Origin of the sequence: Natrinema salinisoli (assembly GCF_020405205.1) — an archaeon.
Lineage (GTDB): Archaea > Halobacteriota > Halobacteria > Halobacteriales > Natrialbaceae > Natrinema > Natrinema salinisoli.
Genome location: NZ_CP084469.1, coordinates 1,356,056 through 1,410,454, shown reverse-complemented (window position 1 = coordinate 1,410,454; position 54,399 = coordinate 1,356,056). Strand labels below are relative to the sequence as shown.

The 54,399-nt window shown below is 65.1% G+C and carries 61 protein-coding genes and 2 tRNA genes (2 of these 63 only partly in view); 23 read left to right on the top strand and 40 right to left on the bottom strand.

All coding sequences use genetic code 11. From position 1 onward, the window contains the following. The 3 genes from LDB05_RS07015 to LDB05_RS07005 form a co-directional block, all read right to left on the bottom strand. Positions 1-97, bottom strand: partial view of a 30S ribosomal protein S28e gene (locus LDB05_RS07015; protein WP_006064297.1) — the 5' end (the start) only. 128 nt of this gene lie to the left of the window's left edge; only the first 97 of its 225 coding nucleotides appear in the window; its start codon is at positions 95-97; its stop codon lies off the left edge, out of view. A gap of 11 nt (positions 98-108) precedes the next feature. Further along, positions 109-471 carry a 50S ribosomal protein L7Ae gene (gene rpl7ae, locus LDB05_RS07010; RefSeq protein WP_226007206.1) on the bottom strand — a complete coding sequence of 121 codons (363 nt, stop codon included), beginning with the start codon at positions 469-471 and terminating at the stop codon, positions 109-111. A gap of 225 nt (positions 472-696) precedes the next feature. Beyond that, positions 697-1,077, bottom strand: coding sequence for a putative zinc-binding protein (locus tag LDB05_RS07005; RefSeq protein ID WP_226007205.1), 381 nt, complete (start codon positions 1,075-1,077; stop codon positions 697-699). Positions 1,078-1,236: 159 nt separating this feature from the next. On the opposite strand from LDB05_RS07005, the gene tmcA reads away from it, so the two are divergent. Beyond that, entirely contained in the window at positions 1,237-3,537 is a 2,301-nt protein-coding gene (tmcA, locus tag LDB05_RS07000; RefSeq protein WP_226007880.1) for a tRNA(Met) cytidine acetyltransferase TmcA, read from the top strand. Between the two features lie 51 nt (positions 3,538-3,588). On the opposite strand, the gene LDB05_RS06995 is transcribed toward tmcA, so the two are convergent. Beyond that, positions 3,589-4,329: an SDR family NAD(P)-dependent oxidoreductase gene (locus tag LDB05_RS06995; RefSeq protein WP_226007204.1), complete on the bottom strand. Its 741-nt coding sequence runs from the start codon at positions 4,327-4,329 to the stop codon at positions 3,589-3,591. Positions 4,330-4,407: 78 nt separating this feature from the next. On the opposite strand from LDB05_RS06995, the gene LDB05_RS06990 reads away from it, so the two are divergent. The 3 genes from LDB05_RS06990 (at position 4,408) to LDB05_RS06980 (ending at position 6,192) form a co-directional block, all read left to right on the top strand. Beyond that, on the top strand, positions 4,408-4,893 hold the full coding sequence (locus tag LDB05_RS06990) for a DUF456 domain-containing protein (RefSeq protein ID WP_226007203.1): 486 nt from the start codon (positions 4,408-4,410) through the stop codon (positions 4,891-4,893). Between the two features lie 46 nt (positions 4,894-4,939). Beyond that, the gene (locus tag LDB05_RS06985; RefSeq protein WP_226007202.1) at positions 4,940-5,104 is read left to right on the top strand and encodes a DUF8014 family protein; all 165 of its coding nucleotides are present in this window, start codon (positions 4,940-4,942) and stop codon (positions 5,102-5,104) included. A 191-nt stretch (positions 5,105-5,295) separates the two neighbouring features. After that, entirely contained in the window at positions 5,296-6,192 is an 897-nt protein-coding gene (locus LDB05_RS06980) for a carboxypeptidase-like regulatory domain-containing protein (protein WP_226007201.1), read from the top strand. 45 nt (positions 6,193-6,237) lie between these two features. On the opposite strand, the gene LDB05_RS06975 is transcribed toward LDB05_RS06980, so the two are convergent. The 4 genes from LDB05_RS06975 to LDB05_RS06960 all read right to left on the bottom strand — a co-directional run bounded on the left by LDB05_RS06975 (position 6,238) and on the right by LDB05_RS06960 (position 11,362). Continuing rightward, entirely contained in the window at positions 6,238-7,983 is a 1,746-nt protein-coding gene (locus LDB05_RS06975) for a glutamate--tRNA ligase (RefSeq protein WP_226007200.1), read from the bottom strand. A 98-nt stretch (positions 7,984-8,081) separates the two neighbouring features. Next, a complete protein-coding gene (locus tag LDB05_RS06970) occupies positions 8,082-8,801 on the bottom strand; it encodes a DUF8159 domain-containing protein (RefSeq protein WP_226007199.1) in 720 nt (239 codons plus the stop codon). A 154-nt stretch (positions 8,802-8,955) separates the two neighbouring features. Then, the gene (gene idsA3 / locus LDB05_RS06965; RefSeq protein WP_226007198.1) at positions 8,956-10,008 is read right to left on the bottom strand and encodes a geranylfarnesyl diphosphate synthase; all 1,053 of its coding nucleotides are present in this window, start codon (positions 10,006-10,008) and stop codon (positions 8,956-8,958) included. A gap of 1 nt (position 10,009) precedes the next feature. Continuing rightward, positions 10,010-11,362 (bottom strand): ribonuclease J, encoded by a 1,353-nt coding sequence (locus LDB05_RS06960; protein WP_226007197.1) that lies wholly within the window; start codon positions 11,360-11,362, stop codon positions 10,010-10,012. 365 nt (positions 11,363-11,727) lie between these two features. Here LDB05_RS06960 and trkA point away from each other — a divergent pair, with 365 nt between their 5' ends. Together trkA and LDB05_RS06950 are read left to right on the top strand one after the other, a co-directional pair. Then, complete coding sequence (trkA, locus tag LDB05_RS06955) at positions 11,728-13,059, top strand: Trk system potassium transporter TrkA (protein ID WP_226007196.1); 1,332 nt, start codon at positions 11,728-11,730, stop codon at positions 13,057-13,059. Positions 13,060-13,206: 147 nt separating this feature from the next. Further along, positions 13,207-14,739: a TrkH family potassium uptake protein gene (locus LDB05_RS06950; protein ID WP_226007195.1), complete on the top strand. Its 1,533-nt coding sequence runs from the start codon at positions 13,207-13,209 to the stop codon at positions 14,737-14,739. A gap of 41 nt (positions 14,740-14,780) precedes the next feature. On the opposite strand, the gene LDB05_RS06945 is transcribed toward LDB05_RS06950, so the two are convergent. Continuing rightward, complete coding sequence (locus tag LDB05_RS06945; RefSeq protein ID WP_226007194.1) at positions 14,781-15,521, bottom strand: isopentenyl phosphate kinase; 741 nt, start codon at positions 15,519-15,521, stop codon at positions 14,781-14,783. Beyond that, positions 15,518-16,504, bottom strand: coding sequence for a mevalonate kinase (mvk, locus tag LDB05_RS06940; protein ID WP_226007193.1), 987 nt, complete (start codon positions 16,502-16,504; stop codon positions 15,518-15,520). Before mvk ends, LDB05_RS06945 begins: the two co-directional genes overlap by 4 nt. Positions 16,505-16,625: 121 nt before the next feature. Between mvk and LDB05_RS06935 the strand changes: the two genes are divergently transcribed. Then, positions 16,626-17,549: a thiamine-phosphate synthase family protein gene (locus LDB05_RS06935; protein ID WP_226007192.1), complete on the top strand. Its 924-nt coding sequence runs from the start codon at positions 16,626-16,628 to the stop codon at positions 17,547-17,549. A gap of 104 nt (positions 17,550-17,653) precedes the next feature. Here LDB05_RS06935 and LDB05_RS06930 read toward each other — a convergent pair whose 3' ends face one another. The 15 genes from LDB05_RS06930 to moaA all read right to left on the bottom strand — a co-directional run bounded on the left by LDB05_RS06930 (position 17,654) and on the right by moaA (position 25,746). Further along, positions 17,654-18,070: a hypothetical protein gene (locus tag LDB05_RS06930; protein WP_226007191.1), complete on the bottom strand. Its 417-nt coding sequence runs from the start codon at positions 18,068-18,070 to the stop codon at positions 17,654-17,656. A gap of 189 nt (positions 18,071-18,259) precedes the next feature. Further along, complete coding sequence (gene rpsB, locus LDB05_RS06925) at positions 18,260-19,069, bottom strand: 30S ribosomal protein S2 (protein ID WP_226007190.1); 810 nt, start codon at positions 19,067-19,069, stop codon at positions 18,260-18,262. Further along, entirely contained in the window at positions 19,066-20,271 is a 1,206-nt protein-coding gene (gene eno, locus LDB05_RS06920) for a phosphopyruvate hydratase (protein ID WP_226007189.1), read from the bottom strand. The genes rpsB and eno overlap by 4 nt, the downstream gene beginning before the upstream one ends. Beyond that, positions 20,268-20,453, bottom strand: a complete 186-nt coding sequence (locus LDB05_RS06915; RefSeq protein WP_006184680.1) for a DNA-directed RNA polymerase subunit K — start codon at positions 20,451-20,453, stop codon at positions 20,268-20,270. The genes eno and LDB05_RS06915 overlap by 4 nt, the downstream gene beginning before the upstream one ends. A 2-nt stretch (positions 20,454-20,455) precedes the next feature. Next, on the bottom strand, positions 20,456-20,650 hold the full coding sequence (locus LDB05_RS06910; RefSeq protein ID WP_226007188.1) for a DNA-directed RNA polymerase subunit N: 195 nt from the start codon (positions 20,648-20,650) through the stop codon (positions 20,456-20,458). Positions 20,651-20,662: 12 nt separating this feature from the next. Further along, positions 20,663-21,061, bottom strand: coding sequence for a 30S ribosomal protein S9 (locus LDB05_RS06905; protein WP_226007187.1), 399 nt, complete (start codon positions 21,059-21,061; stop codon positions 20,663-20,665). After that, positions 21,055-21,504, bottom strand: coding sequence for a 50S ribosomal protein L13 (locus LDB05_RS06900; protein ID WP_226007186.1), 450 nt, complete (start codon positions 21,502-21,504; stop codon positions 21,055-21,057). The genes LDB05_RS06905 and LDB05_RS06900 overlap by 7 nt, the downstream gene beginning before the upstream one ends. Next, entirely contained in the window at positions 21,501-21,854 is a 354-nt protein-coding gene (locus LDB05_RS06895; RefSeq protein ID WP_226007185.1) for a 50S ribosomal protein L18e, read from the bottom strand. Before LDB05_RS06895 ends, LDB05_RS06900 begins: the two co-directional genes overlap by 4 nt. Before the next feature lie 159 nt (positions 21,855-22,013). After that, a tRNA-Leu gene (locus LDB05_RS06890) sits at positions 22,014-22,098 on the bottom strand. Positions 22,099-22,227: 129 nt separating this feature from the next. Further along, entirely contained in the window at positions 22,228-22,977 is a 750-nt protein-coding gene (locus tag LDB05_RS06885) for a DNA-directed RNA polymerase subunit D (RefSeq protein ID WP_226007184.1), read from the bottom strand. A gap of 3 nt (positions 22,978-22,980) precedes the next feature. Next, complete coding sequence (locus tag LDB05_RS06880; protein WP_226007183.1) at positions 22,981-23,370, bottom strand: 30S ribosomal protein S11; 390 nt, start codon at positions 23,368-23,370, stop codon at positions 22,981-22,983. 1 nt (position 23,371) lies between these two features. Further along, positions 23,372-23,893 carry a 30S ribosomal protein S4 gene (locus LDB05_RS06875; RefSeq protein WP_226007182.1) on the bottom strand — a complete coding sequence of 174 codons (522 nt, stop codon included), beginning with the start codon at positions 23,891-23,893 and terminating at the stop codon, positions 23,372-23,374. Beyond that, complete coding sequence (locus LDB05_RS06870; RefSeq protein WP_226007181.1) at positions 23,893-24,426, bottom strand: 30S ribosomal protein S13; 534 nt, start codon at positions 24,424-24,426, stop codon at positions 23,893-23,895. Before LDB05_RS06870 ends, LDB05_RS06875 begins: the two co-directional genes overlap by 1 nt. Before the next feature lie 73 nt (positions 24,427-24,499). Continuing rightward, positions 24,500-24,582: transfer RNA gene (locus LDB05_RS06865), tRNA-Ser, on the bottom strand. Between the two features lie 192 nt (positions 24,583-24,774). After that, positions 24,775-25,746, bottom strand: coding sequence for a GTP 3',8-cyclase MoaA (gene moaA, locus LDB05_RS06860; protein WP_226007180.1), 972 nt, complete (start codon positions 25,744-25,746; stop codon positions 24,775-24,777). A gap of 362 nt (positions 25,747-26,108) precedes the next feature. On the opposite strand from moaA, the gene LDB05_RS06855 reads away from it, so the two are divergent. Further along, positions 26,109-26,327: a hypothetical protein gene (locus tag LDB05_RS06855; RefSeq protein WP_226007179.1), complete on the top strand. Its 219-nt coding sequence runs from the start codon at positions 26,109-26,111 to the stop codon at positions 26,325-26,327. Between the two features lie 95 nt (positions 26,328-26,422). Here the strand turns inward: LDB05_RS06855 and LDB05_RS06850 are convergent, their stop codons facing one another. From LDB05_RS06850 to LDB05_RS06835, 4 genes are all read right to left on the bottom strand, one after another. Continuing rightward, positions 26,423-26,647 carry an AbrB/MazE/SpoVT family DNA-binding domain-containing protein gene (locus tag LDB05_RS06850; protein ID WP_226007178.1) on the bottom strand — a complete coding sequence of 75 codons (225 nt, stop codon included), beginning with the start codon at positions 26,645-26,647 and terminating at the stop codon, positions 26,423-26,425. A 64-nt stretch (positions 26,648-26,711) separates the two neighbouring features. Beyond that, a complete protein-coding gene (locus LDB05_RS06845; RefSeq protein WP_226007177.1) occupies positions 26,712-28,178 on the bottom strand; it encodes an RtcB family protein in 1,467 nt (488 codons plus the stop codon). Positions 28,179-28,263: 85 nt separating this feature from the next. Next, entirely contained in the window at positions 28,264-29,358 is a 1,095-nt protein-coding gene (locus LDB05_RS06840; RefSeq protein WP_226007176.1) for a DoxX family protein, read from the bottom strand. Positions 29,359-29,443: 85 nt separating this feature from the next. Then, the gene (locus LDB05_RS06835) at positions 29,444-29,896 is read right to left on the bottom strand and encodes an archease (protein ID WP_226007175.1); all 453 of its coding nucleotides are present in this window, start codon (positions 29,894-29,896) and stop codon (positions 29,444-29,446) included. Between the two features lie 250 nt (positions 29,897-30,146). Here LDB05_RS06835 and LDB05_RS06830 point away from each other — a divergent pair, with 250 nt between their 5' ends. Beyond that, positions 30,147-30,623 (top strand): GNAT family N-acetyltransferase, encoded by a 477-nt coding sequence (locus LDB05_RS06830; RefSeq protein ID WP_226007174.1) that lies wholly within the window; start codon positions 30,147-30,149, stop codon positions 30,621-30,623. Positions 30,624-30,649: 26 nt separating this feature from the next. Here the strand turns inward: LDB05_RS06830 and LDB05_RS06825 are convergent, their stop codons facing one another. Continuing rightward, positions 30,650-31,198: a winged helix-turn-helix domain-containing protein gene (locus tag LDB05_RS06825; protein ID WP_226007173.1), complete on the bottom strand. Its 549-nt coding sequence runs from the start codon at positions 31,196-31,198 to the stop codon at positions 30,650-30,652. A gap of 159 nt (positions 31,199-31,357) precedes the next feature. On the opposite strand from LDB05_RS06825, the gene LDB05_RS06820 reads away from it, so the two are divergent. The 10 genes from LDB05_RS06820 (at position 31,358) to bcp (ending at position 41,082) form a co-directional block, all read left to right on the top strand. Then, positions 31,358-31,573 (top strand): heavy-metal-associated domain-containing protein, encoded by a 216-nt coding sequence (locus LDB05_RS06820; RefSeq protein ID WP_226007172.1) that lies wholly within the window; start codon positions 31,358-31,360, stop codon positions 31,571-31,573. A 6-nt stretch (positions 31,574-31,579) separates the two neighbouring features. Next, entirely contained in the window at positions 31,580-33,529 is a 1,950-nt protein-coding gene (locus tag LDB05_RS06815; protein ID WP_226007171.1) for a heavy metal translocating P-type ATPase, read from the top strand. Positions 33,530-33,558: 29 nt separating this feature from the next. Then, complete coding sequence (locus LDB05_RS06810) at positions 33,559-34,218, top strand: hypothetical protein (RefSeq protein WP_226007170.1); 660 nt, start codon at positions 33,559-33,561, stop codon at positions 34,216-34,218. Positions 34,219-34,303: 85 nt separating this feature from the next. Then, a complete protein-coding gene (gene priS, locus LDB05_RS06805) occupies positions 34,304-35,479 on the top strand; it encodes a DNA primase small subunit PriS (RefSeq protein ID WP_226007169.1) in 1,176 nt (391 codons plus the stop codon). A 109-nt stretch (positions 35,480-35,588) separates the two neighbouring features. Then, entirely contained in the window at positions 35,589-37,160 is a 1,572-nt protein-coding gene (locus LDB05_RS06800; protein WP_226007168.1) for a methyl-accepting chemotaxis protein, read from the top strand. Further along, positions 37,157-38,110: a 2Fe-2S iron-sulfur cluster-binding protein gene (locus tag LDB05_RS23480; RefSeq protein ID WP_343232909.1), complete on the top strand. Its 954-nt coding sequence runs from the start codon at positions 37,157-37,159 to the stop codon at positions 38,108-38,110. The genes LDB05_RS06800 and LDB05_RS23480 overlap by 4 nt, the downstream gene beginning before the upstream one ends. Then, on the top strand, positions 38,107-38,730 hold the full coding sequence (locus LDB05_RS06790) for a hypothetical protein (protein WP_226007167.1): 624 nt from the start codon (positions 38,107-38,109) through the stop codon (positions 38,728-38,730). The genes LDB05_RS23480 and LDB05_RS06790 overlap by 4 nt, the downstream gene beginning before the upstream one ends. Continuing rightward, the gene (locus LDB05_RS06785) at positions 38,727-39,365 is read left to right on the top strand and encodes a plastocyanin/azurin family copper-binding protein (protein WP_226007166.1); all 639 of its coding nucleotides are present in this window, start codon (positions 38,727-38,729) and stop codon (positions 39,363-39,365) included. The genes LDB05_RS06790 and LDB05_RS06785 overlap by 4 nt, the downstream gene beginning before the upstream one ends. A 139-nt stretch (positions 39,366-39,504) precedes the next feature. After that, positions 39,505-40,524: a DNA replication complex subunit Gins51 gene (locus LDB05_RS06780; protein ID WP_226007879.1), complete on the top strand. Its 1,020-nt coding sequence runs from the start codon at positions 39,505-39,507 to the stop codon at positions 40,522-40,524. An 84-nt stretch (positions 40,525-40,608) separates the two neighbouring features. Then, positions 40,609-41,082 carry a thioredoxin-dependent thiol peroxidase gene (bcp, locus tag LDB05_RS06775; RefSeq protein WP_226007165.1) on the top strand — a complete coding sequence of 158 codons (474 nt, stop codon included), beginning with the start codon at positions 40,609-40,611 and terminating at the stop codon, positions 41,080-41,082. 265 nt (positions 41,083-41,347) lie between these two features. On the opposite strand, the gene LDB05_RS06770 is transcribed toward bcp, so the two are convergent. After that, positions 41,348-43,609 (bottom strand): CDC48 family AAA ATPase, encoded by a 2,262-nt coding sequence (locus LDB05_RS06770; RefSeq protein ID WP_226007164.1) that lies wholly within the window; start codon positions 43,607-43,609, stop codon positions 41,348-41,350. Next, positions 43,606-43,854: a DUF7127 family protein gene (locus tag LDB05_RS06765; protein ID WP_226007163.1), complete on the bottom strand. Its 249-nt coding sequence runs from the start codon at positions 43,852-43,854 to the stop codon at positions 43,606-43,608. The genes LDB05_RS06770 and LDB05_RS06765 overlap by 4 nt, the downstream gene beginning before the upstream one ends. Positions 43,855-44,089: 235 nt before the next feature. On the opposite strand from LDB05_RS06765, the gene LDB05_RS06760 reads away from it, so the two are divergent. Continuing rightward, positions 44,090-44,887, top strand: coding sequence for an alpha/beta fold hydrolase (locus tag LDB05_RS06760; RefSeq protein WP_226007162.1), 798 nt, complete (start codon positions 44,090-44,092; stop codon positions 44,885-44,887). 50 nt (positions 44,888-44,937) lie between these two features. Here LDB05_RS06760 and LDB05_RS06755 read toward each other — a convergent pair whose 3' ends face one another. Together LDB05_RS06755 and panB are read right to left on the bottom strand one after the other, a co-directional pair. After that, the gene (locus LDB05_RS06755) at positions 44,938-45,168 is read right to left on the bottom strand and encodes a DUF7511 domain-containing protein (RefSeq protein ID WP_226007161.1); all 231 of its coding nucleotides are present in this window, start codon (positions 45,166-45,168) and stop codon (positions 44,938-44,940) included. A gap of 187 nt (positions 45,169-45,355) precedes the next feature. Next, positions 45,356-46,168 carry a 3-methyl-2-oxobutanoate hydroxymethyltransferase gene (panB, locus tag LDB05_RS06750; RefSeq protein WP_226007160.1) on the bottom strand — a complete coding sequence of 271 codons (813 nt, stop codon included), beginning with the start codon at positions 46,166-46,168 and terminating at the stop codon, positions 45,356-45,358. 111 nt (positions 46,169-46,279) lie between these two features. Here panB and LDB05_RS06745 point away from each other — a divergent pair, with 111 nt between their 5' ends. Further along, positions 46,280-46,513, top strand: coding sequence for a DUF5822 domain-containing protein (locus tag LDB05_RS06745; protein ID WP_226007159.1), 234 nt, complete (start codon positions 46,280-46,282; stop codon positions 46,511-46,513). Positions 46,514-46,543: 30 nt separating this feature from the next. Here LDB05_RS06745 and LDB05_RS06740 read toward each other — a convergent pair whose 3' ends face one another. The 5 genes from LDB05_RS06740 to LDB05_RS06720 form a co-directional block, all read right to left on the bottom strand. Next, the gene (locus LDB05_RS06740; protein WP_226007158.1) at positions 46,544-47,083 is read right to left on the bottom strand and encodes an HAD family hydrolase; all 540 of its coding nucleotides are present in this window, start codon (positions 47,081-47,083) and stop codon (positions 46,544-46,546) included. Positions 47,084-47,168: 85 nt separating this feature from the next. After that, entirely contained in the window at positions 47,169-48,293 is a 1,125-nt protein-coding gene (locus tag LDB05_RS06735) for an acyl-CoA dehydrogenase family protein (protein ID WP_226007157.1), read from the bottom strand. A 63-nt stretch (positions 48,294-48,356) separates the two neighbouring features. Then, entirely contained in the window at positions 48,357-49,274 is a 918-nt protein-coding gene (locus LDB05_RS06730) for a dihydrodipicolinate synthase family protein (RefSeq protein ID WP_226007156.1), read from the bottom strand. A 90-nt stretch (positions 49,275-49,364) separates the two neighbouring features. After that, positions 49,365-50,045, bottom strand: a complete 681-nt coding sequence (locus LDB05_RS06725) for a helix-turn-helix domain-containing protein (protein WP_226007155.1) — start codon at positions 50,043-50,045, stop codon at positions 49,365-49,367. A gap of 304 nt (positions 50,046-50,349) precedes the next feature. Beyond that, positions 50,350-51,666, bottom strand: coding sequence for an HAD family hydrolase (locus LDB05_RS06720; RefSeq protein WP_226007154.1), 1,317 nt, complete (start codon positions 51,664-51,666; stop codon positions 50,350-50,352). Between the two features lie 163 nt (positions 51,667-51,829). Here LDB05_RS06720 and LDB05_RS06715 point away from each other — a divergent pair, with 163 nt between their 5' ends. Further along, on the top strand, positions 51,830-52,954 hold the full coding sequence (locus tag LDB05_RS06715) for a glucose 1-dehydrogenase (protein ID WP_226007153.1): 1,125 nt from the start codon (positions 51,830-51,832) through the stop codon (positions 52,952-52,954). Further along, positions 52,951-53,604, top strand: a complete 654-nt coding sequence (gfcR, locus tag LDB05_RS06710) for a transcriptional regulator GfcR (RefSeq protein WP_226007152.1) — start codon at positions 52,951-52,953, stop codon at positions 53,602-53,604. The genes LDB05_RS06715 and gfcR overlap by 4 nt, the downstream gene beginning before the upstream one ends. A 156-nt stretch (positions 53,605-53,760) precedes the next feature. On the opposite strand, the gene LDB05_RS06705 is transcribed toward gfcR, so the two are convergent. Then, a protein-coding gene (locus LDB05_RS06705) for a transcription initiation factor IIB (protein WP_006184711.1) crosses the window boundary here: on the bottom strand, positions 53,761-54,399 show its 3' portion. Its footprint extends 324 nt past the window's final position; 639 of the gene's 963 nt are visible here — the last part of the coding sequence; its start codon lies off the right edge, out of view — the gene reads right to left on this strand; the stop codon is at positions 53,761-53,763.

Genomic DNA, 54,399 nt, shown 5'->3' with positions numbered 1-54,399 from the left:
ATTTGACCTGCATGGCTTCGCCGTGCATGCCGGTCTTGCCGACGATCTCGATGACCTCGGCGGGCGTGGAGCCGCTTTCTTCCTCTTCAGCACTCATCTTTGATCACCTCAGTCGAGGTCCTCGACCTTGCTGGCGATGTCCTCGACGTCGTCTTCCGCCTCGCCTGCATCGACGATCGCCGCGGCGGCCGAGCCGACCTCGAGGCCGGCTGCGTGGCCGACGTCGTCCTGGGTTTCGATGAAGACGACGGGAATACCCTTCTCGTCGGCGAGCTCGGGGAGATGCATGACGATCTCCTCGGGGGAGACGTCTTCAGCGACGTAGACGAGCTCGGCGTTGCCGCGCTCGATCGCTTTCGTGGTTTCGTTCGTTCCTTTCTTTACTCGGCCTGTGTCTCGAGCGACCTCGAGCGCCTCGAGGGCGTCGTCTGCGAGGTCGGCTGGGATGTCGGTGGTTACGTAAACTGACATTGGTTGTTCACCTCTCCTACACGTGGGCTCGCGCTCCCCTGCCGTCCGGGCACTGGGTACCCGTGCCGGGCCGGTCCCGGCGAAGTCCTGTGAAGCTAGGAGCATCATCAACCCCGCGTAGGGTGTACACCCGAATAGCGTTGCCCCCCTTAAAAGCGTGTTCAAACGCACGAGTCCGTGGGATACCACCGCACGCCGATATCGTCCGTGACGGCGAGCGGACCGTCAATCCGCGTTCGCGAGTTCCTCGACGTCCGCTTCCAGTTCGCGCCGCAGCCTCGCGGCCTGGTCGTCGTCGTAATCCGTGTGGTACTCCTTCGGAACGCCCTCTTTCGCGAGGTTGTAGTGGAGGTCCGGGGAGACGTCGTGGTGATCGAGACACTGCTTCGCACACTCGAGCGGACAGCCGTCTATCGCGACGATCGGCCGCCCGGACGTGGCCGTCTCGACGAGCGGAGCCACTCCGCCGCCGACGCCGGCGATACACGACATCTCGGCCATTTCGTCCCTGTCGAGTGAGACGGCCAGATCGTTCGCCAGCTGCGCTGCGCTCGAGCACCCCGAACAGGAGTACACCAGCGGGAGATCGTCGTACTCGGTAGACATATCGACGTCTCGGTCCGGGGGTCCAGTAACGATGCTCCCGTACATGTGCGATCGCTGGCTCGAGGTCGTCCAATCATACGCCGGTCGGGGAACCGTCGTGGGTCGAGCGCGCGGTGGCGTTCGGTGGCTACTATACGCTCGCCGCTCCAACCCGAACGCATGGACGTCGACGTGGTCGCCCTCGCCGAATCGCTCCGCGAGGAAGCCGGGCGCGCGAACGAGCGACGGCTACTGGTACTCGCGGGCGACCGTGAGCGAGGGTACGACGCCCTCGAGTCGATCCTGGATACGCTGTCGGTCCCGATCACCGCGACGACGCTCGTCGGTCCCGAGGATCGGCTTCGGTGCGAACAGGTTCCGCAGGTCACCGCTGGCGACCTCCTCGGAACGACGCGAGAGGTGATCGCCGTCGATACGCACGACGAGCTCCAGCCGAACGCGCTCGGGAAGGTCACTGGGGCCGTCGACGGCGGCGGCCTCTTGATTCTACTGACGCCGCCGCTCGAGGACTGGCCGGAAAGACGAGGAGAATTCGACGCGTCGCTCGCGATTCCGCCGTTCGATCTCGAGGACGTTACCGGCCGGTTCAGACGCCGCCTCGTCGAGACCCTCCGAGCACACCGCGGGATCGCGATCGTCGATCTCGATGCCGGTCGCCTCGAGGCCGATGGATTGACCGACCCGGCCCCGCGTCTCTCGACGGGTGCGCCGACGCCACCGCCGGACCATCGATTTCCGACCGCTGCGTACGAGGCGTGTCTCACGACCGATCAGGTCGACGCCGTCGCTGCCTTCGAGTCCCTCTTCGAGGGCGAGCGGGCCGTCGTCCTCGAGGCGGATCGCGGTCGCGGCAAGTCCAGCGCGGCGGGACTGGCTGCGGGGGCGTTCGCCGTCGACGGCGAGCGCGTCCTCGTAACCGCTCCGGCCGCGCGAAGCACGTCGGAACTGTTCGACCGGGCGGGAGAACTCTGCGAGCGGCTCGAGGGCGACGCCGCGACCGTCGAATCACGTAGGATCGAAACGGAGTCCGGCGGCTCGATCCGATTTCGCGAGCCGTCCGAGGCCATCGCCGACCTCGAGTCGGCGGACGTCGTCATCGTCGACGAGGCCGCCGCGCTTCCGGTCGCGACCCTCGAGTCGCTGCTCGCCGCCGACCGCGTCGCGTTCGCGACGACGATTCACGGCTACGAGGGAGCGGGGCGAGGGTTCTCGGTCCGCTTTCGGGACCGACTCGCCGAGAGCGACCACGAGGTGACCGACTGCACGCTCGTCGAGCCCATCCGGTACGCGGCGGGGGACCCGATCGAAGTGTGGGCGTTTCGCGCGCTGTTGCTCGACGCGCGGCCGCCGGTCGACCCGCTCGTGGCCGACGCCGCGCCCGAGACGGTCGAGTACAGACGACTCGAGCCCGACGACCTGCTCGCGGACGACCGACTGCTCCGCGAGGCCTTCGGCCTGCTGGTCCTCGCACACTACCGGACCGAACCCAACGACCTCGCGCGGCTGCTCGACGCCCCGAACCTCGAGGCCCGCGCGCTCGTCCACGACGGCCACGTCGTCACCGTCGCCTTGCTCGCTCGAGAGGGGAACCTTCCACAAGAAACGCGGGCGATGATGTACGAGGGCGGCCGCGTTCGCGGCAACATGCTGCCGGACGTCCTGACGAGCCAGTTGCGAGACGAGGCCGCGGGCGAGCCGGCTGGCCTCCGCGTCGTCCGCATCGCAACCCACCACGCGGTCCGTTCGCGGGGGCTGGGGTCGCACCTGCTCGAGCGGATCGAACGGGAGTTCGCAGACGGCAGCGGCGGTAGCGTCGTCAGTGAGAACGCCGACGAAACCGACGCGATCGACTGGTTCGGCACCGGGTTCGGCGCGACGCCCGGGCTCCTCGAGTTCTGGCGCGAGAACGGCTACGGAACCGTCCACGTCTCGACGACGCGCAACGACGCCAGCGGCGAGTACTCCGCGCTCATGCTCGCGCCGACGACCGACGAGGGGACGGCGTTGCGCGATCGTCACGCCGACTGGTTCGCCCGCCGGTTCGCCGCGCTCAGTTCGGACGCGCTCGACGATCTCGAGCCCGACGTCGCCCGGGCGGCCCTCCGAAGCGTCAATGCCGACGCCGGACCGCCGCTCGCATTGACCGACCATGAGTGGCGCGTCGTCGCGGGTGCCGCCTACGGGCCGGGACTGTTCGATGTCGACCCCGGGCCGTTTCGACCGCTCGTCGTCCGGTATCTCGTCGCCGACCCCGATACCGTCGACTTGTCCGATCGCGAAGAGCGACTCCTCGTCTCGCGCGTCCTCCAGGGACACGACTGGGACGCCGTCGCCGACCGCCTCGGGTATCACTCCGCCAGCCAGTGCATGCGAGCGCTCGGCGACGCGTTCCGCCCGCTGGTCGAGTACTACGGGGCGGACGTGGCGCTCGAAGTGCGAGACCGATTCGCCGATTCGTGAGTCCTCGCTGCCACTGGATAACGGATATCGGCCACGTCCGAGCGATCGAACTCAGAACAGCCGCCGGAGCAGCCAGTTCGGCGCGTGATCCAGGAACGACGCCACGAGCCGCCAGCGCCGCGTAACGTAGGCGTGGGAGCGCTCCTTGTAGATCGCCCTCGCGATCTGATTGGCCGCCGTCTCCGGCGAGCATTCCCAGAACCCGCCCAGCGAGAGGTCGGTGTCGACGAATCCGGGTTCGATGGTCGTGATCGCGATAGTACCGTCCTCGTTCGCCTCCCGATTCCGCAGGCCCTCGAGGTACGTCGAGACGAACGCTTTCGAGGCGCTGTACGCCTGCGTGCCACCGGTCCCGACGTGGGCCGCGACCGAGGAAATCCCCACGAGGTGACCGTCCGTCTCGCTCGCGTGATCGGGGTTGTGCTCGAAGTAGTCCATCGCGGCCGTCGCGATCGCGGTGAAGCCCCGGACGTTGACGTCGATCGTCCGTCGCTCCTCCTCCCACTCGAGGTCGTGATTGACGGAGGCGACGCCGGCGCTGATGATCACGATGTCGACCGAGGACATCGCGTTGGTCAGTTCGTAGAACCCACGGCGGGCGTCCTCGGTCGCTGTTATGTCCATCGTCGCGACGTAGGCTTTGGTCGGTAGTTCCGAGCCGATCTGTCGCATCCGTTCCGTTCGACGGGCCGCCATCCCGATCTCGTAGCCGTCGTCGGACAGCCGACGGGCGAGCGCTTCGCCGATGCCCGACGATGCGCCGACGATGATCGCACCGCGTGATTCTGTCATACCCCACAGGTTCGGGACCTGTTACGTAACAGTATTGGAGACGGTACGCCTTTGCCGCGGTCCGTCGTCCCCACCGGTATGGTCGATGTCGTTACCGTCGTCGCGATCGCGTTGCTCGCCGGCGCCATCGTGGGCGCCGCCGTCCCGATGGTCCCCAGCGGCCTCCTCTCGCTGGCCGGACTCGTGGTCTATTGGTGGGGGTCCGGCTTCGCCGAACTCGGTGCCCTCACGTTCGCCGTCCTCGCTCTCATCGCCGTCGTCACCGCGCTCGTCGAGTTCTTCGGCGGCTCGATCGCCGCCAGGGCCGGCGGCGCGTCCTGGCTGACCACCGCCGTGGCCGCCGTCGTCGGGATCGTCCTCATGATCGTCACCGGCCCGCTGGGACTACTCGCCGGCCTCTTCGGGACCGTCTTCGTCCTCGAGTTCGTCCGCAACGGGGAACTCGAGGGGAGCACGCGATCGGCCGTCTACACCACGATCGGCGTGCTCGCCTCGACGGCGGTCCAGGTCCTGCTGACGGCGTCGATCCTCTTCGGATTCCTCATCGCCGTCTTCCTGTTCTGAGGGGCGGGGAAAACACTGAATCCCTGGCCGTCGTTCGCACGGACGAATGACGTGTTCCGAGTCCGACTGCGAACGCCCCGCCGCGGTCGAGTTGCACGTCCCCTGGGACGGAAACCGACTCGTCTGTGCGGCCCACGCCCGCGTACTGGGACGGCGAGACGGCGTCGTCGCCGATCCGCTCCCCGAGCGGGCCGACGACCTCCTCGAGTAGTCACGATCGACGCCGTTCGTCGCGCGACGCGCTCGAGGAGCGACTACTGACCGATCCGATTGCGGTATATTGAAAATAGTCCGTCATTCTCCCTCGACTGAAATACGGTATTCTGCGTCATTCAGCCTCAGAAACCGATTTCTCGGACCGAAGGGTTATGAGTGGATCGCACTCTCCTTCAGTCGATTCATATGTCGAACCATCGCCGAACGTTTCTCCGACGGACTGCCCTCCTCGGCTCGGGACTGGCCGGAGCCGCGACGGGTACCGCTGCGGCCGACCCCGGTGCGGCCGACCTCGATGCCACCGCCAGCGCGCGCATCGAGGGCACGGTGCGCCACTTCGGTGCGCCGGTCACCGACGCGACAGTGAGGATCGACAGCGAAACGAGCACCGTGACGGACGACACCGGGCAGTACGCGCTCGCGGTCGAGAACGGCGAGTACGGACTCGAGGTGACCGCACCCGGCTACGCCTCGCGATCGATTTCGGTCCGCGCCCGGGACGGCGAGACGGTCACGAGAGACGTCCGCCTCGAGCGCGAGTGGGGACCCGGTACGGGTGAGCTCGAGGTTTCCGCGACACCGGTGGGCGGCGGCAGGACGATTCCCTGCGAAATCGACGTTTTCGGTGACGAGCGATACGGGATCACTGCGTCACGCGGGTCGGTCCCCGACAACGAAACCCGGGGGAAGGGGTTCGAAGTGAGCGAAGGCTGGTGGGAAATTCTCGTCACGAGCGCCGAGGGATACAGCGATGGCTATGGGCAGGTACTGGTCGAGGACGGCGAAACGGCCTTCGGCTGGGTGCAACTCGCCGAGGGTGACGACGAAATTCCGGAAACCGGCACGATCGGGGGGACCGTAGTCGACGAGTCTGGAACCGCCGTCGTTGACGCGACCGTCCGCGCGGACAGCGTACAGACGTCGACCGGCGGCGACGGCGCGTTCGAACTCGAGCTCGAGCACGGGCGACACCGCATCGTAGCCAGTGCAGCGGGGTACGAGCGGGTCGCGGGTGACGTACAGGTCAAGTTCGGTCGGACGACGGAGCTGACCGCTGCGCTCCGGTCGGCCGACTCGCGATAAGGACTCCAGAAGCGGTCAGGGTCCGTCGACGGGGATCGATTCGACTCAGGGGTGCGCGTAGTACGCGACCGTCTCCTCGTCGTCTTCGTCGGTCTCGTGTCGATCGATTCGCGCAAAACCGACTCGCTCGAACTGGACCATTTCGTCCGGCTCGAGGTCGGCGACGCCCGGCTCCGCGTGTCCAGTCACGTCGCCGTCCATCGTTCGCATTCGGACGGGGACCCTCCCGGTCGCGGGAACCCAGTGGACGACGTCGACGCCGCCTTCGCGGACCGCGTCGATGTCGTCGGCCGTGTATCGGAGGACGCCGTCGTCGAACCGGAAACACCCCAGTCCCTTCAGCCAGATCCGCCGGTCGTCTCCCCCGTCTCCGTCGTCGGGAATGTCTCCGAGCTCGAGCATGACGGAGTCGCCGACCGGAATCTCGCGAACCCCGCGCTCCTCGTGGTTCGGGTGGAGCGGCGGATTCGCTTCGGCCGGCGAGTCCCCGGCGAGGGGAATCTGGTTGCCGTCCCGGACGAAAAAGCGGCGATCGGTCTCCTCGTCGATCAGATCGCGGTTGTTCGCGTAGATCGAACTCATCGCGAGGTCGACGTCGGTGGTCGAGGTGCCGAGTCCGGTCATCGCCTCGACGATGGCCTCGCCCCGGATACCCCGTCGGCGCAGGCTCTTGAGCGTCGGCGCTCGCGGGTCGTCCCAGCCGTCGAGCTCGCCCTCCTCGATCAGCTCGGCGATGGTCGACGTGCTCATTTTGACGTCGTAGTCGTCGAGCTGGACGTGGCCCCAGTGGATGACCTCGGGGTAGTCCCAGCCGAAGTAGTCGTAGACGAACTGCTGGCGCTTCGCGGAGTCCTGCAGGTCGATCCCGCGGATGATGTGGGTGACCTCGAGCAGGTGATCGTCGACGCCCGACTGAAAGTCGAGCATCGGCCAGCACCGGTACTCGCTCGCCTCCTCGCGGGGATGGGGCGTATCGATCATTCGGAAGGCGACCCAGTCGCGAAGTGCCGGGTTCTTGTGTTCGATGTCGGTCTTGACCCGCAGGACCATCTCGCCGCTGCTGTACTCGCCCTCGAGCATGGCCTCGAACTCCTCGAGGACGGTGCTCGCGTCCTTGTCGCGGTGGGGACACGGCTCGGCCGAGTTCTTTAGTTCCGAAAACTCCTCGCCCGAACACGAGCAGGTGTAGGCCCCGCCCATCTCGATCAGGTCACGAGCGTGATCGTAGTAGGTCTCGACCCGATCGCTCGCCCTGTAGGTCGCGTCCGGCTCGAAGCCCAGATAGTCGAGATCCTCGAGAATCGCATCGTAAGCGTCGAGATCCGGCCGCTTGGTCTCGGGATCGGTATCGTCGAACCGCACGCAGAACCAGCCGTCGTAGCGCTCGCGGTAGGTGCCGATGACGGCGGGCATCCGGGCGTGACCGACGTGCCAGGGGCCGTTCGGGTTCGGCGCACACCGCATCCGGATCTCGTCGTAGTCGCCGGCGTTCGGCAGCTCCGGTAGATCGTGTTCGTCTTCCTCCTCCTCGGCCTCGATCTCGGCGAGTTCCTCGGGTGCGAGTTCCTCGAGGCGTGCGCGTTTCTCCTCGTACGCGAGGTCGTTGACCCGACTCACGACGCCGCCGACGACGCCGGGGACGGCGTCGGAGTGCTCGCGAAAGTCCGGGTTGTCGCCCATCAGCGGTCCCATGACGGCACCGACCGCGGCGTCGCTCTCGTGTTTGACGGCGTTCAACAGCGCGTGCTTTTCGGCCTCGCGCTCGACGCGCTCGCGTAACTCGTCGTCCATTACTCGCTGCTATTCGCGCCCGGCCAAAAACCCTCGCGATTCGCTCTCTTCCCGGTGCACGTCTCCAGTCGCGCCCCGTCACGAGACCGCCGTCGCTCTCACTCTTCGAGATCTTCCGCGTACACTCGCGTGTTGAGGACGTTACTGATGAGAACGACCGCGGCCATATCCGCGGACCCGCCATCGCCGTCGGTCTCGTTGGTGCTGTTTCCGCCCTCCGTCTCGTTGGTGCTGTCATCACTGTCCGTCTCGTTGCCACCGTCCGATCCGTCGCCGTCAGTCTCGTTTCCGCCGCTCGAGTCCCCGTCCCCGTCCCCGTCGCTACTGGTTCCGTCGTCGCTCTCCCCACCGCTGTCTTCGACGGCCGCGTTGTATCGCTCACACCATTCCGTCTTGACGCCCCAGCCGTGTGCCTGCCCCGTGAATGGATTCGTGATCTCCGCGAAGAGGGTGCCGACTCCGGCGTCGTTTTTCACGAGGTTCTCGTTGTAGACCGTCGTAATAATCTCGATCTCTTCTTTCGACTCAGCTTCCGTTTCGGCGTCCGAGACGTACTTCAGGACCAGATCCGACCCATCCCACCGGAGCGAATCGACCGGAATGTCGTTCCGCTCGACGAGCGTGTAGAACTCACCCGGCGTTCCGGCTCGCGGCTCGCTCGGCTCCTCGGGTTCGATCTCGTTCTCGTCCGATTCGGACGCCCCGAGTATCGACCCGGTACAACCGGCAGTCACGGCCGTTCCGGCGGCCCCGGCCGCGCAGAGAAATCGTCGCCTGGAGGAGATGCCGGCAGATCTGTCGGGGGTGTCGTCAGTCATACTCCTCGATCGGTATGGCAGCCGCAAAAAGACCCGGACGATATCGAACGGTGAGTTCGGTCGTACCGACCGGGAGAGACCGTCTCTCGAGCGGGATCGATCCGGAACACGAGGGACCGAGAATCGGACGGTGACTCGACGCGTCGGGACCCGCTCAGTACCCGCGTTCGATCAGGTAGTTCGCGATCTCACAGAGCAATTCGCGTGCCTCGTTGTCTGGCAACACTTCGAGGCGGTTCTTCCCCTGCTCGACCAGGTCGCGGGCGGTCTCGTTGGCGTAGGAGATCGACCCGGAGTCCTCGAGTGCCGCGACGGCGTCGTCGATCTCGGCCTCGGTGACCGCGTCGACGTCGTCGGTGTCGACCAGATTGTCGACGTCGACGCCCTCGTTGCGGGCGTGGACGGTAATCAGCGTCTGTTTGTTCTCGACGAGATCGCTGCCCCGCTGCTTGCCGAGTTGCTCGCTGGGCACCGTCAGATCGAGGACGTCGTCTTGAATCTGGAAGGCGCGGCCGATGTCGAGGCCGTAGCCGTAGAGCGCGTCGATCGTCTCGTCGTCGGCCCCCAGCAAGATTGCGGGAATAGCCGCCGAGGCGGCGTAGAGGACGGCCGTCTTCTGTTCGACCATCTCGAGATACTCCTCGGGCGAGACGTCGGTTCGCTGTTCGAAGGTGACGTCCAGCGACTGTCCCTCACAGATCTTCGTACAGGTCGTCGCGAGCACGCGAAGCGCGTCGACGATTCGGTCCGCTTCCGCGCCCGTATCGAGCATGATCTCGAAGGCCTTCGAGTAGAGCGTGTCGCCGGCGAGAATCGCCGTCTCGAGGTCGTACTCCTCGTGGACGGCGGGAACGCCGCGACGGAGGTCGTCGTCGTCCATGATGTCGTCGTGAATCAGGGTGAACGACTGGATGACCTCGACGCTGACGGCGGCGGCCATCACGTCGACCGGGCCGCTGTCGTCGAGCGCGTCGAGCGACCGATACTCCGCCGAGAGCGGTTCCGAGTCGGTCAATGCCTCCGCGGTCGTCAGGAGGACTGCCGGTCGCAGCCGCTTGCCGCCGGCATCTAGCAGATATCGGGACGCCTCGTAGAGCCGTTCGGGTCGCTGGATCGGCAGCTCTTCGGGAATCGCCTCGTTGACCTGCTCGCGGCGCTGCCGGATCGCCTCGAGTACCGCCTCTTCGCGTGCCTCGGGACTCGTCATATCAGTCGACCAGTTGGATGAGATTTCCGTTTCGCGTCACGTGGAGATCTCGTCCGAGTTTGTAGCCCTCGCTCTCACAGAGGTTGACGTAGCTCGAGTAGCCCTTCATGTCCTGGTGGGCTGGAATGATGTTCTGGGGTTGGAGTGCGTCGAGCATCTCGTAGTGGCCCTCCTGGTTGAGGTGGCCCGAGACGTGGATGTCGTCGTAGACCCGCGCGCCCTGCATGCCGAGGAGTTTCTCGGCCTGGTAGCGCTGGCCCTCGTTGGTCGGCTCGGGGATCACGCGGGCGGAGAAGACGACCTTGTCGCCGTCGTCCAGTTCGTAGGGCGTCTCGCCGCGAGCCATTCGGGTGAGCATCGCCCGGGGCTCGCCCTGATGGCCGGTGACGATCGGCAGGTAGTCTTCCTTGCCCTCGTTCATGATCCGTTTGAACGTGCGGTCGACGGACTTGCGGTGACCGAACATTCCCAGATCGGAGGGGAAGTCGACGAAGTCGAGTCGTTCCGCCGTGCCGGAATACTTCTCCATCGAGCGACCCAGCAAGACGGGCTGGCGGCCGATATCGTCGGCGAACTCGACGAGCGATTTGACGCGGGCGATGTGGCTCGAGAAGGTCGTCGCGACGATGCCGCCGTCGTAGTCCTCCATGCTGTAGAGGACGTCCCGGAGGTGTTCGCGGGCGACCTTCTCGGAGGGCGTCCGGCCCTTCTTGTTCGCGTTGGTACAGTCTTCGATGTAACAGAGGACGCCTTCGCCCTCCCGACCGATCTCTCGGAAGCGCTCCATGTCGATCGGGTCGCCGATGACGGGCGTGTGGTCCATCCGCTTGTCGAGCCCGTAGACGATCGCACCCTCCGGCGTGTGAAGAACGGGATTGATCGCGTCGATGATCGAGTGAGTGACGTTGACGAACTCGAGGTCGACCTGACCGGAGTCGCCGATCGACATCGTTTCGCCGGCCTCCATCTTGACGAGGTCGTTCTCGACGCCGAACTTCTGTTCGCCTTCGATCTGCTGTTTGACCAGTTCGATCGTAAACGGCGTCGCGACGACCGGCGCGTCGTATCGGTGCGCCAGTTTGGAGATGGCTCCGATGTGGTCGAGGTGGCCGTGGGTCGGCACGATCGCTTTGACGTCGCCCTCGAGGTCGCTCATGATCCGATCGTCCGGAATAGCGCCCATGTCGATCAGATCGAGACTGTGCATCCGCTCGGTTTCGACGTTGTCGTGGATCAGGACCTGCGAGAGGTTCAGACCCATGTCGAAGATGACGACGTCGTCGCCGGCCCGGACGGCAGTCATCTGCCGTCCGACTTCTTCGTAGCCGCCAATGGTTGCGATTTCGATTTCCATGGTTCCTTGTACTGAAAGCCGCTGAACTGGCTCTCATCGAAACGGTCCGCGGACGCCTAGTCGTACGGCCCCGGCGTCTTGCAGCGCGTCGGCCATCCCGCTATGCGCCCGGCGCGACGGCGGTTCCGTCTTCGATAGCTCACGTCGGCGTGAGTCCCGAACGCACTTGCCCGCGGGTTTCGCTAGGTATCCTTTACACGCCCGGGTGTTAAAAACGCAGCGGGTTACCGCGCCCGCCGCGGTGTCGCCCGTGACGCCGGTTTACGGCGACTCGGCGGTCCCGATCGGGCTCCTTTTGACACCGCAATTCATTTGCCGGTCGCCCCGAAATCCGATTCAATAACTATGATTTCGGAGGGTCCGTCGTGTACGTGATCATCGTCGGGGCAGGCGAGGTCGGCCGTTCGATCGCCGCCAATCTGGAGGACACCCACGATGTCGCCCTGATCGATCGAGACCCCGCCACCGCCGAGGAGCTCACCTACTCTCTCGACGTGCTCACGGTCTGTGGCGACGGGACCGATCTCGAGTTGCTACGCGAGGCGGGGCTCGAGCAGGCGGATCTCGTCATCGCCTGTACGGACAACGACGAGACGAACGCGGTCGTCTGTGGTGCAGCGAAGGCCGCCTCGGACGCGTTTACCATCGCACGGGTGCGGCGCAGGACGCTGCTCGAGACGTGGCAGGGCTCGCAGGGTGCCTTCGGCGTCGACTTCATGGTCTGTACCGACCTGCTGACCGCACAGGCGATTTTCCGTATCTCCGGGGTGCCGAGCGCTCACGACGTCGATACGTTCGCCGGCGGTCTCATCCGCATGGCGGAGTTCGATATCCCAGTGGACAGTCCGATCGCGGACCGAACCGTGCGGGAGGCCGACTGCTACGATTCGCTCACCTTCGCCGCCATCTTCCGAGACGACGAGATGGTCGTGACCAGGGGCGACACGGTCATTCAGGGCGGCGACCGAGTCGTCGTGATCGGCAGTCCCGATTCGATCAACGAGTTCGCCGACGAAGTCGCACGGACGCCGGAGGAAGCCGAGGAGGTCGTCATCGTCGGTGCCAGCGAGATCGGGTTCCAGACCGCTCGCGAGTTCGAGGACCACGGCTTCCGTCCGCGGCTGATCGAGCGGGATCCCGACCGCGCCCGCGAAGTCGCCGAGGCGCTCCCGAACACGATGGTCATGGAGAACGACGCGACCGACGCCGAGTTCCTCGCCCGCGAACACGTCGACGAAGCCGACGTCGTGATCGCCGCCCTCGACAGCGACGAGAAGAACCTGCTCGTCTCCCTGCTCGCCGACCGCCTCGGCGTCGACCGAACCGTCGCCATCATTGAAACCCCCGAGTACGCCGATCTCTTCGAGACCGTCGGCGTCGACGTCGCGATCAACCCCCGCGAGGAGACCGCCGAAGAGATCGTCCGCTTCACTCGCACTGATCACACCGAGAAGGTCGCGATGCTCGAGCACGACCTCGCGGAGGTCATCGAGATCGAGGTCGGCGAGGACAGCGTCCTCGTCGGTCGACCGATCGCCGACGCGACGAACGATCTCCCGACGGGCGTCGTCATCGGTGCGATCTCACGGGGCGGCGAACACATCACGCCCCGCGGCTCGACGGTCGTCCAGCCCGGCGATCACGTCATCGTCTTCGTCGACGCGGCCGCGCTCGACGAGGTCATCGAGCTGATCTAGCGACGCTGCAATCGACCTCTTCGGCCGACAAACGCACCACTCGTATCGGATGTGTGTGTGTGGAACTGGTCACGATGGATTAATGAGATCGAATCCAAATGCCATTAGATACCGTGTCCAGACCTGACTACCCGTGTGGGGTGTGTTATGCGGATTCGAACTGACTGGCGGGCCAGCATCGCGCTCGTCGGTACCGTTTTGAAGTTTCTCTCCGTTCCGCTCGTGTTCCCGATCGTCGTGGCACTCATCTACAGTGACCCGGTGTTCCCGTTCGTCGCGACGATCGTGCTCACGATCGCCCTCGGCTACGGCCTCGAGCGGCTCAGCCCGGACCCGGACCTGCAGGTCCGTGAGGCCATGCTCTTCGTGGCGATGTCGTGGTTGGCCGTCGCGATCGTCGGTGCAGTCCCCTACGTGATCGCGGGCTGGGGAACCGAATCGACGCTCGCTCACCCCGTCAACGCGCTGTTCGAGTCGATGTCCGGCTTTACGACGACCGGGGCGACTGTTCTCGGGGAGATCTCGTTCGATCGCCACTCGCACGCGATACTGATGTGGCGACAGCTCACCCAGTGGCTCGGCGGAATGGGAATCATCGTGTTGATGGTCGCGATCCTCCCCGAGCTGGCGGTCAGCGGGGCACAGCTCGTCGAATCGGAAGCGCCGGGGCCGCAGTTACAGAAACTCACGCCGCGTATCGCCGAGACGGCGCGCATCCTCTGGCTCGTCTACTTCGCCTTTACCGTCGTCTTCATCGCGATCCTCTACGGCCTGAATCAGGCGGGGTTGGCCCCCAACATGGGACTCTACAACGCCATTGCTCACGGGTTCACGACGCTCCCGACGGGCGGATTCTCGCCTGAATCGAGGAGTATCGCGGCGTTCTCACCGATCGTTCAATGGACGTTCATCCCGTTCATCATTATCGCCGGAACCAACTTCGCCCTGTTCTGGCACGTCTTCAGCGGCGAGAGACGGCGCTTCGTCCGTAACTCCGAATTTCGGGCGTATATCGGTGCAATCGTTGGGCTTACCGTCTTACTTGCAGGAATCCTCTATGCGGGTGCCGCACCGGAACTGGGGAAACTCGGCGGCGTAACTGCGGGTGCGTTCGAAAATTCACTGCGCCAGAGCGCCTTCCAGGTCGTCTCGCTACTGAACTCGACCGGCTACGCGACCAGTGACTTCATCGAGTGGTCGTCGACGGGCAAAATCGTGCTCCTCTTCGCGATGCTCGTCGGCGGCTGTGCCGGCTCGACCGGCGGGGGCGTCAAGGTCGTTCGATGGCTGATCGTGTTCAAGGTGCTCCGTCGGGAGCTGTTCACGGCATCCCATCCCGAAGTCGTCCGTCCGATTCGGCTCGGCGGCAACGTCGTCGACGAGGACGCCATTCGCGGCGTGCTCGGCTTCACGTTCATGTACCTCTTCATCTTCGCCCTCGCGACACTGCTCATCGCGCTCGACGCCAACCATCTGATCGAGACGCCGCTAGAAGCGTTCAGCGCGAGCCTCGCGACGATCGGGAACATCGGTCCCGGCTTCGGGTTCCTCGGCCCCTTCGGCAGTTACGCCGATTTCCCGATGTTCTCGAAACTCCTGATGATCTTCCTCATGTGGATCGGTCGGCTGGAGATCATTCCGGTCCTCGTTATGTTCACGGGCGGGTTCTGGACCCGGTAAAAAGAGCACTCAGTATTCGCTCTCTTCGTTTTCGCTGTGTCTTAGTCGATCGTCGTCCCCGGATTCTCCCCCTCGAGGAACGACTCGAGCGCCTCGAGTCCGAAAATAGACGCCTCGGCCTCGAGGGCGAGCAGCGTCCGGACCTTGCCCGCCATCCCGCCGGTGACGTCGGTCGCGTCGCTCGCTCCGAGTACTGCCGCGACGGCGTCGAACTCGTCGATCCGGTCGATCACCGCATCATCTCCGTCTAACACGCCGGGGACCGTCGAACAGAGGCCGACGCGATCCGCCTCGAGCGTCCGGGCGAGGTCCGCCACGAGTTCGTCGCCGCTGACGACTGTCGCGCCCGCGCCGGCGTGAGCGATCACGTCGCCGTGGAGGACGGGAACGAATCCCTCCGCAAGCATGGTTTCGACCTGTCCGGTCGGCAGATCGAGCTCCCCCTCGCTATCCCGGGCGGCCGCCGAGAAGGGATGGACCGGCACCGCCTGGACGTCGCGCTCGAGCAAGCGTCCCAGAACGAACTGGTTCAGGGTCTTCATCGCGCCGTGGATGTCGAGCACCGCGGTCGCGTCGCGTGTCCCCTCGGTCGTGCTGACGCCGTGTTCGCTGGCGTTGTAGTGGCCGAAGCTCCCGCCGCCGTGGACGACGACGAGGTCCTCCAGCCCGCCGTCGATCGCCGCCGCGATGGCGTCGGCCGCCCGTTCGAGGGCTTCGCCGTCGAGCGTCTCCGGGCGGTCCTTCTCGGTGATGACGCTGCCGCCGAGTTTCAGGACGATCATTCGAGTCGCTCCACCCCCGTTTCGGTGAGTTCTGCGCGGAAGGCGTCCTCACAGCCCGGGGTGAACGAGAGGGCCGTCTCCGTCTCGTCGGTCGGATCGAGCGCGACGATACAGCCGCCGCCGCCGGCTCCGGTGAGCTTCGCGCCGTGAGCGCCCGCGTCGCGAGCCGCCCAGACCATCGTATCGAGCGAGCGCGAGGAGACGCCCAGCGCGGAGAGGAGGCCGTGGTTGAAGTCCATCAGCCGACCGATCTCCTCGACGTCACCGTCGGCGAGCGCGTCCTCGCCGTTCCGGACCACGTCCCCGATGGCTTCGACCGTGTCGGCCGCGAAGTCGTACTCCTCGCGCAGGCTGCGAACCCCGGCGACCAGCTGGCCGGTATCCCCCGCCCCGCCGTCGAAGCCGATCACGATCGGCAGATCGGGCGCCTCGAGCGACCGACAGTCCTCCCCCTCGACCCGAACTGCACCACCGGTCGCCGAACAGAACGTGTCGGCACGCGAGGCCTGGCCGTCCTGGACCTGCGACTCCGTCCGGTAGGCTCGATCGGCGAGTTCCTCGGGCTCGAGGGTGACGCCCAGTTCGCGGGTCGCGGCGTCGATGGCGGCGACGACGACCGCCGCCGAGGAGCCGAGGCCCGCACCGAGCGGGATGTCGCTCTCGATCGTGACGTCGAAGCCGGCGTCCTCCGCGCCGGTGACCGCACGGACCTGTTCGATCGCGCCGTCGACGTACTGCGTCGCGGCCGTCACGAGTGACTCCGGAACGTCCACGTCGGGCCGGCTATCGGCGGTGGCCCCGTACTCCACCGTGAACCCGTTGAGGCTGAGATCTTCGGCATTGACCCGGAGATGTCCATCGTCTCGTCGTTCTACCTCGACTCGCGCCCGCCGTTCGATCGCACATGGAACGGCGGGTTCCCCGTAAACCACCGCGTGCTCCCCGAACAAGTACACCTTCCCGGGAGCGCTCGAGCGTGTCATGCCCGGCGGTTCGCACGACGGGAAGTAATACCTGTCTGTGTCGTCGCTGTCGTCCACCCGTGGCTTCGCCGGTCCACCGATCCCGGTCGGACTTATAGTTCTGCAACCGAACGTCGGTCGTATGTCGCTCGTCCTTCCGAGTGAACTCGTCGTCGATCGATTCCTGCCGACGGTACGGGCGATGCTGGCCGCCCGACTCGCCGAGCGCGGGTTAACCCAACAGGAGATCGCCGCCGAACTCGGCGTGACACAGGCCGCCGTCAGCAAATATATCGGCGGCGAGAGCGGCGGCGACGACCGCTTTCGGAACGACCCCGAAACCGTCGCCACCGTCGATCGCATCGCCGACGGACTCGCCGGCGGCGAGATCGACGGCTACGACGCCCTCGCCGAACTCCTCTCGCTCGTCCGGACGCTCGAGGACCGCGGCCCGATCTGCGAACTCCACGAGGAGGCGATGCCTGAACTGCAGGGACTGAGCTGTGACCTCTGCGTCCGCGGGCTCGATCCGGACGTCCGAGCGGAGCGTGACGTCCTCGGAAGCGTCCGCACCGCCGCACGCACGCTCGCCTCGATTCCCGGTATGGCGGAGTATATCCCGAACGTGGGGACCAACGTCGGCATGTGCCTGCCCGATCCACGCGACGAGACCGACGTCGCCGCGATCCCCGGCCGAATCTACGCCATGGGCGGCCGGATCGAGATCCCGGCGAACCCCGAATTCGGCGCGTCGAAACACGTCGCGACGGCAGTCCTCGCGGCAACGAGCGTCGACCCCGAGGTCCACAGCGCGATCAATATAGCCACCGACGACGACCTGCTCGCGGCCGCGCGGGCGATGGGTATCGATCCCCTCGAGTTCGACGCCGACTACGAGGACCGCGACGATCATCTCCGGACTCGGTTCGCAGACCGCGGCGCGGTCCCCCGCGTCGCCTACCACCGCGGTGCATTCGGCATCGAACCCGCGACCTACGTCTTCGGGTCGACTGCCGTCGAGGCCGCCGAACTGGTCGAGGACCTGCTCGAGACCATATCGGCGTGACGATCAGCGCCTCACCGCCGCGTCATGTCATTTCCGATCGTCGATGCTACCCACGTGAGGCTCACACTGATTTCTCGCGGACCCACCCCGTTCGCGAGCCGGGCTTAGCCGCTGAGTTCACACCCGGAGTTTCCGCTTTCCAGTTCGTACTCGAGGGTCTGACAGCCGACAACCAGTCGATCCGGAATTTCCTCAGCGTTCGCGTAGAGGCTCTCGAGAACGATAGCCACTTCCTCGAAGTCGCGACCTCGATAGGCGCGCAGCGGATCGCTCTCCCACTGGACGAACCCGTTCGCCTCCAGAAGCGGGAGATGGCGGTGTTGTAATTGAAGTCGTAGTCGATCGAAATCCGTCCCACCGTTTGCGCTCGCCGCTGTCTCCGGCAACGAGACGGGCTCGCCGGGGGGAACGTCGATCAGTGCGTCGACGATCTGTCGACGCGGTTCGGCCGAGAGAGCGGTAAACACCTCGTCCCACCGCGATATCACGTCTTCCGGGCCCCGTGACGGTGAACTGTCCATAACAATCATGACAGTCCAGCACACAGTAAAGCTTGTGGGTAGATCTCGGGTGTCACTCGCTCTGCACCAGCGCTTCGAGCGATCCAGCGGAGTGTCGGTATCACAGTCCGATAGCGACGGCTTTCCCTCTTGACACACGGTAGAACGGCCACGAGAAAACGAACAGTATCGTCGTCGAATTCGAACGGATTAGACGCCGCTTTCGAAGTCCTCGAGCGAGTACGACGGCTCGGCGCCGCGGCGGTCGAGGACCTCGTTGGCGAGGAGCCAGTAGACGACCGAGAGGGCCTTGCGACCCTTGTTGTTCGTCGGGACGACGAGGTCGACGTTACTGACCTGGTTGTTCGAGTCACACATCGCGATGACCGGGATGCCGACCGTGATGGCCTCCTTGACGGCCTGGGCGTCGCCGATCGGGTCAGTGACGACCAGCACGTCCGGCTCGATGTAGCCGTCGTACTTCGGGTTCGTCAGGGTACCCGGGATGAAGCGGCCGGTGCGGGCGCGAGCGCCCACGGCCTCGGCGAACTTCTCCGCCGGGAACCGACCGTACTGGCGACTCGAGGTGACGAGGATCTGCTCGGGGTCGTAGTTCGCGAGGAAGTCCGCGGCCGTGCGGATACGGCCGTCGGTCTTCGAGACGTCGAGCACGTAGAGGCCGTCGGTTCGGACGCGGTGGATGAACCGCTCCATGTCCTCGGTCTTCTGCTGGGTCCCGATGTGGACGCCGGCGCCGAGGTAGTCCTCGACAGGAATCAGCAGGTCCGCCTCCTCGTCGGACATGACGTCGTCGTCGAGGGTCGGACCGGCGTCCTCCTCGTCGACGTCGTCGGTTTCTTCGGCGTCTGCCGCGGGCGCTCCCTCGGCGTCGGCGGGCTGTTCGTCTACTGGCTCGACGTCGTCGGCGTCGGCGGCGGGGCCAGCCCCTTCGGCTGGCTCCTCGTCGATCGCCTCCTCGGCGGCGTCGAGCCCTTCCTGGGTTGCATCGTTCTCTGTCATGTCGCGTCGTCTGCGATTCGAATGAGCTCGTTGAGCTTTGCGGTTCGCTCGCCGCCGACGGCACCCGTCTTGATGAAGGGCGCGTCGGTCGCAACGGCGAGGTGTGCGATCGTCGTGTCCTCGGTCTCGCCCGAGCGGTGGGAGACGACCGAGTCGTATCCGTTCTCCGTCGCGAGTTCGATCGCGTCGAACGCGTCCGTCAGCGTCCCGATCTGGTTCGGCTTGATCAGGATGCTGTTGGCCGCGCCGCGATCGATCCCCTCGACGAGACGGTCAGTGTTGGTGACGAACAGGTCGTCACCGCAGATCAGTGTCTGGTCGCCGACTTCGTCCGTAAGGTCGGCGAAGGCGTCGTAATCGTCCTCGTCGAGGGGATCCTCGACGTAGACGAGGTCGTACTCCTCGACCAGCTCGGCGATGTAGGCGATCTGCTCGTCGGTGTCGCGGCTCCGATCGCTGTACTCGTACGTTCCGGAGTCGGAATCGTACAGTTCGGCGCCCGCGACGTCGAGTCCGAAGCCGATGTTGAAGCCGACTTCGTCCTGCACCATCGAAACCGCCTCGGCGACGAGTTCGAACGCCTCGCTGTCGTCGATCGACGGCGCCCACGCGCCCTCGTCACCTTTGCCACAGGGAAGATCGCGTTCCTCGAGCAGGTCGGCGACGGCGGCGTGGACGGCCGCGTTGGCGAAGACCGCGTCCTCGACGCTCGGCGCGCCGACGGGTGCGGCGAGGAACTCCTGAATGTCGGTCGCGTCGGCGGCGTGTTCGCCGCCGCCGACGACGTTCCCGAGCGGAACCGGGAAGTTGTCGCCGCGGAACGTGCCGCCGAGGTGCTGAAAGAGCGGGGCACCGAGCACGTCGGCGCCGGCCTTGGCAGCCGCCATCGAGATCGCGACCGCGCTGTTGGCACCGATCTCCGAGAAGTCGTCGGTACCGTCTGCGGCGTGCAGGATGGCGTCGACTTCCCGCTGGTTGCCCGCGTAGGCCTCGCCGACGAGTCGGGGAACGGCGTGTTCCCGGGCCGCCGCGATCGCCTCGCCCGGCGGTCGCTCGACGGCCTCGTACTCGCCGGTGCTGGCACCGCTGGGTGCCGCAGCGCGACCGAACCCGCCGCTCTCGGTCACGACGTCGGCTTCGACCGTCGGGTTTCCTCGAGAGTCGAGGATCCGGCGGAGCCGGACGTCGGTGATGAGCGTCATTTCCGGTCGTACCCCCGCTTGACGGTAAAGGGCAACACGCCGGCGTCGTACTCCTCGGCGGCGATGAGGATCGGTTGGGTCTGCTCCGTCTCGATCAACACCGGCGCGCCGTAGGAGACCTGCAGCGCTCGAGCGCCGAGGATGCGTGCCTTCTCGTAGCGGTTGTGCTGTTGTTGTTGCATTGTTACTGGTACGGGGAGACGACGTCGACGAGGTCCTTGTGACTGACGAGCATGCGCCGACAGCAGTAGCGGTCGACACCGAGGTCGTCGAGGACCTTCTCGGGATCCTCGTCGCCCTCGTTCGCTCGCTCGTCGAACGCTTCCCAGTGTTCGGCGACGACGTTGCCACAGGTGAAACACCGGACCGGTACCATCATGTCTGAATCACCTTAGCGGTAGGACTTCTGGTAGCGCGCCCGAGCGCCCGGGCCGCCCCACTTCTTCGGTTCGGACTGGCGAACGTCGTTGACCAGCAGCGAGCGGTCGAACTCCATGAACGCGTCGCGGAGTTCGGCGTCGTTGGTCTCCTGGACGATCCCGCGTGCGATCGCGGTTCGAACGGCGTCTGCCTGCCCGCTGATGCCGCCACCCTCGACGCGGACGTCGATGTCCATCTCGTCACGCAGGTCGTCGTCGACGATGCGGAACGGCTCGAGCATCTTGAGCCGGGACATCTCGGGTTCGACCAGTTCGACGGGTTGGGAATTGATTCGAACGCGACCCTCGCCTTCGCGCACCGTGGCGCGAGCGACGGCCGTCTTTTTCTTGCCACTCGTGTTGGTTACCATGTGACGTTAGCACCTAACTGTTCGGACACTTCGTGTAGGTGAACGAAGCGGATGTTCGACAGGCGATCCAGCGACGTTCCCTCGAGGACTTCCGACTCGTGGTCGTCGTCGTGCTCGTAGGGGTTGCCGACGTAGACGCGAACGCTGTCGAGGGCCTCGCGGCCACGGGGTTTCTTGTACGGCAGCATCCCGCGAACGGACCGCTTGAAGATCGTGTCCGGTCGCTTGGGATAGTAGGGCCCGCGGTCCGAGCCCAGCTCTAGCCGCGTGCGGTACGTCTCGAAGATGTCTTCCTTGTCGCCGGTGATAACCGCGTCCTCGGCGTTGACGATCGCGACGCGGTCGCCGTCCAGCGCGCGCTGGGCGACCTCGCTCGCGACTCGGCCGAGAATACAGTCCTGTGCGTCGACGACGAGATCTGCGTCGAACTCTGCGAGACTCATCGAATCACCCGGACGTTAGACCCTTCGGGGTTGTCCTCGAGGGCTTCCTCGAGTGGGACCGTCTCGCCGACCTGTTCGATCTTCGTCTCTGCGGACGAAGAGAAGTTGACGGCAGCGACGGTGACGTTCTTCTGTAGTGCGCCGGATCCCAGCACTTTGCCGGGAACGACGACAGTCTCTTCTTCGCGTGCGTATCGCTCGATACGGCCCAGGTTTACCTCAGCGTGTGTGCGCCGGGGCTTCTCGAGTCGATCCGCAACGTCTCGCCAGACGTCGGCGCCCGCTTCGCGGGACGTCGACTTCAGCTCGGCGATAAGATCGTTGAGCCTCGGATTAGTCTTGCTACTCATTGGTATCCTCCAACTGCTAACTGATCGACGACGCGAGGAACTGCGCCGTCGACTGTGGAATCGAAATTGTTGTACTGCCGAACGAACCCGGTCGCGAAGCGATCGTGATCGAACCACGATCGACTCCGTCCCGACTGTCGCTCGGTCGTAGAGAAGTGATGCAGGGAGCAGGATTTGAACCTGCGGACTCCTACGAGACAGCGCCCTGAACGCTGCGCCGTTGGCCTAACTTGGCTATCCCTGCTCGCACTTCCGTCTACCCGTCGCCCCTTCAAACCCCTTTCGATTCCAGCGGAGACGCGATCGCCGGTCTCGTCGCTCACGGCGTCGGCGAGCGGCGTCTCCTGAGTGGGTTGGGGGCGTCGGTTCATATCTACAGCTGTACTGCGTCTTCGAGTTCGGTCGCGCGTTCTGCGAGCGTATCCGCGGCCCGCGTCACGAGCTCCTCGATGGGGAACGAGCCGTCTGTCTCCACGTGGAAGACGAAGGCGTTCGGCACGTCCTCGACCCGGACCTCTTTGCCCGGATAGCGGTTCGAGAGATCGTGGTCGAACTCGCTCGTCGACACCAGTTCGCCCTCGTCCTCGATAACGCCGCGAATGATCCGACTCTCCTCGTCTTCGAACTCCGGAAGATCACCGTCGACCTCCACGCGCTGGAGGTGTCGGTACCCGACCGCGACCCCGCCCTGGTGTTTGGCGTGGTCCTTCCCGCGGTCGATCACAGCGTCGGCCTCGGCCTCGAGGCGCTGGTCGTCTTTGAGTTCGATGATCGGAACGTTCTCGTCCGCGGGTTGGACGAGGTCGTCGCTGGAGACGAGATCGCCGGAGTAGGCGGTTGCCGGCCCTTCGACGTCGATCGAGAGCGTGACGGTATCGTCCTCGGCGAACTCGCCGACCGGCGGCGTCGTCAGCGGGACGAGCCCGAGTCGCAAAGCGAGTTGCTCGTCGAACATCACCGACGAGTTCTCGACGAACCGAACGGTGTCGACGGCCATCGTCGGCACGTCGGCGACCATCGCTCGACGGATCCCGTTAGCGAACCCGGGTGTCACGCCGCGGACGATGAATCGGGCTTCCCGATCCTCGCGTTCGACGAACTCGACGTCGTACTCTGCAGTCATGGTCTAGTAGCCGCCCTTCCCTTTCGGAGCGCGCGATCCGTCGTGCGGGACCGGCGTGACGTCCTCGATGCGCCCGATCTCGATGCCCGAACGGGCGAGCGCACGGATCGTCGCCTGTGCACCCGGACCGGGGGATTTCTGCAGGTTGCCGCCGGGGCCGCGCACGTGAACGTGCAGGCCCGTGATGCCGGCCGCTTTGACCTCTTCGGCGACGGACTCGGCCATCTGCATGGCCGCGTACGGCGACGCCTCGTCGCGGTTTTGCTTGACCGCGGTCCCACCGGAGGACTTGGCGATCGTCTCCGCGCCCGTGAGGTCGGTCACGGTCATGACGGTGTTGTTGAACGATGCGTGTACGTGGGCAATGCCCCATTTGTCGTCGTCCTGACTCATGTTATTGGCCCTCCGCGCGTTCCGGGTGGAGGTCGTCCGCGAGCGAGCTGTTCTCGTCGAAGGCCACCAGGTCCTCCTCGTCGACGTCGACGACGTAGGACGGGATGCTGTGGCGCTGCCCGTCGACCACGATGTGGCCGTGGGTGATGAACTGGCGGGCCTGCTGGGTCGTGTTCGCCAGTCCGTTCCGGTAGACGATCGTCTGCAGTCGGCGCTCGAGGATGTCCTCGATCTCGAGCGACAGGATGTCGCCGAGCTCGTCGGTCTCGTCGAGGATGCCGACGCGCTTGAGCCGACCGAGGAACTCCTCGGAGCGGCGGATGACGGTTTCGTCGTCCTGGGCCTGGCCGAGCAGTTCTCGGGCCTCGCGCCGGTAGGAGCGAAGCTCGGACTGTGCTCGCCAGAGCTCTTCCTTGTTCTTGAGCCCGTAGCGGTCGACGAGGGAGTGTTCGGATGCAATGCGCTCACCCTGGTAGGGGTGGTTCGGCGTTTCGTATTGCTTGGTGTCAGTGCCGAGTGGCATTATTCACCCTCGTCCTCTTCTTCTTCGGCCGCGGCGGCCTCTTCGGCCTGTTCTTCGCGGATCTCTTCGACGTTGACTCCGATGGTGCCCTCCGTACGACCGGTGGACTTGGTTCGCTGACCGCGAACCTTCTGGCCGCGCTTGTGGCGGGACCCTTTGTAGGAGTCGATCATCTTCATCCGGTTGATGTCGTGCTGTCGAGTCAACTGGAGATCGTTGCCGATCTCGTGGGTCGTTTCACCGCTGTAGAAGTCGTCCTGGCGGTTGTTGAGCCAGTCCGGGACTTCCGCAGCGTAGTTCTCGACGACTTCGATGACGCCATCGATGACGTCGTCGTCGAGACGGCCGAACGTCGCCGTTCGGTCGACACCCGCTTCGTCGGCGATGAGCCGGGCGGTTCGGCGACCGATCCCGTTCATCTCCGAGAGCGAGCGCTCGACGGACTTCGTCCCATCGAGGTCGGTTTGCCCGATGCGAACGAAGTATCGAAGATCTTCGTCGTCTTCTTGTTCTTGAGGTTCTTCGGCGCTCATATTGTCGTGTATCTGTGTCTGGTCTGCGAGCGTTGCAAATCGACTGGCGGGAAAACGCCAGCGAAGTGTCCGACGTTGTGGCGGGGATTCGAACCCCGGAGGCTTGACGCCACATGGTTAGCAACCATGCGCCTTGGGCCGCTTGGCTACCACAACACCGTCCGTCTATCATCGCCCTCCCGGACTCGGGGATCACTCCCCTACACGTATTGCACCCGAACCTACCCCCGTCGACTACTTAAGGGCAACGAAAGGTGGCGGCCGCTCGTGTGGTCCTCTCTGTCGTGATTCCGCCGCTCGGGTCGGAGAAAGAGACGGTTCGGACCGGGCGGTACCTGATGCTGTCAGCTACACTCCCGCGTACTCTTCGATGTACTTCTCGTTGATTTCCCACTGGCCCTCGTCGTTCTGGACCATGTACTCGCCGTAGTAGGGGACCCGATTCGCGACGGTCTCGCGGAAGGCATCCCTGATCTCCGGTTTCGTCATCTCGCCCATCGACTTGAGATCGTCGTTGCGGTTGAGACACCCCTTCAGGTAGCCTTCGTGCGTGACCCGAACGCGGTGGCAGTTCGCACAGAAGGTGGGGTTCTCCACGGGATCGACGATTTCGACCATGCCCCCATCGACCCAGTACCGTTTGCGGTCGTGCATCTCGCGATGCTCGATCTCGTCGGCCTGCTCGGCCAGCCAGTCGTGGACCCGCCCGATGTCGATGTTCCACTCCGGCTTGCCCGTCAGCTCGGGCATGTACTCGATCAACTGGAGCTGAAGCCCGTCGTTTTCCGCGACGTGGTCGACCATCTCCGGCACGTACCCCGCAGTGTGCTCGAAGACGACCATGTTGAGCTTGACCGGGTCCAACCCTGCGTCGAGCGCCGCCTCGACGCCCTCGAGCACCTTCTCGTAAGCCCCGCTCTTCGTCACCGCGGCGAAGTCCTCGGGATCGAGCGCGTCCTGGGAGACGTTGACCCGCTCGAGGCCGGCGTCGACGAGGTCCTCGGCGCGGCCGGGGAGGAACGTGCCGTTAGTCGTCAGCGAGACCTCCATTTGCTCCGGCGTGCGTTCGATGATCTCCTCGAGATCCTGTCGCAACATCGGCTCTCCACCCGTGAACTTGACCGCGTCGACGTCGAACTCGGCGGCGACCTCGAGAAATCGGACGACGTCGTCGGTCGACATCTCGTCGTCCTGGGGATCCATCGGTCCGCGAGTGTCCCCGAGCCCCTCGTTGTGACAGTAGACGCAGTCGAAATTACACCGATCAGTGAGAGAGACACGTACCCCAGTTACCTCCCGCCCGAATTCGTCGGCGAGCATACCATCGATTTGCAGTCGGATCCGCTTAAACACGCCGGGGAGTTCGGGTGGATGGTAACTGATTTCGGTTTCGAATTACTGTCAGTGTGTTACGAAAACGGGGAGTCCGCGCACTCGGCCCGACTCCGGTATCTTTCCGGTCCACGTGGTGGTCGTCCCCATGAGTACCACCGGGGAACTCACGGTCCCCGCCGCCGAGTTCACGCTCGGGCACACGCTCGAGGAGACGGACGATTTCGACATCGAGCGCGTCGTCGAGGAAGTCATCGATGTCGGTGAATCGCCGGACCGGAGTAACGTGCAGCGTCGCTCATTGACCGGCCGGCGGAAGACCTACACCGACCACGCTCGAACGACGAGCCATGGACGAGGACATGCTCGCGGACCAGCGTCGCCTCGTGGAACTCATCGAGAAGGAGGGATGGGACGTCACTGACCTCGAGATTTCGGCCTACGACAGCCCGTGGGCCGACGAGGACGACCCGGAAGCGACCGTGACGATCACTGCGCGAAAACCGTACGAGGACGGTGACGACGACGGTGACGGGGAGGACGACGAAAGTCCGTATCGATTGAAATAGCGCTCGGATACGACGACGACCGGTCCCTCTCTTCCGATTCGATCCGCTCAGGGTCGCTATCGTGACCCGACTTCAGAGGGCCATAATGGGGTTCGTCACCGACCGGCTTCTTCGAGTGCCTCGTCCAGTGCGTCTTCTTCGAGTTCCGCTACCGTTTTGTCACTTCCAGTGGCCGCTTCTCGGAGTGCCTCGAGGGGGTCATCGGGAACCGGGACGAGTACCAGCCGGTCGGAGCGCTCGATGAGTTCGAACTCCTCGCCGAACCGTTCCTGAACCGATTCCGGAAGCGAAAGACGACCGTCGTCGGCACTGACGCGCATACGTCGAATTTCCGACAACAATATATGACTCTTCTGCTGGTCCTACGTGATGGACGAACCCCGATCACCCCTTGATGTTACACACGGGGAACGTCCGCGCGACCCTGTCGCCGATGCCGAGTTCGTCCGAGACGCGGACGACCTCGTCGACGTCCTTGTAGACGCCCGGCGCTTCCTCGGCGATCGTGGCGCCGGACTGGGCCTTGACGTAGATCGCCTGCTGGTCCTCGAGGTCCTGCTGGACGTCGCCGCCCCAGAACTCGTTTTTCGCCTGCGTACGGCTCATCAGGCGGCCCGCACCGTGGGCCGTGGAGCCGAATGTCAGGTTCATCGAGTTCTCGCCGCCCCGGAGAACGTAGCTGCCGGCACCCATGCTGCCGGGGATGATCACCGGCTGGCCGACGTCGCGGTAGGCGTTCGGTACCTCGGGGTGGCCGGCGGGGAACGCCCGCGTGGCACCCTTCCGGTGGACGTAGAGTTCGCGCTCGTCGCCCTCGTCGTTCACCGTGTGCGTTTCCTTCTTGGCGATATTGTGGGCCACGTCGTAGAGTAACTCCATCTCCATCACCTCCCAGGAGCGATCGAACACGCGCTCGAAGACCTGTCGGGTCCGGTGCATGATCAGCTGGCGGTTGACCCACGCGAAGTTGATCGCCGCGTTCATCGCGCCGTAGTAGTCCTCGGCGAGCTGCGAGCCCGCTGGCGCTGCCGCGAGTTCTTTGTCTGGCAACTGGTCCAGCAAGCCCTTGTGTTGCTGCTCGATCTTCCGCAGGTAGTCGTTGCAGGTCTGGTGGCCCAGTCCACGGGAACCGCAGTGAATCAACACGACGATCTGGTCCTCTTCGAGCCCGTAGGCCTCGCCCACGGCCGAATCGAAGACGTCGGTCACGCGTTGCACCTCGAGGAAGTGGTTCCCCGACCCGAGCGAGCCGATCTGGTTCTTCCCGCGGTCCTTGGCTTTCTGGCTCACTTTGTCCGGGTCCGCGCCCTCGCGCATGCCCTCGTCCTCGCAGTGCAGGAGGTCGTCCTCGACGGCGTGGCCGTTCTCGAGCGCCCAGTCGACGCCGCGGGCGAGGATCTCGTCGATGGTGTCGACGCCGGCTTCGACGATGCCGCCGCCGCCGAGCCCCGATGGAATGTTGGCGAAGAGGGAGTCGACGAGTTCCTCCTCGTGACCCTGCACCTCGTCGTAGGTCAGGTTCGTCCGCATCATTCGGACGCCGCAATTGATGTCGTAGCCGACCGCTCCCGGCGAAATACAGCCGTTTTCGGCGTCGAGCGCGCCGACCCCGCCGACCGGGAAGCCGTAGCCCTGATGCCCGTCCGGCATGCAGATAGCGTACTTGGTAATTCCGGGCAGATGGGTCGTGTTCTTGATCTGTTCGAGTGTCTTGTCGTCCTCGATCTCCTCGAGCAACGCCTCGCTCGCCAGTACCCGTGCGGGGACGCGCATGTCGCCCTCCTGTGGAATCTCCCAGACGTACTCGCGTACCCGCTCGAGCGTGATGCCGTTGGCGTCGAAGGTGGTCATACGCGAAATTCGGACCGCAGTGATGAAAGGTGTTCGTCTCGCCGCTCCCTTCGACACTCACTCACAGTGGCGAATCGCACGAGGGTTACGCGGCTTCGGGGACTGCGTCTGCGGGTTCCTCCGTCTCGACGGGCTCGAGACGACGATCGATGGCGTAGGGGCCGCTTCCGGTGATGAGTAGCACGGACGCCAGTCCGAAGAGTCCGACGTGGGCGAGGACGGGATCGTCGGGCAGAGCGAAGAGCGTGAGCGAGAACACGCCGATCGCCGATGCCGCGCTCGCACGGGTAAAGAACCCTCCTACCAGCGCGAGACCCAGTCCGATCTCGGCCAGTCCCGCACCGAGCACCCACAGTTCCGGGCTGGCTGGGACGACCGTCGTCAACTCGTACTTGTCGACGACGGCGAGCCCGATACCGGGCCGTAGAATCTTCTGGCCCAACCCGAGGGAGACGAACGTACTGCCGAGACCGAGACGAACGATCGTCGGTACCAACGTGCGATACTCGCGGATCCGCTCCTGGAATACGCGGGCGCGATCGTGTACGATGTCGAGTCGTCCGTAGAGCGTCCCCGGTGTGCCGGCGACCCGCTGGAGGACGTGATCCGCACTCGGTCGACCGCTCCCGATCAGTGCGATGGCGAGCATACCGCCGACGAACTCGAGCTGTAACAGGAGGATCGGCCGGACTACAACGCCGATCAGGTAGCACCCGAGCGTCAGCAGCGCGACGACACGTGTCGCGAACCCGAACAGCAGCAGGAACCCGAGCGCGACCTGCAGGAGTCGTGCCTGAACGTGCACTGCGGGGCTGATGAAATAGCCGCCGAACCCGGCACCGATCAGTGGAATACCAAAGGAGATCCGGAGGAGCCAGGGAACGTACGACCGATACTCTCCCATGGCGGCCCGGAAGGCCCCGACGTCCCGCTCCACCGGCGGAACGACCAGATACCCCGCGATACCGACGAGAACGAGCACCGCACCCGCCAACAGCGGACCGACGACGAAGGGATCGGTGAGCGACTCGGCGAGGAATTCACCGACAGCTACGTCGCGCTCCCCGTCGACGACGTACTCCTCGTGTGCGAGCGCGGACTCCACGGCCACGAGCAGGGCGATCGAAACGGCCATCGTCGCTCCGACGAGACGCACACGTGTCCGTAGCGTATCACGCATCGCTCCCAAATAAGCCCGGTACGGTGAAAACTGGTCGGCCGGCGACATTGTCCTCGTGTACTCGCTGACCACTCCACTGGCGGCCCTATACGTCGAAGACGACGTACGCCTCCCATTCCCCCTCCTCAGTTCGCTCGAGGCGCATCTCCGAGTACGTCACCGCCTTCACCTCTCGGGCGTCGATCTCGGCGAGGGGAACGCCGCGAGCGCTCGCCTCGAGGTGCCACTCGGTAGATCCGTCGGACCCGGTCGAGTCGTCTTCCGACCCGCGCGTTTCGATCGAGTCGACCCGATGGTCGACGGGCAGTTCCGCTCGAACGTCCCGCAGGTAGATCAGTTCGTCGAGGTAATCGAACAACAGCGCCTCCCGGTTCTCGGCCGTCACGGTGAGCGAAAAGCGGTCGCCCGTCTCGGCCGGTATGTCGTCGCACGAGGCGGCCCCGAGCCCGTCGGCCACCGCCGCGACAGTCGCCTCGAGCGAGTTGCCGGTCGCCGACACTGCCACGTCGGCGGTGTGATCGCGTAGTTCGAACCCCATTTGGCGGTTCCTTGTCGGGCCGAGTCCCTATGTCCGTCGTTTCAGGACCGATGGTCTCTCTGAGCGGTCCGATTGCAGATATAGTCGCACTGCAAGTCGATGCACACCTGATCGCACGACAGCTGTGCGATCAGTGTGTAAATAGTTGCAGTGACTAGTATAAATCGTCTCGAACATGTCGATCGCGTCTGACGTTCCGCAGCGTCGACTGCCGGTGGAATTATATTGACGACGATGGTAGGTCGTGGTAGTGAGCGTCAACATCGACAGTCGCGTCGTCGCGCCGGGGAGCGACGACTTCGTCGACGAGGCCTGGCAGCTGAAGGAGGAGATAAATCGACAGGAGGGTGTGCTCAAGCAGCGGTACGACTTCTTTACTGACGCCTATCGTCGGTCGAAAGTGCACTGTTACGTTCAGGACGGAGACCTCATCGGGTTCGCCGCGGTTCGACGCGACGGGTACATTCTCTTTCTGGCGGTCGATCCGGAGTTCCGCGGGAACGATATCGGCAAGCGCCTCGTCGCCCACGTCGCGGACGATCACGACACGATCACGTGCCACGCGCGGACGAGCAACGAGAACGCGCTCCAGTTCTACGAACACCTCGGCTTCGAGATCAAGCGCCGGATCGACGACTACTACGAGGACGGCGGCGACGCATACTACCTGAAACTCGGGGCAGACGTCGGCATCGCCGACCGGATTTCGGATCTGATTCGTCGGTAACGAGCGGTTCGTGGTCTCGGCACCTCTCACCGAGTCGGTGGGTCGTCCCTCTCGTTCCGGACGGTTCCCTCGACGAACGCTCGACGGAGAACCGTCAGCAGCAGGTACGTTTCGTACTTCTGGCTTCGACAGTGCGCACAGGGCGCCATCTCGTCGGCGATCCGATCTATAGTCTCCCCGTACTCCGCTTCGAGGTCCGCCACGAGAGCGGACACCTCGGGTGCGAGCCCGTGGGCCATTTCCGCGATATCGTCCCGCGCGTCGTCGGGAAGTGCGTACGAGAGAACGATCGTGTTCGCACGGTAGTACTTGGTCGTCCCGCCGTTGTGCTCTTCGAGACGGGCGACCTCGACGAGGCCCGCGTCGCGGAGTTCGTTGACGTGGTGGCGAACCGTATTGAGCGTCCGGTCGTAGCCCCGTCCTTCCAGGTCATCGTCGATCTCCGTCACGGAGAGGGACTCTTCGGCGAGCATGTCGAGGATCATCGCACGGACCGGTTCGTCGACGGCGCTCGAGACGTTCGTGTCCCGGACCGCGATGTCTTCGATCGTCACGTCAGACGTGAATTCGGGCATCGGTTACCCGGCCGTTGGGCCGCGACCGATATAAGTCGCTCAGACCGCACGACCGTCTAGACGAGTCGTTTCACCGGTGGAATCGACCGTGATGGAACTCAAACAAATCATTTGAGTGATATATTTGTAGACGGGGTTCGTAGGCCTATTCGAGACGCAATGACCCGAATCGAAGAATACCGCGTGACCGACTTCGACTGCCCGACGTGTGCGAGCAACGTCGAACGATCTCTTTCGAAAACGGACGGCGTCGAGCGCGTCGAGGTCCACTACACGACCGGACGCGTCGAAATCGAGTACGACGAGGGCACCGTCGATCCCGACGTCTTCGAACGAACGATCTCGAATCAGGGGTACACGCCCCAGGCACGGTGACGGTTAGTGAGCGCTAAACGGTACGTCCGGAACCACCGACAACCGGCCATCGTCGCCGCCAGCGGCCTGCTCCTCGCGGGTGGCTGGAGCCTCGGCTACGTCCACGACCTCGATCAGGGAAGCGCGGCGCTCGTGGTCCTCGCGGCGGTCGTCGGCGGATACGACGTCGCGAAGAAAGCCTACTACACGCTACGTAGCGGCACCGTCGGCATCAACACCCTCGTCACACTGGCCGCGATCGGCGCGGTCTACATCGGCGAGTACTGGGAGGCCGGCGCCGTCGTCTTCCTGTTCGCGCTCGGGAACTACCTCGAGGCGCGGACGATGAGCAAGACCCGAAACGCGCTCCGGGAGCTACTCGAGATGACCCCGGACACGGCGATCGTTCGTCGGAACGGTCGAGACCTCGAGGTGCCGGCTCGCGAGGTCGAAACGGGCGAGATCGTGATCGTCAAACCCGGCGCGACGGTCCCCGTCGACGGCGAAGTCGTCGATGGAGAAAGCGCGATCGATCAGGCCCCCGTCACCGGCGAAAGCGCGCCCGTCCACAAATCGGCCGGCGACGAGGTCTACGCCGGGACGGTCAACCACGAGGGCGCACTCGAGGTCGTCGCCACCGACACCGGCTCGGACACGACGCTCGAGCGGATCGTCCGCAGGGTCGAGGAGGCCCAGGAAGCGAAAGCGCCGACGGAGACGATCATCGAGCGCTTCGCGAAATACTACACGCCCGCGATCGTCGTGCTGGCGGTCGGGACGTACGCGAGTACCGGGAACGCCATTGTGTCGCTGACGCTGCTCGTCATCGGCTGTCCCGGGGCGCTCGTCATCGGCCCGCCGGTCAGCATCGTCAGCGCCATCGGCAACGCCGCGCGCTCGGGCGTGCTCATGAAAGGCGGCGAGCACCTCGAGACGGCCGGCAAGATCGACCTCGTCGCGTTCGACAAGACCGGGACCCTGACGAGAGGCGAGACGACCGTTTCGCACGTCGAGGGGTTCGGTACCGCCGACGACGAGGTGCTCCGCTACGCGGCCATCGCGGAGAAGAGGAGCGAACACCACCTCGCGGAGGCCGTTCTCGAGGCTGCCGGGGCGGGTGACGGAGCCGGTACTGCCCACGCCACTGACGGCGGTGAGTCGACCGTCGTGAGACGACCCTCGTCGGAGCACCGCACCGAGGGCGGCGCGGTCGTCGAACGGCCGACGATTCCCGACCCCGACGAGTTCGAAGTCGTCGCCGGGAAAGGCGTCGTCGCCCGGTACGACGGCCGTCGGATCCTCGTCGGCAACCGCGCGCTCCTCGAGGATCGTGATATCGACGTTCCGACCCGGATCGCCGACCGCCTTCGCGAACGCGAGGCATCCGGTGAGACTGCGGTTCACGTCGTTCTCGACGGGGACGTCGTCGGCATCGTTTCGCTCCGGGACGAACTCCGTCCCGCCGCGGCCGGCGTCGTGGCGGCGCTGAACGACGCCGGCGTCCGCACGGTGATGCTGACCGGTGACAACGAGCGAACGGCACGCAGCGTCGCCGAAACGGTCGACATTGACGACTACCGGGCGGCACTGCTTCCCGAGGAGAAACAGGACGCCATCCGGTCGTTTCAGGCCGAGGGCTACGTCGTGGCGATGGTCGGCGACGGAATCAACGACGCACCCTCGCTGGCGACCGCCGACGTCGGCATCGCGATGGGTGCCGCCGGAACCGACACCGCGATCGAGACGGCGGACATGGCGCTGATGGCCGACGACCTGACGCGCATTCCGTACGCCGTGACGCTCAGCAAGGCGACCCGCTGGAACATCTTCGAGAACGTCGCCGTCGCCGTGGCGACGGTCGCCCTGCTGCTGGTCGGCGTCTTCGCGGGTTACGTCCACATGGCGGGCGGCATGCTCGTCCACATCGGAAGCGTGCTACTGGTCATCCTCAACGGGATGCGGCTGCTGCGGTACTGACGACGACCACTGCGATCACAGATCCGACAATGACTCAATCGACCCACGAAACCGACCGAACGAACTGGACCGTCGACTACACCGACATCGAGCCGATCCGACTGCGAGACCCCGTCGCCGAAGCGCTGGCCGTTCTCGATCCCGGCGACCCGTTCGTCGTCACGTACAGGGACGTCGTGAAAATAGCCGGTCACTCCTGTCCCACGGCTGCGGGCGCGTACCGCATTGTCAAGGACGGACTCGAGGCACTCTATCCGGACGACCTCCCGGTCCGCGGCGAGGTCGCCGTGCTCGCGGGTGGGCCACGAACGGACCCGAGTTACGGCGTCACGTCGCGACTGATCTCGTACGTGACGGGTGCCGCCGGCGAGGACGGCTTCGGCGGTCTGGCCGGAGGCCACGGCGGCCGGACGGACCTGCTGCGGTTCGGTGCCATCGGCACGGAGGGCATCACGTACGAACTCACGCGAACCGATACGGACGAGACGGTCCGCGTCACGTACGATATCTCGAAAATCCCGGATGCCGGACCGGCCACACGGCACCTCCCGTCGCTAATCGACGGCGAGGCGACCGCGGACGAACGCGCGGCCTTCGCCGAGGCCTGGCACGGCCGAGTCGAACGGATCTTGCGCGGTGACGGCTTCGTCACGGTCGACGGACCCATGGAGCGGAGCGCCGACGGATAACCGTCGTCGACCCGTCGGTCCCGTCCGGACTCACACCGTCAGTCCAATACAATTATACCCGACCCACGATGAGTAGGCGAAGCGTATGGAAGAGCGAACGAGGGCCTACCTCCGCGGGAGATTTCGGGACTACTATCGGCGGACTGAGCTCACGCCGCCGCCCGCGGCGAACGAACGCGAGTGGGGATTCATCCCCTGGACCGAGGGACCGGACACGACGATGGTCCGCCACCGTTCGCTGCTCGAGCTGGGCGATCTCTCGGAATTCCTCGTCCGAAAACGCCCGCGACACGTCTACTTCTCCGCGGGGCGCTTTCGCGACCCCGGCGCGAGCTCGATGAACGAGAAGGACTGGCAGTCCGCCGATCTCGTCTTCGACCTCGACGCGGACCACCTCCCGAGCGTCACGCTCGGCGAGGACAGTTACGGGGAGATGCTCGCGAAGTGTAAGGACGCCCTCTATCGGCTGCTCGACTTCCTCACCGACGACTTCGCCTTCGAGGACCTCGAGATCGTCTTCTCGGGCGGCCGCGGCTATCACGTCCACGTCCGCGACGAGAACGTCTTGCACCTCGAGCGGGAGCACCGCCGCGAGATCGTCGACTACGTCCGCGGCATCGGCCTCGAGTTCGACGACCTGATCGAGACCGAGACCGTCGCCGGACTCGGACGGAAGACCCCGACGGAACGCCGAACGCTGCAGATCGAAGGCGGCTGGGGCGCTCGGACGCACGACCACTTCATGGGGTTCGTCGACGAGTTGCTCGAGATGGACGAAGATGCGGCCTTAGAGCGCCTTCAGGAGTTCGACGGCATCGGCGAGGGGAAAGCGACGGCGACCCTCAACGCGGCCCGCAACAACCGCGAGGAACTCGAGGCGGGCAACGTCACGGTCCACACCGCGGTCGCGCAGCTGGCCGAACGGTTCGCGAGCACGGCCGTCGAGCGGGACAACGCGCCGATCGACGAACCGGTCACGACGGACACGAACCGACTGATTCGACTCCCGGGCAGTCTGCACGGCGGGAGCGGGTTGAAGACGGTCCGCCTCGAGCGCGACGAGATCGCCGACTTCGATCCCCTGGTCGACGCCGTCCCGGAGACCTTCGTCGGCCACGAGATTACCGTCGACGTGAGCGACGGCGGTGAGGTCGAGCTGAACGGAAATACGTTTTCGGTGTCCGAGGGCGCCCAATCGCTTCCCGAGTACGTCGCCGTATTCCTGATGGCACGCGGTCGAGCGGAGAAGGAAAAGGAGTAATCCGACCCGGTTGATTACGGCGCAGAGCCCCACTAGTTGTGGCGAAATTCCGTCGAATTTGGGTGACAATCCGCACAATCCTCTTTACCGATATGTCTGCAGTGGTCGTATGGATACGGTACTCGTTCGGTCGTGGGTCGAACAACGTGGGACGACGCTCGCTCGGCAACTCGATCCGCGGCGAAGCATTACCGGAAAACTGGCAGTCGTCGGCGTCGCGATGGCGCTACTCACTACCGTTCTCGTCGCCACCGCAATCTGGCAGCTAACGACACGGTTCGTAACGACGTTCGAGGGCGCGCAGGTCGTCTACCGGGGCGGCGTTCTCACGCTGGTCGTCCTGCTCGCCGGACAGGTCGTGACGCTGGCAGTCGTCCGCCAGTCGGTGGTCGGCGGCCTCCGGGAACTCGACGGATGGACGCGGACCATCGTCGAGAAGGGAACGCACGGAACCGAATTTTCGACGACGCGACGGGACGAAATCGGACAACTCTCCTGGCGGGTCGCCGAACTCCGAGACGAGCTCGCGACCCAGGTAGAGACCGTCGAATCGTTGAACAGGGAACTCGCGACGGTCGCGACGAGCCAGTCGCAGACGCTCGCCGCCTGTCGTCGCGGTGACCTCACTCGCCGGATGGAGACGGAAACCGGGATTCCGCAGTTCGAAGCCCTGGCGACGAATTTCAACGCGATGATGGACGAAACGGAGACGATGGTCGCCGAGATCAGGACCTACAGTCAGCGGCTCACGGCAGCCGCCGCCGAAACGACCGACCACGCCGGTCAGGTCCATCAGTCTGCGATGGCGGTGACCGACTCGACGGCGTCGATCAGTGATGGTGTCGACCGCCAGCACTCCCGTCTCGAGGGAACGGCGGAAGCGATGGAGACGCTCGCCGACAGCGTCGATGCGATCGCCGCCGAAACCGTTACCGTCGCGAGGCGCTCGGAGCGTGCCGCCAGCACGACACGAGAAGGGGCTGCCGCAGCCGAAGACGCACTCGAGCAGCTCACGGAGATTCGTGCGCGGACGGATCGTTCGGTCGAGGAGATGGAGGCGCTCTCGGAACTCGTCGGCGAGATCGGCGAGATAACCGATCTCATCTCGGAGATGACGAGGAGAACGAGCCATCTGGCGAACAACACCCAGATCGAGGCGTCACGTGACGGCGACGGCGAGATATCCAAGCGGTTGACTCGACAGATCAAGAAACTCGCAGCCGATACCGACGGCGCAGCGACGGATATCGAACGCATCGTAGATGGTATCGAATCCCAGACTGCCGCCGCCGTCTCGGAGATCACGGAGACGCGTGCGGCGATCGAACGCAGTGCGGAACCGATCGAGGGGGCGCTCGGCGCGCTCGAGGACGTCGAATCGGTCGTCAGAGCGACGTCGAACGAGATCGACGCGATCGACGAGGCCACCGACACGCAAGCGGCCCGAACGGTTGACGTCCTCGAGTCGGTCGAAGCGATTCGGGAGATCAGTGCGGAGACCGCGACTGAAGCGTCGACAGCAGCGAGAGCGGCTGCGGAACAACAGACGATCGCCGACGAGATTCAGAACCGACTCGATTGGTTGTCCTCGACCGCGACCGATCTCGAGCGCCGTCTCGAGCAGTTCACGGTCCGTGAATCATCGGTTTCACGGGGACCGTCACGAGGTGCGACGCAATGACGGCCACCGAACACGGTACAGAGCCCGGGTCTGCCGCAGGCGAGGACGGGACAGTCGCCAAAGCGGGTCCGGCTCCGTCCCTGTCCCCGGAACAGGTCGTTCGGGCACAGATCGGATCGATTCTCGAGGCCGCCGAGACGGACGCTGATGATGGATCGAGCGACCCGGTATCGCCTGCGGTGCGAACGCTGTTCGATTTCGCGAGTCCCGAGTTTCGAGCCCGTCACGGCTCCCTCGAGACGTTCGGGGCGACACTGTCGGGGCCGATACATGACCGCTTGCTCGCAGCGGAGTCGATCGAACGCGGCCCCCTCGAGCGCGAGGGGGACCGGGCCACCCTGACGGTGCTTGCGCGCCATCCGGCAGGAGATCGAACGTACGAGTTCGTTCTCACCGAAGCGTCCGCAGGGAAATATGCGGGCTGCTGGATGACCCGGTCGATCGACCTGATCTACAACGGTGTGAGCCCGTCCTTTCGGCGAATGCCGACGGTCCAATTCGGGGACCGGGAGATCAAGTGTGACGAGGGAGTGACGTTGCGAGACGTCCTCCTGCGTGCCGACGGCTACTCGCCGCACAACGAGATGACGCAGGTCGCGAACTGTAGCGGCAACGGACTCTGTGGGACCTGTGCGGTCGAGGTAGACGGAGCTACGGACGAGCCGGCCTCGAGGGAGCAGCGGCGGCTCAGCCTGCCGCCGCACGAGGAATCGGACGGGCTTCGGCTCTCCTGTCAGACGTGCGTTCGCGGCGACCTCGAGGTGATCAAACACGGCGGTATATGGGGTCAACACGTCGAGGAACGGATGGACGTCGGCGACGAACCCCTGGAGGAGATCACCGTGACAGCCGCCGAGTACGCCGGGACGTACGAATACGAGCGCGATGCGAGCTCCGGAACTGACACTGGCGACGACTCGAGAAGCGCCTCGCCGACGGGTGACCGATGACGACCGCCGAACCGGGGACGGTCGATTCGACGCTCCACGACGGACTGACCGTGGATCAGGTGCTCGGAATCGTCGCGATCGTCGGGCTCTCGGGATGGAGCGTGACACAGTACGTCGCCTGGAATCCCGGTCGTTCCCTCGGAACGGTCGGCGTCGAGGGAGCGGTACTCGTGCTCCTGTTCTGGCTGCTGGCGACGATAACGATTGCGGGGGTAATCCTCGGAGCCGGCTCGCGCGCTGTCACGTACGGGCCGCCGTTCTGGTTGTGGGGAGTCCTCGTCGCCATCGCGATGACGAGCAACGCCGCCGTCGTCACCGGCCTTTTTCCGGAATCGCTGGCGAGATATGCGCTCTGGCACCCCTGGATCGGGGTCTACGCGATCGGCTATCTGGCGATGGGAATCGTCGCCGTCGACCGCACCCGACTGGCGTATCTCGCCGGGTGCCTGCTGGCCGTCATCGTCCTCGTCGCGTGGGCGGCGTTTCCGCTCGAGAGCCGGTCCTGGATGTTCGCGCTCACGGGAGTCGTCCACGCAGGGCCGATACTCGCGGACGTTGCGTTCACAGCCGCCGACACGGAAGCCCCCGATCGACCCGCCGAACCAGTGAGGAACGCATGACAGATCACGAGATGGGCATCGACGACAACGGCTCGAGTATCGAACCGAACGGAGACGGTACCGACGGCGACGGTCTCCGAGACCGTCCCCGATCGGTCGATTCGAGCAGAAGCAGACGAACACTGCTATCAACGACCGCGAGCGCGCTCGCGGTCGGTATCTCCGGCTGTTTGACCAATCCCTGGGGGCCGGACTCGGACGACGTCTCGAGCGACGACGCCGAGACCGCAACCGGCGGCAATAGTGAGGAAACGGATCCGCCCTCCGACCCGTCCGAGAACGAGACCGACGATGGAGGGGGGACGGATTCGGACGACACGGAGATTACCCCACCGCTCGAGCAAGCACCGTCACAGGTCGTCGAGGTCGCTCCCGACGGGTTCCAGTTCGATCCGGAGTCCTTCGAAATCGACGCGGGCGAAACCGTTCACTGGATCTGGATGGACTCGGGACACAACCTCCGTGTCCGTGCGAAACCCGAGGGGTCGGACTGGAAGGGAACGCCGGGAACGGCGTCTGATACCTACGACGAGGGGTACGAACACGGCCACACGTTCGAGGAGCCGGGCGAGTATCGCTACTACTGTGCTCCCCACCAGACGCTCGGCCTCGAGGGGTCGTTCACCGTCCGATAGTCGTCGGATCGTCGGACTGACCGCCGCTCGTGAGTCGGACTCTATCGCGTCGACGACGATATGTTTACAACCCCGGAGACTGTTCACTCCGGTCAGGAGTTCCGATGACCGTCCGTCGGGACGGGTAGTGAGCACAGCAATGAATCTAGACGAACTGCGTTCGGTCCAGAGCAAGGAGCGCCAGAAGGATAGCCTCCAGAACCTGCGCCCCTCGTTCTATCAGGAGGTCGGCGAGTACATCGCCGATCTCGAGGACGAACGCGACCGCGTGGCCGAGCAGGCCGAGGATCCCTTTTCCGAGCCCGAGGTCGGGCAGCTGACCGACGAGATCGAGACCGCCAAGGACGTCGTCGAAGCGATCTACGAGCGCCGGATGGGGAAACTCGTCAAGCAGGCCAGCCTCGCCGCGGCCGGCATGCCGGCCGACGACGAGGGCCTCACCGCCGAAGAATCCGACCTCTTCGACGACCTCGTCGACCGCATTAGCTCGAACAAGAGCCGCGTGCTGGACGTGCTCGAGGGCGTCGCGGATCCGGTCGCCGGGCCGGATGCGAACGCGGATTCGACGGCCGGCTCCGATCCCGCCTCGGCCGAGACACGCGGTGACCCCGAGTCGGTTCCCGGCCACCCATCAGCGGATACCACGGCTTCGGACGACCCGCCGCCGGCACCGCCCGAGGAGCCGTCACCGGGCGACCATTCCCCGGCGGAGGCAGAACCGGAATCAGCGGACTCGAGCGGGGTCTCTCCCGCGGACGTCATGGGCGGCGACGGACCGTCGGTCGGCACGACTGACGCGACCGAAACCGGCCGAACCGATGGGTCCGAGCGACCGATCGAGGACACCGACGAACCGTCTCCCCGTTCCACGGACGGCGGGGCCGTCGATACTGCGGACCCGACGCAACCGAACTCCACGGGGACGGACCGTGACGCCGATTCGACGGTCCCGGACCCAGGTGACGGCTCTGGACCCGACGAGTCACACGACCCGACCGCCGACGTCGATCGGGCGACCGTCAGAATCACCACCGATATCGGCTCCATTCTCGGCGTCGACGATCGAGAGTACACCCTGTCGAGCGATGACGTGGTCACGCTGCCGGAAGCAAACGCCGCCCCGCTCCTCGAGCGAGAGGCCGCCGAACGGCTCGAGTGAAGCGATCGGATCTCGGTTTCGGCCCCGCGGACAGCTGTCGTGTGAAACCGTAACGCATACATTACCCGTCGCTAACTCGCATTCATGCTCGACGCCGGCGACGAGGCACCAGAGTTCGAACTGCAAAACCAACACGGCGAGACGGTCCGCCGCTCCGATTTCGACGGGCAGCGGCTCGTCGTCTACTTCTATCCTCGTGCCAACACGGACGGCTGTACGACCGAGGCCTGCGAGTTCAACGATGCGCTCCCGAAACTCGACGATCTCGACGCCGCAGTCGTCGGCATCAGCGACGACCCCGTCGACGACATCGCGGATTTCGCGGCCGACTACGACCTCGAGTTCGATCTGCTCTCGGACGAGTTCGGGGAAGTCGCGACGCTCTACGAGTCTTACGGTGAGAAACGCATGTTCGGGAACACCTTCGACGGCGTCTTCCGGAACACATACGTCGTCGGTCCGGACGGACGGATCGAGGCGGTCTACGAGGGTGTTTCGCCCGACGGCCACGCCGACGAAGTTCTCGCGGACCTCGAGCCGGCGGACATCGCCCACTGATACGCGAGCCCGAACCGAACGGATTCCTTCGGCAGTCACTTATGTGATACGTACGGATCGGTCCGCGATCTATCGACCGAGCGGACTCGCTTCTCTGCGATCGGTCCGTCTTCGACTATCGACCCGTGGTACTCGAGTTCGAAGCTGCTAGTAGGAAGACTACTACCAACGATATGCGAACCGTACGGCGGTCGAAAAATGAAGTGAGCGGTCGGAGGCGGAACGCGAACGGTGGCAACGCCGGTCGCTGCCGCGGACGCAGACCTTACTGGAAGGTGCGTCCGAGCTGTTCGTCCTGTCCGGGTTCGGCCCGCTGGAACTCGTCTTCGAGCTCCTCGTACTGCTCACGGGTGTCGGGGGAGACGCTCGGGTTGACCTCGCCGAGCGCGTGTTCGAAGTGGTCGCGGCTAATGCGAACGTTGCCGATGGTGTCGTCCATGTCGTCGGGATCGACCGAGTTGATGAACTCGCGGCTGGCTGCCATCGACGCTTCGCGACAGACGGCCTCGATGTCGGCACCGACGTAGCCATCCGTTTCGCCCGCGAGCCACTCGAGGTCGACCGACTCGGCCAGGGGCTTGTTGCGGGTGTGGACCTCGAAGATCGCCTTGCGCGCGTCCTCGTCGGGGACCGGCACGTGGACGTGTCGGTCGAGCCGGCCGGGACGGAGCAGGGCGCTGTCGATGAGGTCCGGGCGGTTGGTCGTGGCGACCACGACGACGTCCTCGAGTTCCTCGAGGCCGTCGAGCTCGGTCAGGAGCTGGGAGACGACGCGTTCGCCGACGCCGGAGTCACCCTGGCGCTGGCCGCGTTCGCCCGCGATCGAGTCGATCTCGTCGAAGAAGATCACGGTCGGTGCGTTCGACCGCGCCTTTTCGAAGACCTCGCGAACGCCCTTCTCGGACTCGCCGACGTACTTGTTCAGCAGCTCGGGGCCCTTGATCGAGATGAAGTTCGACTGAGCCTCGTTGGCGACGGCCTTCGCGAGCAGGGTCTTCCCCGTGCCCGGCGGGCCGTACATGAGGACGCCCTTGGCGGCCTGCATGTCCATCTGCTCGAACACTTCGGGGTAGTCCAGGGGCCACTGGATCGTCTCGCGGAGCTGCTCTTTGGTATCCCCCAGCCCACCGACGTCGTTCCAGGTGACGTCGGGGACTTCGACGAAGACCTCGCGCATCGCGGAGGGCTGGATGCCCTTGAGCGCCTCCTTGAAGTCGCGTTCGGTGACCTCGAGCGAGTCGAGCACGTCGGCGTCGATCTCCTCGGACTCGAGGTCGAGTTCGGGGCGGATGCGACGGAGCGCGTTCATCGCGCTCTCGCGGGCCAGCGACTCGAGGTCGGCACCGACGAAGCCGTGCGTGCTCTCGGCGTACTGATCGAGGTCGATGCCCTCGTCGAGGGGCATCCCGCGGGTGTGGACCTGCAGGATCTCCTTGCGGCCCTCCTTGTCGGGGACGCCGATCTCGATCTCGCGGTCGAAGCGACCGCCGCGACGGAGCGCGGGATCGATCGCGTCGACCCGGTTGGTCGCGGCGATGACCGTGACGCGGCCTCGTTCCTCGAGACCGTCCATCAGGCTGAGCAGCTGGGCGACGACGCGTCGTTCCACGTCACCGCCGGCTTCCTCGCGTTTGGCCGCGATGGAGTCGAGCTCGTCGATGAAGATGATCGAGGGGGCGTTCTCCTCGGCTTCCTCGAAGACTTCACGGAGCTGTTCTTCGGACTCGCCGTAGTACTTCGACATGATCTCCGGCCCGGAGATGGTCTCGAAGTGGGCGTCGATCTCGTTGGCGACGGCCTTGGCCATCAGGGTCTTCCCCGTGCCCGGCGGGCCGTGCAGGAGGACGCCCTTCGGCGGCTCGATCCCGAGCTGTTGGAACAGTTCGGGGTGGCGCATCGGCAGCTCGATCATCTCGCGGACCTGGTCGAGTTCCTCGTCCAAGCCGCCGATGTCCTCGTAGGCGACGTTCGGGACGCCCTCTGCGGAGGCGCCGCCGCCGGATTCGACCTGTTCGGCGGGGGTCTCCGAGATCTCGATGCTCGTCGAGTCCGTGATGACGACGGTGCCCGACGGCGAGGTACCCGCGATCTTCAGCGGGACGGACTGGCCGGAGCTGGCCATGGGCCCGAAGGAGAGCGAGAACGGGACCGTCTGGCCCTCCGTGACCGCCTGCCCGCTCAGCTTGTCCCGCACGAGCGGGCCGATGTCGCCGCGGATGCGCAGGTTCTGGGGAAGCGCCACGGTGACCGAGTTGGCGGGTTTGACGTCGGCGGGTTCGATGGACACGTTGTCGTCGATCCCGACGTCGGCCTCCTGTCGCAGGCGGCCGTCGATGCGGACGATTCCGCGTCCTTCGTCTTCGGGGTAGCCGGGCCAGACGCGGGCGACGGCCTGGTTGTCGCCCTTGCCCTTGATGACGATGTAGTCCCCGTTCTCGAGGTCGAGTTCGTTCATGGAGACGCGGTCGATCGCGGCCAGCCCGCGGCCCGCGTCCTTCTGTTTGAGTGGTTTGACAGTGAGTTTCATAGTTCCTCCTCCAGTTCGACAGTGAGAACTCCGTTTTTCATAAACGTGTGCGCGTTCTCGATATCGTCAGGGAGTTCGATTTCGTACTGGTCGTCGGCGAGGACGACGATAACCGTGTCGTCGACGACGTCGACCGACGCGTCGGCCTCCTCGGTACCGAAGTCGACAGCCATCACCGTGCTGTCGTCGTATTCGTACCGTCGGGCCACCTGCCCCTCTTCGGGGGTGAATTGTTCGAGAGTCATGCTGTAACTAACCCAAAGTTAGCGCCGACACTATATAAACCTTTCGACGAAATACCGCATGAAGGCGGTGTATCGGTAGAGAGTTGATTGTTCGTGGTTCACAGTAGGATCACCGCGAATACTCGTCCGAGACGGTACCGCAATAGTGGGCCGGGACAGTTATATTCCCGTTGGTGGCGTCTCCCGGGCTCCGCCGAATCGAGTCTTTATCACCGTTCCGGTCGTGTCGTTCGACATGGAAACGGTATCACATCACGGCCGGGAAACGGCGTACGAGGTCGTCGATCGAGGTCACGACGGGCCGCCGATCTGCTGTATTCACGGGAGCGGTGGGTCGCGCGACGTCTGGGAGGGGCAGCGAGCGCTCGCAGATCAGGCGCCGATCGCTCTGATCGATCTCAGCGGCCACGGCGACTCGGACGATATCGATGCGAGCGCCGGCTACTCGGCGTTGTCCGCGTACGCCGACGACGTCCTGGCCGTCGTCGAGGCGACCGACGCGGAGGTCCTCGTCGGAAGCTCCCTCGGCGGTGCCGTGGTCCTCCAGATCCTCCTCGAGCGCGAGTACGATCCCGAAGCGGTCGTCCTGACGGGGACCGGTGCCCGACTCGGCGTGCTCGAGGATCTGCTGACGTGGCTCAAGTCGGACTTCGATCAGGCGGTCGAGTTCCTCCACGGACCGGACCGGCTCTTCCACGACCCCGACCCGGATCAGCGAGAGCGGTCGGTGGAGCGGATGCGCGAGTGCGGACAGGCGGTCACGCGCCGGGATTTCCTGACCTGCCACGAGTTCGACGTCCGCGACCGCGTCGCCGAGATCGACACTCCCGCATTGGCAGTGTACGGAGAACACGACCAACTCACGCCGCCGTGGTTCCACGAATACCTCGCCGAAGAAATCGACGGTGGGGGACTCGCCGAGATCGAGGACGCCGCACATCTGGCGATGGTCGAGCGGCCAGCAGCGTTCAACGATGTCGTCGACGAATTTCTCGCGGAAGTCGACAGCGAACGAGGCCGGGACTGGTACTGAGAAAGCGAGCGCCAGGGTAGCGTCGTCGTCGGGATCCCCGAACGTCGGTGCTACCTGCGTTGCTCGAGGGGGACGAACGAATCGGTGGTCGCGGTGATCCATTTCGTCGACATCACGTCCTCGTCGATCTCTTTCGGAAACATTGTACAGACGGCCACGTCCTCCTGCTCGACGGTGACGTGCTGTAGCCGCGACGACCGATCGGCGGCCCACCCCCGCTCGCCGGGCGTGTGGCTCGAAGATTCTGAAATGGTGTGATCCTCCGCGCTGTGTCTCGACACACTCTACCACGACATATAAATACTGCCACTGTGTGTGGCTTATGATTATATGTGGTATTATTGCCCTAATATGTCGGGGAATCGGACCATCGTCGCGAACGGGACGTAGTCGGAACCTGCGCCCCCTCTCAGATATCGATCCCCGCCCCGTGCGGGAGTCACCTACACCGTGTCGAGCGTCGACCGCTCAGTAGATGTCTTCGAGATCGCCCTCTTCGTGGCTGTGTTCCTCGGCGGGGAACTCGCCGGACTCGACCGCCGACACGTACTCTCCGACGGCGGATTCCATCTCCCGACGGACGTTCCCGAACTGTTTCGAGAACGATGGCGACCACTCGCTGAGTCCGACCGCGTCGTCGACCACGAGGACCTGTCCGTCACAGTCAGGACCGGCACCGATCCCGATCGTCGGAATATCCAGCGCCGCCGTCACATCGGCCGCGAGGTTCGACGGCACGTGCTCGAGGACGAGCGAGAACGCCCCGGCATCCGCGTGCGCCTGAGCCAGTTCGAGGATGCGTTCCGCGGCCGCCTGCTCCGTTCCTTGTCGCGGGTAGCCGCCGTACTGGTTGACGTGCTGGGGCGTCAGCCCGAGGTGGGCCATCACGGGGATTCCGAGCTCGACCAGTTTTTCGGTGAGATCGACGGTGTGGGGACCGCACTCGAGTTTGACCGCGTGTGCGTCCTCCTCCTTGAGCATCCGTCCGGCGTTCTCGATACTGGCCGCTTCGTCGACGCCGATCGAGAGGAACGGCATGTCGGCGACGACGAGCGCGTCGTCGGTCGCACGCGCGACCGCGCCGGTGTGCCGGGCCATATCGTCGACGGTCACCGGGAGCGTGTTCTCGTGACCCAGAGTAGTGTTGCCGAGGCTGTCGCCGACGAGAATGATGTCGACGCCGGCCTCGTCCACGATCGACGCCGTGGGCGCATCGTAGGCTGTCAACATCGTGATCGGTTCCTCGCCAGCGGTTGCCCTGATGTCCCGCACGGTAGGCATACGCAGAGATTGGTGCCCCACGATTAAACGTCGTTGTTTTTCTGATACCTCGCGTCGTCCGCTCTCGGACGAGCCGGCGTATTTAAGAGGACCGGGTAGTCATACCCATCTGTGCCCGAACGCGTCGACACGACCGCTCCCGACGGGGTCGATTACGGCTGGGTAATGCAGACGACCTTCGTCGCGACCATCCTCGTCGGCGCGCCGCTCGTCGCCGCGCTGTCAGCGACCGCGACCCTTCCCACGTGGGCCGATCGCGTCGAGTTCGCGATCCGAGTCGGCGCCCCCGTCTGGTTGGTCACGTCGCTCGTGGTGTTCGCGTACGCCAAGCGCACACAGACGTAGCGACCCGAATCCGCGAGCGATGGACCGGGTTCACACGCCCGACGGCCCGTCGCCGACGTACTCGAAGTCGACGCCCGCCCGTTCTGCCGTCCGCTGATCGCGCGCCGAATCACCGATAAACAGCGCCCGCTCCGGGTCGACCTCGAGCGCCCGGATCGTCGCGAGCAGCGGCTCCGGATCGGGCTTCCACGTCCCGACCGTATCGCGGCCGACGACGGGGCCGACCGCGGCCGTCAGCGCGTGTTCCTCGAGCGCGATCCGGCAGGCCCGCTCGCAGTTCAGCGAACAGACGCCCGCCGGGAGCGACCGCTCGAGCAGTTCGTCCGCGCGGGCGAGTCGATCCGAGGTCCGCGCACCGTCGTGTTCGTGGGTGGCGATGGCCGCTTCTACCTCGGCGGCCAGTCCGACGTCGGCCGCGGCCTCGAGCATGTCCCAGAGCCCGTCGCTCGGCGGCTCGACGTTCGCGTCGTCGTACACTGCGCGGACGTCGATGGCAACCGCGTTCCAGTCGACGTCCAGATCGACGAGCGTTCCGTCCAGATCGTAGACGACGGCATCGTACTCGGTCACGGCCGCTGATACGAGCGACAGGGGAATAGGAACTTCGGTCGCACCACCCGTCCACCGGTATCGCGACGGCCCTGTTCGGTGTGGTTCAATCGAGCAACTCCCGCGCGATGACCGTCTTCTGGATCTCCGTCGTCCCCTCGTAGATCTCGGTGATCTTGGCGTCGCGGTAGAGGCGCTCGACCTCGCCCTCCGTGACGTAACCGTAGCCGCCGTGGATCTGGACGGCCTCGTTGGTCGCGAACATCGCCGCCTCGCTCGCGAAGTACTTCGCCATGCTGGCCTCGAGCGCCGCACCGCCGGCCGCTCGCTTCCGGGCGGCGTCCCGCGTCAGCAATCGCGCGGCTCGCGTCCTGGTCGCCATCTCGGCGAGTTTGTGCCGGATCGTCTGGATGTCCGAGATGGGGCCGCCGAACTGCTCGCGCTCCTGACTGTAGGCCGTCGCCTCGTCGAGGGCACACCGTGCGAGGCCGACCGACTGGGCGGCGATGGCGATCCGGCCGCCGGTGAGGATGTGGAATGCGGCGGAGAGGCCCTTTCCTTCCTCGGTGAGTCGATTTGCGGCCGGAATCCGAACGTCGTCGAACGTCAGGCTCGTGGTGTCGCTGGCGCGCAAGCCGAGTTTGTCCTCTTTCTCGCCGACGGTCAGCCCGTCGACGTCGCCGGGGACGAGAAACTGCGTGACCGACGACGGATCGTCGCGGTCGGTCTTCGCGAAGAGAACGTAGACGCCGGCGCGCCGGCCGTTCGTGATCCACTGTTTCTCGCCGTCGATGACGTACTCGTCCCCGTCCCGCCTCGCAACCGTCGACATCTCCGCGGGATTCGATCCGGCGTGGGGCTCCGAGAGCGCGAAGGCACCTACCGGACGACCCGCGGCCATTTCGGGCAACCAGCGTTCCTGCTGGTCCTCGCTGCCGAACTCGGCGATACAGGAGGTCGCGAGCGAGTGGACCGACAGCGCCGTCGCCACGGCCAACATGCCATACGCGACCTCCTCGTTGACCACGGCGGCCGTCACCGGATCCGCGTCGTAGCCGCCGTACTCCTCGGGAACCGTCAGCCCGGTCAGGTCGAGATCGGCGAGTCCGTCCCAGACGTCCTCCGGGAACGCCTGCTTCTCGTCTGCCTCGAGCGCGGTCGGCCTGATTTCCTCGCCGGCGAACTCTCGAACGACGTCGCGGACTGCAGCCTGCTCCTCGGTGAGTGCCATGGCGGCCATTCGACGGCCGTGGCAAAAATCTCCGTGTCGTGCTCGCGGGCCGACGGGCGGCCCTCAGATCCCCTCGAGATCCAGCCCCCGAAGCCGCTCGCGCATCTCCGCGGCGGAGTCGTCGTCTTTGCGCCGAAGCGGGCTCCGCAGCGGCCCGGCGTCGAACTCGCGCATCCGGAGCGCGGTCTTGACGCCGGACATGTACGCACCGCCGGTTTTGAACGCGTTGCGCACCCGGAAGATGTCGCTCTGCAGCTCGCGCGCTCTATCCTCCTCGCCCGCGTCGTAGGCCGCATAACAGTCGACGACGAGTTCGGGAAAGGCGTTCGCGACGGCGCTGACTGCCCCCGAGCACCCGACCTCGAGCCCGGTGAAGACCAGCGAGTCCGATCCGGCGAGGAAGGTCAGGTCCGGATGGGCGTCGATCGCCTGGGCGAGCCAGGGGACGTCCTTGCTCGAGTCCTTGACCCCCGCGACGGCGTCGATCGCCGCGAGGTCGGCGAGGGTCTCGAGGGACAGTTCGTTGCCGGTCTTGCTCGGGATGTGGTAGATGTAGACCGGGAGTGAGACGGCCTCTGCGACCCGTCGGTAGTGCTCGAGGGCACCCCGGTGGTCCAGCGGATAGTAGTACGGCGTCACGACGACGATGCTGTCCGCGCCGACCGACTCGGCGTGCTCGGCGTGGGCGACGGTCCGGTACGTACTCGGTGCGCCGACGCCGGCGATTACTGGGACCTCGTCGCCGACTTCGTCGACGACCGCTTCGACCACCCGGTCGCGTTCCTCGCCTGACAGCAGCGGGAACTCGCCGTTGGTTCCCAGCGGGAACGCCCCGTGAGCGCCGCGGTCGACGACGAAGCGTGCGTGTGCGGCCGTCGTCTCGTAATCGACGGACTCGTCCTCGTGATACGCGGTGACGGTCGGCGGGACGACGCCGTAGAGCGACAGCGGATCGGCAGCGCCGGGATCGTGATACGCCATGGGCGATCCTCCATCGAGCGCGTGCAAAAAACGATTGCCGGCTGTCCGCCACGTCGCGTTCGAACGATCTCGCTGGCGGCGCTTCGAGCCTCAATCGGGCGTCGCCATCTCGCTCCCCGGCTCGTCCAACTGCTCGCCAGCGAGGACGCGGTTCGCTCGGCGGAGTCGCTCGGAGAGCGCCTGATGGGAGATGTCGAGTTCGTTCGCCAGTTCCTCGAGCGAGATCTCCCTGGGGACGTCGTAGTAGCCCTGCCGGTAGGCCTCGGCGATGGCCTCCTGTTGGGGGTCGGTCAGCGCCGCGGTCGTCTCGAGCTCCTCGTCCTGGCCGGCCTCGACCATTCGTTTGACGTCGATCCGGACGCCGCGGTCTTCGATGTCGGACACGGCGCTCGAAAGCTCCTCGCGGTGCGGAAAGAGGAGCCGGAGCGTCCACTGCCCGTCGGAGATTCGGACATCGAGAACCGTTCCACCGTGTTCGTACACGCACCGACAGACCGAGCCGACCTCCTCGCTGTACTGAAGCCGGTAGAACAGTTCGCCGTCCGCCGTGTTTCCGAGTAGTTGCCGGAACTCGTCGACGGTCGGGTCCGCGTCCAGGGCGGGCTCGAGGTCCTCCCGATTGACGTTCGAGAACCAGACGAGCGGTGCCGTTCGGCGCGGCCCCTCCGCGACGACGCTTTCGACGCGAACCTCGAGGCCTGGTAGTCGTTGGACGGTCTCTGCGAGTGCGAACTCGTCCGTCGAAATAGAGAGTGCTGCGATCGTCGTCATTGGTACTCACCTCGTAGCGCTGACTCGGGTCCGATCGGCGACCGACGCCGCCGTCGCGTGGTCCGTCCGCTCGAGACGTCTCCAACCCGATCCGTTCGTTCGCGTTCGGTACGTCCCGCCGACGACAGCTCGTACTGTGCTGACGACCACGCTCACCGGATCGTGCTGATAGAAGGGAGGACTCGAATACGGTTGATGAGCCGGCCTTTGTGTTCCGGGGGTTTAAGGGAACACGTGCCCCCTGATGACGGTCAAAAACCGATGACGGAACCGGGATATCGACGGTGGTCGGTGATCGGTGACGCTACCCCAGACGGGCGAGTCGATTGAGCGCGTACACCGTCTGGAGTACGTCCGCGCTCTTGCCCCGATCGAAGACGAGCTCGTCGGTTTCGAGGACGTGTTCTAAGGTGTCTTGCGAAGCGTGTTCCGGCGCGGCTGCGATCCCGGCGTCGTTCTCGGCGACCCACTCCATGACGCGGAGATCGCTCTTGGAGTCGCCCATGACGAGCGCGAACGGGTCGTCGACGCCGAGCACGTCCAGCGCGCGTTCGACGCCGACGACCTTGTTCAATTCGAGGCTCCCGATCTCGGCCGCGTCGGCCTCGTAGTAGGCGACGTCGATCCGTTCGAGGACCGCCGCGAGGTCGTCGGGCACCTCCCCGGCGTCGAGGTCGGGGTAGGCCCCCTCGCCCTCGAGGACGGCCCTGATTTCCGGATCCTGCGCCGCGTAGAACGCGCGGGTCCAGTCGACGACGGTCTCGCCGGCCAGTTTCGTCTCGCCGTTGCCATCGTCCCCGTCGTCCGACTCGGGAGCGCTCTCGCCGGCGGCATCACCGTCTCCTTCGAGGGTCGTCCCGACGGCGTCGGCGAGCAGGTCGATGAGGTAGACCAGCGCCTCGTCGATGATTTCGCGGGCGTCCGTCGACCCCGTCTCGTAGTTGGGCTTCATCGTGACGTTGAACTCGTTGCCCTGCAGGTGACAGCCCCGTCGCAGTTCCTCGGGGGCCTCGGGCAGCACGCGCGATCGGACGTCGTCGAAGACGGTCCGAATCGACTCCTCGAGGTCCTCGTAGAGCAGTTGCTTCGTGTCCGCGCCGTGGCCCGGCGTGAACACGCCCGTCCCCGCCTCGTAGACGATCGACAGGTCGCCCGAGTGGACGATCTCGCTGCCCAGCCCCTGGATCGCGAACCCTTTGACGTTCTCCAGAGTCTGGCCCGTGCAGATGACGATGGGCACGCCGGCGTCGTGGAACTCGGTCAACAGATGCAGCGTGTCTCGGGGAATCTCGTTGTCGGTCCCGCCCGCGGAGCGCAGCGTCTCGTCGACGTCGAGCACGAGGACGTTCACCGCGCGGCCGTACTTCGCCTCGAGGTCGAGCGCGGTGAAGGCCTGATCGCGGGTCGCCCGCGCGGCGATCTCCGCGAACGTTTCGCCGGCCGCGAACGACGACCGGATCTCGTCCTTGCGTTCTTCGAGTTCCTCGGTCGCGCCCTGCCAGTGCTCGAGGGCGACCCGCGAATCGACCGCGGGAAAGACGTCGACGAACTCCTGGTACTCCCGCAACGTCTTCGTGTCGTACTCGTCGTAGAGCTGGTAGATGAGGTCGTATCGTTCCATGTGGACTACAGGCAGTGGGAGGCGGATAATCGTTTCCGGTATCGCTCGGTTCGGCACCCCGTTTTCGTCCGCTCGTGTCCGGTCGACGGTTCGATCATCGGATACTCAAGGTATTTACTCGATTAGGAATAAATATTTACCCTCACGGTTCCTACCTGGGAGCATGAAAGCCATCGCAGTTGCGCCCGGGGCGGGCGTCCCCGAAATCGTCGAGCGGCCCGTTCCCGAGCCGTCGGCGGGCGAGGCCCTCGTTCGGATCTGCCGCGTGGGCGTCGACGGTACCGATTACGAGGTCATCGAAGGCAGCCACGGCGGCGTTCCCGAGGGCGAAGACCAGTTGATTCTCGGCCACGAGGCCGTCGGCGTCGTCGAGGATGCGAACGGAACCGACCTCGAGGAGGGACAGTACGTCGTCCCGACGGTTCGACGGCTGCCCGCCGGCGTCGAGCGAAACGAGTACTTCGACAACGGTGAGCCGGATATGGCACCCGAAGGCGAGTACGTCGAACGGGGTATCGTCGGAGCCCACGGGTTCATGGCGGAGTACGTAACGAGCCCGGCCGACTGTCTCGTGCCGATTCCGGCGGACCTGGCACCGCTCGGATTCCTCGTCGAACCGATCAGCATCACCGAGAAGGCGATCGAGCACGCCCGCGCGACCCGATCGGCGTTCGACTGGCAGCCCGAATCCGCGATCGTCCTCGGGAACGGTTCCCTGGGACTGTTGACCGTCGCGATGTTCACCGAGACGCTGGGGTACGATCGTGTCTACTGTCTCGGCCGCCGGGATCGGCCCGACCCCTCCATCGACATTATCGAAGAACTCGGCGCGACGTACATCGACTCCCGGGAGACGCCAGTCCCCGAGATACCGACCGCCTACGAACAAATGGACTTCGTCTACGAGGCGACGGGGTACGCGAAACACGCCTTCGAGTCGATCGAGGCGCTCGCACCCAACGGCGTCGCCGCCCTGCTCGGCGTCCCCGGCGACTGGGAGTTCGACGTCGACGGCGGCCGCCTCCACCGCGAACTCGTTCTCCACAACAAGGCCCTCGTCGGCAGCGTCAATTCGAATCGCAGACACTTCGAGCGAGCGATCGATACCCTCTCCGCGCTTCCCGACTGGGCCCTCGAGGACCTCGTCAGCGGCGTCTACGGCCTCGAAGCGTTCGATCGAGCGTTCCCCGAAGCGACCGCGTCGGTCGCCGCTGGCGGACACGGGTCGGCAACCCCTGCGGATGACGACACGACTATAAAAACGGCGGTCGAATTCGAAGGCATATGAAAAACGTCGACGATCTCATCGAGAGCGCGGCCGAGCTCGCCTCCCGCGGCCTCTCGAAGGGTGAAATCGCGGACGAGTTGAACGTCTCCCGAGAGACCGCGAGCTGGCTCGTCGAACGGAGCAGCACGAGCCCCCAACAGACCGACCAGACCCCTCCAGAACCGGATAACGGCCGGAGCGGTCCGCAGGACATCCACGTCGACTGGTCCGCCATCGGACGGGACAGCAAGCGAATGAGCGCCATCGCCGAGGCGATGGCCGACATGCTCGCCAAACACGGCGAGGACGTCGACCTGACGATCGGCATCGAGAAGGCCGGCGGCCCCATCGCGACCCTCGTCGCCAGCGAGCTCGAAACCGACCTCGGGACCTACACCCCCGCGAAACACCAGTGGGAGGAAGGCGATATCGAGGAACTCGGCGGCACCTTCTCGCGGAACTTCGCCAGCATCCGCGACCGCGAGTGTTACATCGTCGACGACACCATCACCAGCGGGACGACCATGCGCGAGACGATCGAGGCGATCCGCGCCGAAGGCGGCAAACCGCTCGCCTGTATCGTCCTCGCGGACAAACAGGGTCTCGAGGAGCTCGAGGGCGTCCCCATCTACTCGCTGTTGCAGGTCATCAGCGTCGGCAAAGACGAATAGCAGCGTTTTCCGACGACAGTACTGCCTGCGATCGCTAGCGATCGGCTGGTTTTCTCGAGCCACCAGTACGTGAGTCCGGACTCGTGGGACAACAACTCGGTGTCGGTTCGGTATCGCGATGCGATAAAAAACGGGTCTGGAACGGCGCGGCGACGGTTAGCCGTGAATGCCCATCGCTTCGATCTGTTCCTGGTAGCGGTTCCGAATCGTCACTTCGGTCACCTGTGCGACGTCTGCGACTTCGCGCTGGGTCTTCTTTTCGTTGCAGAGCAGGGACGCAGCGTAGATCGCGGCCGCGGCGTACCCGGTCGGTGACTTCCCGGACAGTAGCCCTTCCTCGGCCGTTTTCTCGATGATCTCGTTGGCTTTGGTCTGGACCTCTTCGGACAGTTCGAGTTCGGAACAGAATCGGGGGACGTACTTTTTCGGGTCGACGGGACGCATCTCGAGGCCGAGTTCCTGCGAGATGTATCGATACGTGCGACCGATCTCTTTGCGTTCGACGCGGGAGACTTCCGAGATTTCCTCGAGGCTTCGCGGAATTCCTTCCTTTCGACAGGCGGCGTACAGTGCGGACGTCGCGACGCCTTCGATCGAGCGACCGCGGATGAGGTCTTCCTTGAGCGCGCGTCGGTAGATGACCGACGCGACCTCGCGGACAGAACGTGGGACACCGAGTGCAGAGGCCATCCGGTCGATCTCGCTGAGCGCGAACTGGAGATTACGCTCGCCGGCGTCTTTGGTGCGGATGCGCTCCTGCCACTTGCGCAGCCGGTGCATCTGGCTGCGTTTTTT

Bases quoted from the DNA above. Each gene is read 5' to 3' on its own strand.
- panB (WP_226007160.1), bottom strand. From the start codon at position 46,168: ATGCCTACCGTGCGGGACATCAGGGCAACCGCTGGCGAGGAACCGATC.
- LDB05_RS06905 (WP_226007187.1), bottom strand. From the start codon at position 21,061: ATGGTAACCAACACGAGTGGCAAGAAAAAGACGGCCGTCGCTCGCGCC.
- LDB05_RS06980 (WP_226007201.1), top strand. From the start codon at position 5,296: ATGTCGAACCATCGCCGAACGTTTCTCCGACGGACTGCCCTCCTCGGC.
- LDB05_RS06790 (WP_226007167.1), top strand. From the start codon at position 38,107: ATGACGACCGCCGAACCGGGGACGGTCGATTCGACGCTCCACGACGGA.
- LDB05_RS06870 (WP_226007181.1), bottom strand. From the start codon at position 24,426: ATGAGCGCCGAAGAACCTCAAGAACAAGAAGACGACGAAGATCTTCGA.
- LDB05_RS06765 (WP_226007163.1), bottom strand. From the start codon at position 43,854: ATGACTCTCGAACAATTCACCCCCGAAGAGGGGCAGGTGGCCCGACGG.
- LDB05_RS06720 (WP_226007154.1), bottom strand. From the start codon at position 51,666: ATGGAACGATACGACCTCATCTACCAGCTCTACGACGAGTACGACACG.
- LDB05_RS06885 (WP_226007184.1), bottom strand. From the start codon at position 22,977: ATGACTGCAGAGTACGACGTCGAGTTCGTCGAACGCGAGGATCGGGAA.
- LDB05_RS06760 (WP_226007162.1), top strand. From the start codon at position 44,090: ATGGAAACGGTATCACATCACGGCCGGGAAACGGCGTACGAGGTCGTC.
- LDB05_RS06935 (WP_226007192.1), top strand. From the start codon at position 16,626: ATGTCGCTCGTCCTTCCGAGTGAACTCGTCGTCGATCGATTCCTGCCG.
- LDB05_RS06850 (WP_226007178.1), bottom strand. From the start codon at position 26,647: ATGCGCGTCAGTGCCGACGACGGTCGTCTTTCGCTTCCGGAATCGGTT.
- LDB05_RS06845 (WP_226007177.1), bottom strand. From the start codon at position 28,178: ATGACCACCTTCGACGCCAACGGCATCACGCTCGAGCGGGTACGCGAG.
- LDB05_RS06970 (WP_226007199.1), bottom strand. From the start codon at position 8,801: ATGACTGACGACACCCCCGACAGATCTGCCGGCATCTCCTCCAGGCGA.
- LDB05_RS06895 (WP_226007185.1), bottom strand. From the start codon at position 21,854: ATGAGTAGCAAGACTAATCCGAGGCTCAACGATCTTATCGCCGAGCTG.
- gfcR (WP_226007152.1), top strand. From the start codon at position 52,951: ATGAAAAACGTCGACGATCTCATCGAGAGCGCGGCCGAGCTCGCCTCC.
- LDB05_RS06985 (WP_226007202.1), top strand. From the start codon at position 4,940: ATGACGTGTTCCGAGTCCGACTGCGAACGCCCCGCCGCGGTCGAGTTG.
- rpsB (WP_226007190.1), bottom strand. From the start codon at position 19,069: ATGACAGAGAACGATGCAACCCAGGAAGGGCTCGACGCCGCCGAGGAG.
- priS (WP_226007169.1), top strand. From the start codon at position 34,304: ATGGAAGAGCGAACGAGGGCCTACCTCCGCGGGAGATTTCGGGACTAC.
- rpl7ae (WP_226007206.1), bottom strand. From the start codon at position 471: ATGTCAGTTTACGTAACCACCGACATCCCAGCCGACCTCGCAGACGAC.
- LDB05_RS06975 (WP_226007200.1), bottom strand. From the start codon at position 7,983: ATGGACGACGAGTTACGCGAGCGCGTCGAGCGCGAGGCCGAAAAGCAC.
- LDB05_RS06800 (WP_226007168.1), top strand. From the start codon at position 35,589: ATGGATACGGTACTCGTTCGGTCGTGGGTCGAACAACGTGGGACGACG.
- LDB05_RS06910 (WP_226007188.1), bottom strand. From the start codon at position 20,650: ATGATGGTACCGGTCCGGTGTTTCACCTGTGGCAACGTCGTCGCCGAA.
- LDB05_RS06725 (WP_226007155.1), bottom strand. From the start codon at position 50,045: ATGACGACGATCGCAGCACTCTCTATTTCGACGGACGAGTTCGCACTC.
- LDB05_RS06780 (WP_226007879.1), top strand. From the start codon at position 39,505: ATGAATCTAGACGAACTGCGTTCGGTCCAGAGCAAGGAGCGCCAGAAG.
- LDB05_RS06820 (WP_226007172.1), top strand. From the start codon at position 31,358: ATGACCCGAATCGAAGAATACCGCGTGACCGACTTCGACTGCCCGACG.
- LDB05_RS06945 (WP_226007194.1), bottom strand. From the start codon at position 15,521: ATGATCGTCCTGAAACTCGGCGGCAGCGTCATCACCGAGAAGGACCGC.
- LDB05_RS06875 (WP_226007182.1), bottom strand. From the start codon at position 23,893: ATGCCACTCGGCACTGACACCAAGCAATACGAAACGCCGAACCACCCC.
- LDB05_RS06950 (WP_226007195.1), top strand. From the start codon at position 13,207: ATGCGGATTCGAACTGACTGGCGGGCCAGCATCGCGCTCGTCGGTACC.
- tmcA (WP_226007880.1), top strand. From the start codon at position 1,237: ATGGACGTCGACGTGGTCGCCCTCGCCGAATCGCTCCGCGAGGAAGCC.
- mvk (WP_226007193.1), bottom strand. From the start codon at position 16,504: ATGACACGCTCGAGCGCTCCCGGGAAGGTGTACTTGTTCGGGGAGCAC.
- bcp (WP_226007165.1), top strand. From the start codon at position 40,609: ATGCTCGACGCCGGCGACGAGGCACCAGAGTTCGAACTGCAAAACCAA.
- LDB05_RS06880 (WP_226007183.1), bottom strand. From the start codon at position 23,370: ATGAGTCAGGACGACGACAAATGGGGCATTGCCCACGTACACGCATCG.
- LDB05_RS06840 (WP_226007176.1), bottom strand. From the start codon at position 29,358: ATGCGTGATACGCTACGGACACGTGTGCGTCTCGTCGGAGCGACGATG.
- LDB05_RS06785 (WP_226007166.1), top strand. From the start codon at position 38,727: ATGACAGATCACGAGATGGGCATCGACGACAACGGCTCGAGTATCGAA.
- LDB05_RS06990 (WP_226007203.1), top strand. From the start codon at position 4,408: ATGGTCGATGTCGTTACCGTCGTCGCGATCGCGTTGCTCGCCGGCGCC.
- LDB05_RS23480 (WP_343232909.1), top strand. From the start codon at position 37,157: ATGACGGCCACCGAACACGGTACAGAGCCCGGGTCTGCCGCAGGCGAG.
- LDB05_RS06715 (WP_226007153.1), top strand. From the start codon at position 51,830: ATGAAAGCCATCGCAGTTGCGCCCGGGGCGGGCGTCCCCGAAATCGTC.
- LDB05_RS06825 (WP_226007173.1), bottom strand. From the start codon at position 31,198: ATGCCCGAATTCACGTCTGACGTGACGATCGAAGACATCGCGGTCCGG.
- LDB05_RS06770 (WP_226007164.1), bottom strand. From the start codon at position 43,609: ATGAAACTCACTGTCAAACCACTCAAACAGAAGGACGCGGGCCGCGGG.
- LDB05_RS06930 (WP_226007191.1), bottom strand. From the start codon at position 18,070: ATGGACAGTTCACCGTCACGGGGCCCGGAAGACGTGATATCGCGGTGG.
- LDB05_RS06810 (WP_226007170.1), top strand. From the start codon at position 33,559: ATGACTCAATCGACCCACGAAACCGACCGAACGAACTGGACCGTCGAC.
- LDB05_RS06730 (WP_226007156.1), bottom strand. From the start codon at position 49,274: ATGGCGTATCACGATCCCGGCGCTGCCGATCCGCTGTCGCTCTACGGC.
- LDB05_RS06900 (WP_226007186.1), bottom strand. From the start codon at position 21,504: ATGAGTCTCGCAGAGTTCGACGCAGATCTCGTCGTCGACGCACAGGAC.
- LDB05_RS06915 (WP_006184680.1), bottom strand. From the start codon at position 20,453: ATGCAACAACAACAGCACAACCGCTACGAGAAGGCACGCATCCTCGGC.
- LDB05_RS06835 (WP_226007175.1), bottom strand. From the start codon at position 29,896: ATGGGGTTCGAACTACGCGATCACACCGCCGACGTGGCAGTGTCGGCG.
- moaA (WP_226007180.1), bottom strand. From the start codon at position 25,746: ATGCTCGCCGACGAATTCGGGCGGGAGGTAACTGGGGTACGTGTCTCT.
- eno (WP_226007189.1), bottom strand. From the start codon at position 20,271: ATGACGCTCATCACCGACGTCCGGCTCCGCCGGATCCTCGACTCTCGA.
- idsA3 (WP_226007198.1), bottom strand. From the start codon at position 10,008: ATGACGAGTCCCGAGGCACGCGAAGAGGCGGTACTCGAGGCGATCCGG.
- LDB05_RS06995 (WP_226007204.1), bottom strand. From the start codon at position 4,329: ATGACAGAATCACGCGGTGCGATCATCGTCGGCGCATCGTCGGGCATC.
- LDB05_RS06960 (WP_226007197.1), bottom strand. From the start codon at position 11,362: ATGGAAATCGAAATCGCAACCATTGGCGGCTACGAAGAAGTCGGACGG.
- LDB05_RS07005 (WP_226007205.1), bottom strand. From the start codon at position 1,077: ATGTCTACCGAGTACGACGATCTCCCGCTGGTGTACTCCTGTTCGGGG.
- LDB05_RS06735 (WP_226007157.1), bottom strand. From the start codon at position 48,293: ATGGCACTCACCGAGGAGCAGGCTGCAGTCCGCGACGTCGTTCGAGAG.
- LDB05_RS06855 (WP_226007179.1), top strand. From the start codon at position 26,109: ATGGACGAGGACATGCTCGCGGACCAGCGTCGCCTCGTGGAACTCATC.